General features: G+C 58.4%; 52 protein-coding genes. 37 read left to right on the top strand and 15 right to left on the bottom strand.

Annotation, left to right across the window (positions count from 1 at the left end):
• Window positions 1–430: 430 nt before the first annotated feature.
• Window positions 431–1,381 (bottom strand): choline sulfate utilization transcriptional regulator, encoded by a 951-nt coding sequence (locus IMW75_RS02755; protein WP_205891814.1) that lies wholly within the window; start codon window positions 1,379–1,381, stop codon window positions 431–433.
• Between the two features lie 114 nt (window positions 1,382–1,495).
• Between IMW75_RS02755 and betC the strand changes: the two genes are divergently transcribed.
• The 3 genes from betC (at window position 1,496) to IMW75_RS02740 (ending at window position 5,720) form a co-directional block, all read left to right on the top strand.
• A complete protein-coding gene (gene betC / locus IMW75_RS02750; RefSeq protein ID WP_205891813.1) occupies window positions 1,496–3,010 on the top strand; it encodes a choline-sulfatase in 1,515 nt (504 codons plus the stop codon).
• A 16-nt stretch (window positions 3,011–3,026) separates the two neighbouring features.
• Window positions 3,027–3,947: a choline ABC transporter substrate-binding protein gene (gene choX / locus IMW75_RS02745; protein ID WP_205891812.1), complete on the top strand. Its 921-nt coding sequence runs from the start codon at window positions 3,027–3,029 to the stop codon at window positions 3,945–3,947.
• A 204-nt stretch (window positions 3,948–4,151) separates the two neighbouring features.
• Window positions 4,152–5,720: a SulP family inorganic anion transporter gene (locus tag IMW75_RS02740; protein ID WP_205891811.1), complete on the top strand. Its 1,569-nt coding sequence runs from the start codon at window positions 4,152–4,154 to the stop codon at window positions 5,718–5,720.
• A gap of 22 nt (window positions 5,721–5,742) precedes the next feature.
• Here the strand turns inward: IMW75_RS02740 and aroE are convergent, their stop codons facing one another.
• Together aroE and hemF are read right to left on the bottom strand one after the other, a co-directional pair.
• Complete coding sequence (aroE, locus tag IMW75_RS02735; RefSeq protein WP_205891809.1) at window positions 5,743–6,564, bottom strand: shikimate dehydrogenase; 822 nt, start codon at window positions 6,562–6,564, stop codon at window positions 5,743–5,745.
• A 13-nt stretch (window positions 6,565–6,577) separates the two neighbouring features.
• Complete coding sequence (hemF, locus tag IMW75_RS02730) at window positions 6,578–7,492, bottom strand: oxygen-dependent coproporphyrinogen oxidase (RefSeq protein ID WP_122840903.1); 915 nt, start codon at window positions 7,490–7,492, stop codon at window positions 6,578–6,580.
• A 158-nt stretch (window positions 7,493–7,650) separates the two neighbouring features.
• Here hemF and IMW75_RS02725 point away from each other — a divergent pair, with 158 nt between their 5' ends.
• Complete coding sequence (locus IMW75_RS02725) at window positions 7,651–8,628, top strand: NADPH:quinone reductase (protein ID WP_122840904.1); 978 nt, start codon at window positions 7,651–7,653, stop codon at window positions 8,626–8,628.
• A 48-nt stretch (window positions 8,629–8,676) separates the two neighbouring features.
• On the opposite strand, the gene tsaC is transcribed toward IMW75_RS02725, so the two are convergent.
• The 3 genes from tsaC to IMW75_RS02710 all read right to left on the bottom strand — a co-directional run bounded on the left by tsaC (window position 8,677) and on the right by IMW75_RS02710 (window position 11,495).
• Entirely contained in the window at window positions 8,677–9,234 is a 558-nt protein-coding gene (gene tsaC, locus IMW75_RS02720; protein WP_122840905.1) for an L-threonylcarbamoyladenylate synthase type 1 TsaC, read from the bottom strand.
• Between the two features lie 54 nt (window positions 9,235–9,288).
• Window positions 9,289–10,389 (bottom strand): DNA-processing protein DprA, encoded by a 1,101-nt coding sequence (gene dprA, locus IMW75_RS02715; protein ID WP_205891806.1) that lies wholly within the window; start codon window positions 10,387–10,389, stop codon window positions 9,289–9,291.
• 80 nt (window positions 10,390–10,469) lie between these two features.
• The gene (locus IMW75_RS02710; RefSeq protein WP_045061224.1) at window positions 10,470–11,495 is read right to left on the bottom strand and encodes a LysM peptidoglycan-binding domain-containing protein; all 1,026 of its coding nucleotides are present in this window, start codon (window positions 11,493–11,495) and stop codon (window positions 10,470–10,472) included.
• 169 nt (window positions 11,496–11,664) lie between these two features.
• Here IMW75_RS02710 and def point away from each other — a divergent pair, with 169 nt between their 5' ends.
• From def to IMW75_RS02685, 5 genes are all read left to right on the top strand, one after another.
• A complete protein-coding gene (gene def / locus IMW75_RS02705) occupies window positions 11,665–12,171 on the top strand; it encodes a peptide deformylase (RefSeq protein ID WP_017341723.1) in 507 nt (168 codons plus the stop codon).
• A 58-nt stretch (window positions 12,172–12,229) separates the two neighbouring features.
• Window positions 12,230–13,189 carry a methionyl-tRNA formyltransferase gene (gene fmt / locus IMW75_RS02700; RefSeq protein ID WP_205891799.1) on the top strand — a complete coding sequence of 320 codons (960 nt, stop codon included), beginning with the start codon at window positions 12,230–12,232 and terminating at the stop codon, window positions 13,187–13,189.
• The gene (gene rsmB, locus IMW75_RS02695; RefSeq protein ID WP_205891798.1) at window positions 13,186–14,496 is read left to right on the top strand and encodes a 16S rRNA (cytosine(967)-C(5))-methyltransferase RsmB; all 1,311 of its coding nucleotides are present in this window, start codon (window positions 13,186–13,188) and stop codon (window positions 14,494–14,496) included. Before fmt ends, rsmB begins: the two co-directional genes overlap by 4 nt.
• Window positions 14,497–14,519: 23 nt before the next feature.
• A complete protein-coding gene (trkA, locus tag IMW75_RS02690) occupies window positions 14,520–15,893 on the top strand; it encodes a Trk system potassium transporter TrkA (RefSeq protein WP_045061227.1) in 1,374 nt (457 codons plus the stop codon).
• 92 nt (window positions 15,894–15,985) lie between these two features.
• Complete coding sequence (locus IMW75_RS02685; protein ID WP_205891797.1) at window positions 15,986–16,297, top strand: tetratricopeptide repeat protein; 312 nt, start codon at window positions 15,986–15,988, stop codon at window positions 16,295–16,297.
• A gap of 82 nt (window positions 16,298–16,379) precedes the next feature.
• Here the strand turns inward: IMW75_RS02685 and IMW75_RS02680 are convergent, their stop codons facing one another.
• A complete protein-coding gene (locus IMW75_RS02680) occupies window positions 16,380–17,267 on the bottom strand; it encodes a lysophospholipid acyltransferase (RefSeq protein WP_045061229.1) in 888 nt (295 codons plus the stop codon).
• Window positions 17,268–17,307: 40 nt separating this feature from the next.
• Entirely contained in the window at window positions 17,308–17,865 is a 558-nt protein-coding gene (gene tag, locus IMW75_RS02675; protein WP_205891796.1) for a DNA-3-methyladenine glycosylase I, read from the bottom strand.
• Between the two features lie 81 nt (window positions 17,866–17,946).
• Between tag and glyQ the strand changes: the two genes are divergently transcribed.
• The 4 genes from glyQ (at window position 17,947) to IMW75_RS02655 (ending at window position 22,357) form a co-directional block, all read left to right on the top strand.
• On the top strand, window positions 17,947–18,900 hold the full coding sequence (gene glyQ, locus IMW75_RS02670) for a glycine--tRNA ligase subunit alpha (RefSeq protein ID WP_008155694.1): 954 nt from the start codon (window positions 17,947–17,949) through the stop codon (window positions 18,898–18,900).
• Window positions 18,897–20,951 (top strand): glycine--tRNA ligase subunit beta, encoded by a 2,055-nt coding sequence (gene glyS, locus IMW75_RS02665; RefSeq protein WP_205891795.1) that lies wholly within the window; start codon window positions 18,897–18,899, stop codon window positions 20,949–20,951. Before glyQ ends, glyS begins: the two co-directional genes overlap by 4 nt.
• Before the next feature lie 4 nt (window positions 20,952–20,955).
• A complete protein-coding gene (gene gmhB, locus IMW75_RS02660) occupies window positions 20,956–21,495 on the top strand; it encodes a D-glycero-beta-D-manno-heptose 1,7-bisphosphate 7-phosphatase (protein ID WP_177328582.1) in 540 nt (179 codons plus the stop codon).
• Between the two features lie 82 nt (window positions 21,496–21,577).
• Window positions 21,578–22,357, top strand: coding sequence for a lysophospholipid acyltransferase family protein (locus tag IMW75_RS02655; protein WP_045061233.1), 780 nt, complete (start codon window positions 21,578–21,580; stop codon window positions 22,355–22,357).
• A 251-nt stretch (window positions 22,358–22,608) separates the two neighbouring features.
• Here the strand turns inward: IMW75_RS02655 and gyrB are convergent, their stop codons facing one another.
• From gyrB to dnaA, 4 genes are read right to left on the bottom strand one after another with little or no spacing between them, the layout of a single operon-like run.
• The gene (gene gyrB / locus IMW75_RS02650; RefSeq protein ID WP_045061234.1) at window positions 22,609–25,026 is read right to left on the bottom strand and encodes a DNA topoisomerase (ATP-hydrolyzing) subunit B; all 2,418 of its coding nucleotides are present in this window, start codon (window positions 25,024–25,026) and stop codon (window positions 22,609–22,611) included.
• A gap of 5 nt (window positions 25,027–25,031) precedes the next feature.
• Complete coding sequence (recF, locus tag IMW75_RS02645) at window positions 25,032–26,135, bottom strand: DNA replication/repair protein RecF (RefSeq protein WP_205891793.1); 1,104 nt, start codon at window positions 26,133–26,135, stop codon at window positions 25,032–25,034.
• 20 nt (window positions 26,136–26,155) lie between these two features.
• Window positions 26,156–27,259: a DNA polymerase III subunit beta gene (gene dnaN / locus IMW75_RS02640; RefSeq protein WP_007948106.1), complete on the bottom strand. Its 1,104-nt coding sequence runs from the start codon at window positions 27,257–27,259 to the stop codon at window positions 26,156–26,158.
• Between the two features lie 38 nt (window positions 27,260–27,297).
• Entirely contained in the window at window positions 27,298–28,821 is a 1,524-nt protein-coding gene (gene dnaA / locus IMW75_RS02635; RefSeq protein ID WP_045061236.1) for a chromosomal replication initiator protein DnaA, read from the bottom strand.
• Window positions 28,822–29,387: 566 nt separating this feature from the next.
• On the opposite strand from dnaA, the gene rpmH reads away from it, so the two are divergent.
• From rpmH to mnmE, 5 genes are all read left to right on the top strand, one after another.
• Window positions 29,388–29,522 (top strand): 50S ribosomal protein L34, encoded by a 135-nt coding sequence (rpmH, locus tag IMW75_RS02630; RefSeq protein ID WP_003213577.1) that lies wholly within the window; start codon window positions 29,388–29,390, stop codon window positions 29,520–29,522.
• Window positions 29,523–29,538: 16 nt separating this feature from the next.
• The gene (rnpA, locus tag IMW75_RS02625) at window positions 29,539–29,940 is read left to right on the top strand and encodes a ribonuclease P protein component (RefSeq protein ID WP_045061255.1); all 402 of its coding nucleotides are present in this window, start codon (window positions 29,539–29,541) and stop codon (window positions 29,938–29,940) included.
• On the top strand, window positions 29,933–30,178 hold the full coding sequence (gene yidD / locus IMW75_RS02620; RefSeq protein ID WP_052966011.1) for a membrane protein insertion efficiency factor YidD: 246 nt from the start codon (window positions 29,933–29,935) through the stop codon (window positions 30,176–30,178). The genes rnpA and yidD overlap by 8 nt, the downstream gene beginning before the upstream one ends.
• A 2-nt stretch (window positions 30,179–30,180) precedes the next feature.
• Complete coding sequence (gene yidC, locus IMW75_RS02615) at window positions 30,181–31,866, top strand: membrane protein insertase YidC (protein WP_205891791.1); 1,686 nt, start codon at window positions 30,181–30,183, stop codon at window positions 31,864–31,866.
• Window positions 31,867–31,945: 79 nt separating this feature from the next.
• The gene (gene mnmE, locus IMW75_RS02610; RefSeq protein ID WP_205891789.1) at window positions 31,946–33,316 is read left to right on the top strand and encodes a tRNA uridine-5-carboxymethylaminomethyl(34) synthesis GTPase MnmE; all 1,371 of its coding nucleotides are present in this window, start codon (window positions 31,946–31,948) and stop codon (window positions 33,314–33,316) included.
• Window positions 33,317–33,364: 48 nt separating this feature from the next.
• Here mnmE and IMW75_RS02605 read toward each other — a convergent pair whose 3' ends face one another.
• From IMW75_RS02605 to IMW75_RS02595, 3 genes are all read right to left on the bottom strand, one after another.
• Window positions 33,365–35,797: a TonB-dependent siderophore receptor gene (locus tag IMW75_RS02605; RefSeq protein WP_205891787.1), complete on the bottom strand. Its 2,433-nt coding sequence runs from the start codon at window positions 35,795–35,797 to the stop codon at window positions 33,365–33,367.
• 109 nt (window positions 35,798–35,906) lie between these two features.
• The gene (locus tag IMW75_RS02600; RefSeq protein WP_205891839.1) at window positions 35,907–36,854 is read right to left on the bottom strand and encodes a FecR domain-containing protein; all 948 of its coding nucleotides are present in this window, start codon (window positions 36,852–36,854) and stop codon (window positions 35,907–35,909) included.
• Window positions 36,854–37,360: a sigma-70 family RNA polymerase sigma factor gene (locus IMW75_RS02595; RefSeq protein WP_205891838.1), complete on the bottom strand. Its 507-nt coding sequence runs from the start codon at window positions 37,358–37,360 to the stop codon at window positions 36,854–36,856. Before IMW75_RS02595 ends, IMW75_RS02600 begins: the two co-directional genes overlap by 1 nt.
• A gap of 593 nt (window positions 37,361–37,953) precedes the next feature.
• Here IMW75_RS02595 and mnmG point away from each other — a divergent pair.
• From mnmG to IMW75_RS02500, 19 genes are all read left to right on the top strand, one after another.
• Complete coding sequence (mnmG, locus tag IMW75_RS02590) at window positions 37,954–39,852, top strand: tRNA uridine-5-carboxymethylaminomethyl(34) synthesis enzyme MnmG (RefSeq protein WP_045061241.1); 1,899 nt, start codon at window positions 37,954–37,956, stop codon at window positions 39,850–39,852.
• The gene (gene rsmG / locus IMW75_RS02585; protein ID WP_205891785.1) at window positions 39,849–40,493 is read left to right on the top strand and encodes a 16S rRNA (guanine(527)-N(7))-methyltransferase RsmG; all 645 of its coding nucleotides are present in this window, start codon (window positions 39,849–39,851) and stop codon (window positions 40,491–40,493) included. The genes mnmG and rsmG overlap by 4 nt, the downstream gene beginning before the upstream one ends.
• Before the next feature lie 18 nt (window positions 40,494–40,511).
• A complete protein-coding gene (locus IMW75_RS02580; protein ID WP_007934331.1) occupies window positions 40,512–41,309 on the top strand; it encodes a ParA family protein in 798 nt (265 codons plus the stop codon).
• Between the two features lie 9 nt (window positions 41,310–41,318).
• Window positions 41,319–42,191, top strand: coding sequence for a ParB/RepB/Spo0J family partition protein (locus IMW75_RS02575; RefSeq protein WP_045061243.1), 873 nt, complete (start codon window positions 41,319–41,321; stop codon window positions 42,189–42,191).
• Window positions 42,192–42,339: 148 nt separating this feature from the next.
• Window positions 42,340–42,747, top strand: coding sequence for a F0F1 ATP synthase subunit I (locus IMW75_RS02570; protein ID WP_010465473.1), 408 nt, complete (start codon window positions 42,340–42,342; stop codon window positions 42,745–42,747).
• A gap of 16 nt (window positions 42,748–42,763) precedes the next feature.
• Window positions 42,764–43,633 (top strand): F0F1 ATP synthase subunit A, encoded by an 870-nt coding sequence (atpB, locus tag IMW75_RS02565; RefSeq protein WP_045061244.1) that lies wholly within the window; start codon window positions 42,764–42,766, stop codon window positions 43,631–43,633.
• Between the two features lie 133 nt (window positions 43,634–43,766).
• Window positions 43,767–44,024, top strand: coding sequence for a F0F1 ATP synthase subunit C (gene atpE / locus IMW75_RS02560; protein WP_002555987.1), 258 nt, complete (start codon window positions 43,767–43,769; stop codon window positions 44,022–44,024).
• Window positions 44,025–44,078: 54 nt separating this feature from the next.
• Complete coding sequence (locus IMW75_RS02555) at window positions 44,079–44,549, top strand: F0F1 ATP synthase subunit B (protein ID WP_008027535.1); 471 nt, start codon at window positions 44,079–44,081, stop codon at window positions 44,547–44,549.
• A 12-nt stretch (window positions 44,550–44,561) separates the two neighbouring features.
• Window positions 44,562–45,098 (top strand): F0F1 ATP synthase subunit delta, encoded by a 537-nt coding sequence (locus IMW75_RS02550; RefSeq protein ID WP_008027533.1) that lies wholly within the window; start codon window positions 44,562–44,564, stop codon window positions 45,096–45,098.
• Between the two features lie 21 nt (window positions 45,099–45,119).
• Entirely contained in the window at window positions 45,120–46,664 is a 1,545-nt protein-coding gene (gene atpA / locus IMW75_RS02545; protein ID WP_028620322.1) for a F0F1 ATP synthase subunit alpha, read from the top strand.
• A 50-nt stretch (window positions 46,665–46,714) separates the two neighbouring features.
• Entirely contained in the window at window positions 46,715–47,575 is an 861-nt protein-coding gene (atpG, locus tag IMW75_RS02540; protein WP_045061245.1) for a F0F1 ATP synthase subunit gamma, read from the top strand.
• Between the two features lie 27 nt (window positions 47,576–47,602).
• A complete protein-coding gene (gene atpD, locus IMW75_RS02535; protein WP_045061246.1) occupies window positions 47,603–48,982 on the top strand; it encodes a F0F1 ATP synthase subunit beta in 1,380 nt (459 codons plus the stop codon).
• A gap of 45 nt (window positions 48,983–49,027) precedes the next feature.
• Window positions 49,028–49,453: a F0F1 ATP synthase subunit epsilon gene (locus IMW75_RS02530; RefSeq protein ID WP_007969909.1), complete on the top strand. Its 426-nt coding sequence runs from the start codon at window positions 49,028–49,030 to the stop codon at window positions 49,451–49,453.
• Window positions 49,454–49,570: 117 nt separating this feature from the next.
• Complete coding sequence (glmU, locus tag IMW75_RS02525) at window positions 49,571–50,938, top strand: bifunctional UDP-N-acetylglucosamine diphosphorylase/glucosamine-1-phosphate N-acetyltransferase GlmU (protein ID WP_205891783.1); 1,368 nt, start codon at window positions 49,571–49,573, stop codon at window positions 50,936–50,938.
• A gap of 194 nt (window positions 50,939–51,132) precedes the next feature.
• Window positions 51,133–51,909 carry a DeoR/GlpR family DNA-binding transcription regulator gene (locus IMW75_RS02520; RefSeq protein WP_122840923.1) on the top strand — a complete coding sequence of 259 codons (777 nt, stop codon included), beginning with the start codon at window positions 51,133–51,135 and terminating at the stop codon, window positions 51,907–51,909.
• Window position 51,910: 1 nt separating this feature from the next.
• Complete coding sequence (gene glmS / locus IMW75_RS02515; RefSeq protein WP_205891781.1) at window positions 51,911–53,743, top strand: glutamine--fructose-6-phosphate transaminase (isomerizing); 1,833 nt, start codon at window positions 51,911–51,913, stop codon at window positions 53,741–53,743.
• A 101-nt stretch (window positions 53,744–53,844) separates the two neighbouring features.
• Window positions 53,845–54,747, top strand: coding sequence for a LysR family transcriptional regulator (locus IMW75_RS02510; protein WP_205891780.1), 903 nt, complete (start codon window positions 53,845–53,847; stop codon window positions 54,745–54,747).
• 123 nt (window positions 54,748–54,870) lie between these two features.
• A complete protein-coding gene (locus tag IMW75_RS02505) occupies window positions 54,871–55,497 on the top strand; it encodes a glutathione S-transferase family protein (protein WP_205891779.1) in 627 nt (208 codons plus the stop codon).
• Between the two features lie 18 nt (window positions 55,498–55,515).
• Window positions 55,516–57,546 (top strand): 2Fe-2S iron-sulfur cluster-binding protein, encoded by a 2,031-nt coding sequence (locus IMW75_RS02500; RefSeq protein WP_205891778.1) that lies wholly within the window; start codon window positions 55,516–55,518, stop codon window positions 57,544–57,546.
• The last annotated feature ends 125 nt before the right edge of the window (window positions 57,547–57,671 follow it).

Below are 57,671 nucleotides of genomic sequence, written 5' to 3'. Positions count from 1 at the left end.
ACTTGGGAGCAATCTATTGTCACGCTTGTGTTTTCTTGTATACTTTTAGTTGAGTATGGTGATGGATTTATAGCGTTTAGCATGCAAGAACTCTCAGCATATTTATTATAGATATAGGATTTCTCCTAAACAGCCACATAAGCCAATACATGGCTGGCTTATTTTAAGAATCTGTCATATTAAACATTTTACAACCCAATAAATCATTTGAATTTTACGGGCATCGTGTGACAAAATCTTACTAAGCGCCTGAAGAAACATACAGTATGATTTAAATACTCGACTTATCAGGTCGAAACTTTCGTACGGCATAACTCTGGAGAAGTCCACTCCCTGAAATCGCCCGAAGCTTTTCGTTCAGGCACTTACAGCACAACAAGTAAGTGATCTAGTCCCCTATACCGCAACGTGAGCTTTATCGCGCCTGACGTCAGTTCGCGATGGACGGCAACGGCAGGCCATTAAGCGACTGCGCACTGCGGGTCTGCTCCTGCATCAACCAGTCAACGAATCGCTGAATCAATTCGCCGCGGCGCTTTCGCTGAGGCAGGACCACGTAGTAGCCAAGCCGTGAAATGACCGTGGCGGCGATTGGACTACACAACAAGCCCTCCGCCAGCAAGTTATCCACAAGATGTCGCCAACCGATGGCGACGCCCTGACCACCAATCGCGGCCTGGATCAACAAGGTGTAGTTATCAAAACGCAGCTGACCCGGTGCGGGCGCCGAAGTGATCCCCAGCTCACGAAACACACCGCTCCAATCAAACCAGTTGCTGCTGTTTTCGCCGCGCAGGTGCAGCAGGGGCAGTTCCAGCAGCGAAGGGACCGGCAGGGGCAGCGCACGGTCTTTGAGCAGCAGCGGGCTGCACACCGGGAACACTTCTTCGCTGAACAGCCAGTGACTCTCACCTTGCTTGAAGCGCCCGTCGCCAAACAGCACGGCAACATCGATATCGCTGCGCAGCATGTTGTGGCTGCGCTCACTGGTAACGAGACTGACATCCACATTGGGGTTGGCGGCATGGAAGCGGTGCAGGCGCGGCATCAACCAATAGGCGGCGAACGCGAAATCCGTGGCGACCTGCAGCACCTCGTGCTGATCTTGCGCACTGATCGCCGCCAGTCCTGCATCGATATTCTGCAAACCGAGCTGCACCTGTTCGAAGAGGACAATGCCCGCCTCTGTCAGCTCAATGCCACGATAAATCCGATCGAACAGGCGGGTGGCAAGTTGCTCTTCCAGCCGTTTGATTTGCTGACTGATGGCGGGTTGGGTCGTCCCCAGCTCCACGGCGGCGGCGGTGAAACTTTGCTGGCGTGCCGCTGCTTCAAAAGCTCGCAACAGGTCCAAGGACAGACTCCCGAGGGCTTCATACATAAGCTGTGCTTATCCTAGTCATTGCCGGGTGTGGGCTTTACCGCAAATGGCATGGCACCCATGCTCGGTCGCAGCACTCTCGCATAAATATTCACTATGGAATGCCGCGATCACATGAAGCGCAAGAATATTCTCTTCATCATGGCCGATCAGATGGCCGCGCCAATGTTGCCGTTCTACGGCCCTTCGCCAATCAAATTACCCAATCTCAGCCGACTTGCTGCCGAAGGCGTAGTGTTCGACTCCGCTTATTGCAACAGCCCACTGTGTGCACCGTCGCGTTTTACCCTCGTGAGCGGCCAGCTGCCGAGCAAGATCGGCGCCTATGACAATGCGGCTGACTTTCCCGCCGACGTACCCACCTATGCCCATTACCTGCGCCGCCTGGGCTACCGCACCGCCCTGTCCGGAAAGATGCACTTCTGTGGTCCGGATCAACTGCACGGCTATGAAGAACGCCTGACCAGTGACATTTATCCAGCCGACTACGGCTGGTCGGTGAACTGGGACGAACCCGATGTACGTCCCACCTGGTTCCACAATATGTCATCGGTGCTGCAGGCTGGCCCCTGCGTGCGCACCAACCAGCTGGATTTTGACGAAGAAGTGGTCTTCAAGGCGCAGCAGTACCTGTTTGACCACATCCGCGAGGACGGCGACCAGCCGTTCTGCCTGACCGTGTCCATGACCCATCCTCACGACCCGTACACCATCCCGAAGAAATACTGGGATATGTACCAGGACAGCGATATTCCGCTGCCGCAGACGCCAGCGCAGTCCGAGCTGGACCCGCACTCCCAGCGACTGCTCAAGGTGTACGACTTGTGGGACAAGCCGCTGCCTGTGGATAAGATCCGTGACGCGCGACGCGCCTATTTCGGAGCCTGCAGCTATATTGACGACAACGTCGGCAAACTCCTGCAAACACTCGAAGATACCGGGCTGATCGACGATACCATTATTGTCTTCTCCGGGGATCATGGCGACATGCTCGGCGAGCGCGGCCTCTGGTACAAAATGCACTGGTTCGAGATGGCCGCCCGGGTCCCCTTGTTGATCAGCGCGCCGGGGCAATTTGGTGCCGGTCGCGTCAGCGCTGCCGTCTCGACTGCCGACCTCCTGCCGACCTTTGTCGAATTGGCCGGCGGCTCGCTGGCGCCAGGCTTGTCGCTGGATGGCCGCTCGCTGGTGTCGCACCTGAAGGGGCAGGGCGGTCACGACGAAGTGTTTGGCGAGTACATGGCCGAAGGCACCATCAGCCCGCTGATGATGATTCGCCGCGGCGCCTACAAATTCATCTACAGCGAAGATGACCCTTGCCTACTCTTCGATGTGCACAATGACCCGCGTGAACAGGAAGAGCTCAGCCAGTCGCCGAAACACAGCGCACTGTTTGCCGAGTTCCTTGCCGAAGCACGGGCCAAGTGGGACATACCTGCGATTCACCAACAGGTGCTCGCCAGTCAGCGCCGCCGGCGATTCGTGGCCGAGGCCCTGAGCATCGGCAAGCTGAAGAGCTGGGATCACCAGCCACTGGTAGACGCCAGTCAGCAGTACATGCGCAACCACATCGACCTGGATGATCTGGAGCGCAAAGCACGTTATCCACAACCCTGCCAAAACCAATAATGTTAAGGGGAAGTCCATGCATAGGTTATCCACAGTTCTGACGGTCGGGCTTCTGGCTCTGGGCAGCGCATCGGCGTATGCCGATCAGAGCTGCAACACGGTGAAAATGGCCGATCCGGGCTGGAGCGACATTGCGGCGACCAACGCCATTACCGGGTTCTTGCTCGACGGCATGGGCTACAAGGCCAAGGTTGACACCTTGGCGGTGCCTATCACCTTCGGTGGTTTGAAGGACGGTCAGGTCGACGTGTTCCTGGGTAACTGGATGCCGGCGCAGCAAGGTTTCTACGACAAGTTCGTGGCCACCGGGGATGTAACCCAACTGGCGAAAAACCTCGATGGCACCGAGTTCACCCTGGCTGTTCCGGATTATGTGTGGGATGCAGGTGTGCATAACTTCGCCGACCTGAACAAGTTTGCCGACAAGTTCGAGAAAAAAATCTACGGCATCGGCTCCGGGGCTCCGGCGAACATCTCGCTGCAGGACATCATCAAGAAAAACGACTTCGACTTGGGTCAATGGAAACTGGTGGAATCCAGCGAGCAGGCCATGCTGGCGGAAGTGTCCCGCGCCGTTAAGAAACAGAAGTTCGTGACCTTCCTCGGCTGGACGCCCCACCCGATGAACGTGCAGCTGAAGATGCACTACCTCAAGGGTGGCGAGAAGTACTTCGGTGATACCGGTGCGGTTTATACATTGACTCGCAAGGGTTATGCACAGGCCTGTCCAAACGTCGGCAAGCTGCTCACCAACCTGAGCTTTACCCAGGAAATGGAGAACAGCATCATGGCCGAGGTCGTGAACAAGAAGATCAGCAATGCCGAGGCTGCCAAGGCGTGGATCAAGGCTAATCCTGCGGTTCTGGATAAATGGCTGGATGGTGTGAAAACCGCCGATGGCAAGGAGGCGTTGCCTGCGGTGAAAGCCAAGCTCTGATTCATAGGGGGGAGCCTGTCATTCATGCAGGAGCGAGCCTGCTCGTGTTGGGCGTACACGATTACGCCGGGCGCCTGATGCCCCAAGGTGCCGGTACGTTTTTCGCGAGCGAGCTCGCTCCTGCAGGTAGGGGCTGGCACGCTCGCGCCGCCATCACTGGTTCACCCTGTTACCCTTTGCGCATTCCCCCACCTGAGAGGACCCATGGCCTTTCCCAGCCGCCATTCGCTCTTCCCCTTCCTGAGCTGGTTGCCTCGGCAAACCCGTGCCACTGTCGGGCGCGACCTTATCGTCGGCCTGAGCGGTGCGATTCTCGCGCTGCCACAGTCGATTGCCTACGCCCTGATTGCCGGGCTCCCACCTGAATACGGGTTGTACGCGGCTATCATTCCTGTTCTGATCGCCTGCCTGTGGGGATCATCCTGGCACCTCATCTGTGGTCCTACAGCGGCAATTTCCATTGTCTTATATGCAAGCGTCAGCCCCTTGGCGGTACCCGCCTCGCAGGACTACGTGGCACTTATTCTGTTGCTGACGCTGCTGGCCGGGATCTTCCAGTGGCTGCTGGGCTTGTTGCGATTCGGCGCGCTGGTGAATTTTGTCTCCCATTCGGTGGTATTGGGGTTCACCCTCGGTGCGGCGGTGGTGATTGCCGTCGGCCAGCTGCCCAACTTGCTGGGGCTGGACCTGCCCAGCCAGGCCACGGCACTCGACAGCTTCATGTCGGTGTTTCAACACCTGCATCAGGTGGACAAGCCATCGCTCATTCTCGGGCTGGCGACAGTGGCATTGGGAGCCACCCTGAAATGGCTGCTGCCACGCTGGCCGACGCTGTTGATCACGCTGGTAATGGCAGGGCTGCTGGTGTGGCTCTGGCCCGGGATGTTCGGCCACGTCAGCCTGGTCAGCGCCTTTGTCGGTCGACTGCCACCTTTGAGCGCCGTGCCGCTGGACCTGGACTTGATCCTGCGCTTGTTACCCAGCGCGGTCGCGGTGGGCATGTTGGGGCTGGTGACCAGCCTGTCGATTGCTCGCTCCCTGTCGGCACGCTCACAGCAGTTGCTCGACGCCAATCAGGAAGTGCGCGCCCAGGGCTTATCCAACATGGTCGGGGCATTTTTTTCCGGGTCGTTGTCCGCTGGCTCCTTCACCCGTTCGGGCTTGAGTTACGAGGCAGGGGCCTGCTCCCCGCTGGCCGGGGTGTTCTCGGCGCTGTGGGTCGCGCTGTTTGCAGTGTTTGGCGCGGCATTGATCGCCCACATCCCGATTCCGGCGATGGCTGGCAGTATTTTGCTGATCGCCTGGGGCCTGGTGGATCATCGCGGCATTCGCGCATTGCTGAGGGTCAGTCGCGCCGAGTTCCTGGTCATGGCGCTGACCTGTGTCGCCACGCTGCTGCTGGAATTGCAGACCGCGATCTACGCCGGGGTACTGGCTTCGCTGTTCTTCTACCTCAAGCGCACCTCGCAACCGCGTGTGCAGCATTGGCGCGACGGCGATGAGGATGTGTTGCGGGTTGGCGGCTCGATCTTTTTCGGCGCCAGCCATTACCTCCAGGTACGCCTGCAACGCATGCACGCTGCCCGGGTAGTGATTGAGGCACAGCAGATCAATTTCATCGATTATTCAGGGGTGGAGATGCTGCATCAGGAGGCACGGCGCCTGCTCAAGCAGAATCGCAGCCTGACCCTGCGGCAAGCGCGGCCGCAGGTGGTGGAGGAGCTGAGAAAGCTGGAAGGCGCGGAGAAATGCCCGATCCGGTTTGAAGACTGAATCGTGTTTCACTCCAACAGTTTCACTCTGCGAGTTGTCGTCGCAGTTCGGCCAGCACCGGCGCCGTGTCCGGTCGCACACCCCGCCACAGGAAGAACGCTTCCGCCGCCTGTTCAGCGAGCATCCCCAATCCATCCATTGCCACCGCTGCGCCGTGCTCGCTGGCCCAGCGGCAGAATGATGTCGGTTCCTTGCCGTACATCATGTCGTAGCAAACCGTCTTGCCCGGCTCGATCAGACTGCTGGCAATCGGTGGGACTTCACCGGACAGGCTCGCGGAGGTGGCGTTGATGATCAGGTCCACGGATTCCTCCAGCCAGTCAAAGCCACTGGCAGAGACCGGGCCCAGATCATCGAACAACTCGGCCAGCAATTCCGCTTTTTCCACCGTGCGGTTGGCGATGATCACCGCCGCCGGCTGCTCCGCCAGCAACGGCTCCAGCGCACCCCGCACCGCACCACCGGCGCCCAGTAGCAATATGCGCTTCCCCTTGAGACTGAAAGCGGCATTAACCGTCAGGTCCCGCACCAGCCCGGCGCCGTCGGTGTTATCACCCAGCAACGAGCCGTCAGCCAGTTTGCTCAAGGTATTCACCGCGCCAGCCCGCTGGGCGCGCTCGGTCAGGCTGTCGGCCAGGCGATAGGCCTCTTCCTTGAAAGGCACCGTGACGTTGGCTCCGCGCCCCTCCAGGAAAAACGCCCGGGCGAAGTGGGAAAAATCATCGAGCGGTGCCAGGGAAGTGCTGTAGTCCAGTTGCTGACCCGTCTGCTCGGCAAACAGTCGATGGATTAGTGGCGACTTGCTGTGGCCAATCGGGTTGCCGAATACGACGTAACGATCCATCAGTTTTCCTCGTTCAGGCCTTGGCCAACCAATCGCGGTCTTGCAGGAAATATTCGGTCAGCCGCGCTTCTTCGCTGCCCGGCTCGGCCTTCCAGTCGTAACCCCAACGCACTTGCGGCGGCAGCGACATGAGGATCGATTCAGTACGCCCGCCCGACTGCAGGCCGAACAGCGTGCCACGGTCGTAGACCAGGTTGAATTCGACATAGCGGCCGCGACGGAACTCCTGGAATTCGCGTTGCCTGGCAGTGAATGCATCGTTCTTGCGGCGCTGGACGATCGGCAGGTAGGCCTCGATGAACGCGTCGCCGATGGCCCGCATGAAAGCAAAGCTGGTGTCGAAATCCCATTCATTGAGGTCATCGAAGAACAGGCCGCCAATGCCACGCGGCTCGTGGCGATGCTTGATATGAAAGTAGCTGTCGCACCATGCCTTGTAGCGCGAATAGACGTCGGGACCAAACGGCGCGCAAGCCTGCTCGGCAACCCGATGCCAATGCACACAATCTTCTTCATTGCCGTAGTAGGGCGTCAGGTCGAAACCGCCGCCAAACCACCAGACGGGTTCTTCGCCTTCTTTCTCCGCGATGAAGAACCGCACATTGGCGTGCGAAGTGGGCACCATGGGGTTGTGCGGGTGAATGACCAGGGACACGCCGAGCGCTTCAAAGCCGCGTCCGGCAAGCTCCGGTCGATGGGCACTGGCCGAGGGAGGGAGACCGCTGCCAAACACGTGGGAAAAGTTGACGCCGCCTTTCTCGATGACAGCACCGTTCTCGATCACGCGAGTGCGACCGCCCCCACCCGCGGGTCTGGTCCAGGCATCCTCGACGAAGCGCGTACCGCCGTCTTCGGCTTCAAGGGCAGCGCAAATGCGGTCTTGCAGGTCGAGCAGATAGGCTTTTACGGCCTCGGTACGGGTCGTCATGGCATCACCTTGAATCGGGACAAACGGCGCGGCGCATCAACGGCCGGCGGCAAATTGCTGCACAGGATAACACCGCACCCTGTTGCACCACAGTTGACGAAGATCATGCTTAGGAGTCCGATAGGGGGCTTACCCAAACGATCACCAGGAGAGTTCTGATGGCAAAGCGTATCCAGTTCAGTGCCCATGGCGGCCCCGAAGTGCTCGAGTATGTCGACTACCAACCTGCCGAGCCTGGCCCGCAGCAGGTACGCGTGAGCAATAAGGCCATCGGCCTGAACTTCATCGACACCTATTACCGCAGCGGACTGTATGCGCCACCGGCCTTGCCATCGGGCCTGGGTTCAGAGGGCGCCGGCGTGGTCGAAGCGGTGGGCAGCGCAGTCACTCGATTCAAAGTGGGTGATCGGGTGGCCTACGGCAGCGGCCCATTGGGCGCCTACAGCGACACTCACGTGCTGCCCGAAGCCAACCTGGTGCAACTGCCGGATGCGATCAGCTTCGAGCAAGCGGCCGGCGTGATGCTCAAGGGCCTGACCGTACAGTACCTGCTGCGCCAGACCTATGAACTCAAAGGCGGCGAAACCATCCTGTTTCATGCGGCTGCGGGCGGGGTAGGTTCGCTGGCGTGCCAATGGGCCAAGGCCCTGGGTGTGAAGTTGATCGGCACTGTCAGCTCTGCAGAGAAAGCCGCATTGGCCACAGCCAACGGAGCCTGGGCGACGATCGACTACAGCCATGAAAACGTGGCGCAGCGTGTCCTGGAATTGACCGACGGCAAGAAAGTGCCTGTGGTTTACGACGGGGTCGGCAAGGACACCTGGCTGACATCCCTCGACAGCGCTGCGCCACGCGGCCTGGTGGTGAGCTTCGGCAATGCGTCGGGCGCGGTGGACGGGGTGAACCTGGGGATTCTATCGGCGAAGGGTTCGCTGTATGTGACCCGGCCAACACTTGCGACCTACGCCAACAACGCCGAAAACCTGCAGCGCATGGCGGATGAGTTGTTCGAGATGATCAGCAGCGGGAAGTTGAAGGTGGATATCAGCCAGCAATATCCGCTGGCCGAAGCGGCAAAGGCTCAGACCGAGCTGTCGGCACGGCGTACTACCGGCTCGACTATTTTGTTGCCTTGAGGACGCCATCGCGGGCAAGCCTTGCCCGCGATGAACGATGACTCGGTCTCAATCCGGGCGAATGACCTGCCCCGTCGCCAGGTCCCGAATCACACTCGGATTCCTGCGCCCACCCAAATTACCACCCAGGATGTAATCCACCTGCCCACGGAAATACTGCTCCACGCGAATCCGTGTGCGCGCTGCCGGCCGACCTTGCGGGTTGGCCGAAGTGGACACCAACGGCCCTACCAGTGAACACAAGTCCCGTACCTGAGGATGATCGCTGACGCGCAACGCCACGGTCTCATGCTTGCCAGTAATCCACAGTGGCAACTGATTCTGGTGCGGCACCAGCCAGGTGTTGGGTCCCGGCCAGGTGCTGGCCATGCGGTCCATCCACAACTCGGGAAAATCCTCGAACAGGAAGTCGAACTGGCGAATATTGTCGGCGACCAGAATCAGGCCCTTCTCCATGGACCGTCCCTTGATCATCAGCAAACGTTCCACTGCGCTCTGGTCCCAGGGGTCGCAACCCAGACCCCAGACCGCTTCGGTTGGATAGGCAATCACCGCGCCTGAGCGAACGGCTTGCGCGGCTTGTTGCACACGCCAACTGTTGACCATGAAAAACTCTCCGGAATAAGGCTCTGCGCAGTTTACCGATCTTCCTCATAAAACCTAGCTCACCCGCGCAAACCAGCGACCGCTTTCACACACCGCCCGACCGTCCATTTCCAGTTCGGTCAGCGCGGCCAGCACCTTGGGCAATGCCCAGCCGCTGCTGATGGCCAACGATTCACTGGTATGCGGCGCCGCGTGAAGCAACGCGAGCAGGGGGTGGGTCACCGCCGGCACAGTTGGGGAAAATGACACCTGTTGCCAACCGCGCAAGGCTTCAAGAATGTGCTCGATGGTTTCCACCAGCATGGCACCATCGCGAATCAGCTGATGACAGCCCTTGGCGCCGGGATGATGAATCGATCCCGGAATCGCATAAACCTCACGCCCTTGCTCCGCCGCCAGCCTGGCGGTAATCAACGAACCACTGGCGACGCTCGCCTCGACCACCAGTACGCCGAGGGACAAACCACTGATAATTCTGTTGCGCCGCGGGAAGTTGCTGGCGGTGGGGGCCGCGTCCAGCGGAAACTCCGAAACCACTGCGCTGCCAGAGGCAATCATGGCGTCTGCCAGCCTGCGATTGCGCTGTGGATAAAACTTTTCAAGTCCCGTGCCAAGTACCCCGACCGTTCGCCCGCCCACGTCCAGAGCCGCCTGGTGCGCTGCGGCGTCGATGCCAAGGGCCAGACCACTGGTAATCACAAAACCGGCACCGGCCAGGCTGCGGGAGAACGCTGCGGCCGTGTCCATCCCCGGACGAGATGCGCGACGACTGCCGACCATCGCCAACTGTGGTTTGTCCAGGATACCGGGATCGCCCGCGACAAATAACAAGGGCGGCGGGTCGCTGATTTCCGCCAGCAGCGCCGGGTAGTCAGGTTGGTCCCACATCAGTAAATGCTGGCCCGGACGCTCCAGCCAGGCCAATGCGTGGTAAGCACCATCGCGCACATCGGGATCGCGGCGGCCCTCGGCGCAAGCGAATGGAAGGCCCAGAGACTTCCAGGCGTTGGCCGGCGCGCTCAGCGCTTTTGAGGCCGAGCCGAAGGCATCCAGTAGCTTTTTAAACCGCGCCGGCCCCAGTTCGGGTAAGCGATGCAGACGCAGACGCGCCTCCAGTTCGGCAGGCGAAACAGCTGCAGCAGCAGAGAATGTCATGGATCATCCTTGATCGTTATGAGGCCCGTTCAAACGGGCATAAGCTGTGGATAAGTCTGTTGGTAACTTGTGAAGCAGGCTTACGGATTTCGTACTTTGTCCATCACCGCTAAAGACCGCGAAGCATTGAGGACCAGGCCGTAACTGAGTTTGTCGTAGGTGCGGAAAACCATTAGCAACCCGGCGCGCTCATCGGGAATCTTCAACGGCTGACCGGTGATGCGGTCCCGCACGGTTTCACCGGTTTTCATCACCACCAGCACATTGCCTTCGGCCAATCCGTCGCGCTGCCCCTTGTTCAACGTGACGACATCCATCGCACCGATCTGGGTCACCCCACGCGGCACATCAATGATCAAACCCTTGATGTCGGTCTTTGGCGCACTGGGCATGAAGGTGGAATTGATCGAACGCTCCTCGCCACTGAACAGCCGATCCCCCAGGCGCACCTCCTGGGTAGTGCGCTGCAGTGCCAGGGTGGCGACATCGCCCTCGGCGGCCACGATCTCGCCGCCGCCGATATCGTCCGCGTTGATCCCGAGGAACTCCTTGCTCTCGGGGTCGGTGTAAACCTTGCCCTGGCGGAAGATTCCGTACACTGGCTGGTTCGGATCAAATTGCCCGCGGGCGAAGATGCGGTCTCCGGTGCCGCTGAGTACGCGCTCGGCATCGCCGGCAACGATATAGGGCGCCTTGTCGAAGTCCTCGACCTTGTCGACGATACGATTGCTCAACAGGAAGCTGTTAATCGATTGCAGCGGAATGCTCGGAATGGCATCCGCCACCGGTGAACTGCGAATACGCGGCGACAACTTGATAGTGCCCCTGGAAGCCCCGCGATTGAGGGTCAGGCGCGGCTGGCCGTTGATGTAGACCAGCGTCAGCGAGTCGCCCGGATAGATGAGATTGGGGTTTTCGATCTGGGGATTGGCTTGCCATAACTCCGGCCACTTCCATGGCTCGCGCAAGAATTTTCCAGAGATGTCCCAGAGTGTGTCGCCGGTAACCACCGTGTATTGCTGTGGAAAACCTTCCCTGAGTTGCACTTGCCCATGCGCTAAACCGGCTGAAGCCAGAAGCAGCAGGGCGAGTAGTGATTTCCTCATGCGGTGAATCCCTTTATTATGTGCGTTCGCGTGAAACGCCAGAGCCCTCGTGGCTCGCTCCCGACTCTTTGCAGAGAAAAGGGAGCTACGCTTCACAACGGTAGCCTGCATCTTCGGACCCGCCAGGCCATCGACCCGACTTTACCTCACACGTGCAGCAAATAAGCTTATGGCCATTTTAGACATCCTCGAATTTCCCGACTCGCGCCTGCGCACTATCGCCAAACCTGTGGCTGTAGTGGACGACGAAGTGCGTCAGTTGGTCGACGACATGTTTGAAACAATGTATGAAGCGCCAGGCATCGGCCTCGCCGCGACCCAGGTCAACGTGCACAAACGTATCGTCGTGATGGACCTCTCCGAAGACCGCAGCGAGCCGCGGGTTTTCATCAACCCCGAGTTCGAATCACTGACCGACGAGATGGAACAATATCAGGAAGGGTGCCTCTCGGTGCCGGGCTTCTACGAAAATGTCGATCGCCCGCAAAAGGTCAAGGTCAAGGCCCTGGACCGCGACGGCCAGCCTTACGAACTGATCGCCGAAGGCCTGCTCGCCGTGTGCATCCAGCACGAATGCGACCACCTCAACGGCAAATTGTTCGTCGACTACCTCTCAAACCTGAAACGCGACCGAATCAAGAAGAAACTGGAAAAGCTCCATCGCCAAAACGCTTGATGCCCTCCTTTCAAAGGCTTGCTGCGGCAAGCCTTTTTCTTTTTCAGAGATCGCTCCCATGACTGAGCCACTGCGCATCGTCTTTGCCGGCACCCCGGAATTCGCCGCCGAACACCTCAAGGCGCTGCTCGCCAGCCCTTACGAGATTGTCGCGGTCTACACCCAGCCGGACCGCCCGGCGGGCCGTGGGCAAAAGCTGATGCCAAGCCCGGTCAAGCAGCTCGCTCTGGAAAATCATATTCCGGTGCTGCAGCCGCCGACCCTGCGCAATGAAGACGCCCAAGCCGAATTGGCTGCACTGAACCCGGACCTGCTGGTGGTGGTCGCCTACGGCCTGATCCTGCCGCAAGTGGTGCTGGATATCCCACGCCTGGGCTGCATCAACAGTCATGCCTCTTTGCTCCCGCGCTGGCGCGGAGCGGCGCCAATCCAGCGTGCCGTCGAAGCCGGTGACAGCGAAAGTGGCGTCACCGTGATGCGCATGGAGCTGGGCCTCGATACCGGGCCGATGCTGCTTAAGGTCACCACGCCGATCACCGGTAAAGACACCGGTGGCAGTCTCCATGACCGGCTGGCTGAAATGGGTCCGCCGGCAGTGGTGCAGGCGATCGCCGGGCTGGCTGCCGGAACGCTGGAAGGCGAGGTGCAGGACGACAGCCTCGCCACCTACGCACATAAGTTGAACAAGGACGAAGCGCGCATCGACTGGAGTCGCCCGGCGCTAGAGCTGGAACGTCTGGTGCGCGCCTTCAACCCCTGGCCAATCACCCACAGCTCTCTCAATGGCGAAGCGCTGAAAGTCCTGGCCGCGAACCTCGCTGAAGGGCAGGGTGCCCCGGGTGAAATCCTTGGCGCCAGCAAGGATGGACTGGTCGTGGCTTGCGGCGAGCAGGCGCTGTGCCTGACGCGCCTGCAATTACCCGGCGGCAAGGCGCTGAACTTCAGCGACCTGTTCAACAGCCGTCGCGAGAGATTCGCCCTCGGCACCGTCCTCGGCCAAGCGGTGGAGGCGCAATGAACCCGCGTCTCGCCGCCGCCAAGGCGCTCGCCGCTGTGCTTAACGGCAAAGCCTCGCTCAACAGTTCACTGCCCACGCAAATGGACAAGGTTGAAGACCGCGATCGCGGCTTCACCCAGGATCTGGCGTTCGGTACTGCGCGCTGGCAGCCACGCCTGTCGGCGCTCGCGGCAAAGCTGCTGCAAAAACCCTTCAAGGCGGCAGACGCCGATGTCGAGGCGCTGTTGCTGGTTGGCCTGTACCAACTGCTCTACACCCGGGTTCCCGCCCACGCCGCCATTGGTGAAACCGTCGGTTGCGCCGACAAGCTGAAAAAACCATGGGCCAAGGCGCTGCTCAACGCCGTGCTGCGCCGTGCCCAGCGTGAAAGTGAAACGCTGCTGGCCGAGCTGGAACATGATCCGGTGGTGCGCACCGCCCATCCACGCTGGCTGCAGAAATCGCTCAAGGCATTCTGGCCCGAGCAGTGGGAAGCCATTTGTGCAGCGAATAACGCGCATCCACCGATGATTCTGCGGGTCAATCGCCGTCATCACAGCCGCGACGCCTACCTCGGACTGTTGAGTGAAGCGGGCATCGCCGCCAGCCCATGCGTCTACAGCCAGGATGGCATCATCCTCGACACGGCTGCCGATGTGCGCAGCCTGCCTGGGTTCGCCGAAGGCTGGATCAGCGTGCAGGACGAGGCGGCGCAACTGGCCGCCGATCTGCTCGACCTGGCACCGGGCCAACGGGTACTGGACGCATGCTGCGCGCCGGGCGGCAAGACCTGCCATATCCTCGAAGCCGAGCCCGAGCTGGCGGGCGTCGTCGCCGTCGACCTGGAGGCCAAGCGCCTGGTGCGTGTGCGGGAAAACCTCGCCCGCCTGGGCCTGAGCGCCGAGCTGATTGCTGCCGATGGCCGCGATACCGCCACCTGGTGGGACGGCAAACCCTTCCAGCGCATCCTGCTCGACGCCCCATGCTCGGCGACCGGCGTCATCCGGCGTCATCCGGACATCAAGCTGACTCGCCAACCCGACGACATCGCCGCACTGGCGGTTCTTCAGGGCGAGTTGCTGGACGCCATGTGGATATCCCTGGAAGTCGGCGGCATCCTCCTTTACGCCACCTGCTCCACATTGCCGACCGAGAACACTGAAGTCATTGAAGCCTTCCTCGCCCGCACCCCGGGCGCCCGCGAGCTCGATCTCGCGACGACCGCTGGCATCAAGCAGCCCCACGGCCGTCAGTTGCTCGCCCAGCAAGGCGGACATGACGGTTTCTACTACGCCAAGCTGATCAAGATCGCCGCCGCGCGCGGTTAACCGGACTTCAAGGGAGTGACTGGATGAAAATCATCATCCTCGGCGCAGGGCAGGTAGGTGGTTCGCTGGCCGAGCACCTGGCCAGCGAAGCCAATGACATCACTGTGGTCGACACCGACAGCGAACGCCTGCGTGACCTCGGCGACCGCCTGGACATCCGCACCGTGCAAGGCCGCGGCTCATTGCCCACGGTGCTGCGTCAAGCGGGCGCGGACGACGCCGACATGCTGGTGGCGGTGACCAACAGCGACGAAACCAACATGGTCGCGTGCCAGGTGGCCCACACCCTGTTCCACACCCCGACCAAGATCGCCCGGGTACGTGAAGCGGCATACCTCACCCGCTCCGAATTGTTTGACAATGAAGCGATCCCGGTCGACGTGCTGATCAGCCCGGAACAGGTGGTAACCAACTACATCAAGCGCCTGATTCAACACCCGGGCGCGCTACAGGTCATCGACTTCGCCGAAGGCAAAGCGCAATTGGTGGCGGTGAAGGCCTATTACGGCGGGCCGCTGGTGGGCCAGCAACTTCGCCAGTTGCGCGAACATATGCCAAATGTCGAAACCCGCGTCGCGGCGATTTTCCGCCGGGACCGCCCGATCCTGCCCCAGGGCGACACCGTGATCGAAGCCGACGACGAAGTGTTTTTCATCGCCGCCAAAGCGAATATTCGCGCGGTGATGAGCGAAATGCGCCGCCTGGATGAAACCTACAAACGCATAGTGATTGCCGGGGGCGGGCAGATCGGCGAACGCCTGGCCGAGGCGATCGAAAGCCGCTACCAGGTCAAGATCATCGAGATGAACCCGATACGCTGCCGGCATCTGTCAGATACCCTGGACAGTACCGTGGTGTTGCAGGGCAGCGCTTCGGACCGTGATCTGCTGCTGGAAGAAAACATCGCCGACGCCGACCTGTTCCTGGCCCTGACCAACGACGATGAAGCCAACATCATGTCTTCGCTGCTGGCTAAACGCCTGGGCGCGAAGAAGGTGATGACGATCATCAACAACCCGGCCTATGTCGATTTGATTCAGGGCGGCGACATCGATATCGCCATCAGTCCGCAGCTCGCAACCATCGGCACCTTGCTCGCCCACGTGCGCCGCGGCGACATCGTCAGCGTGCACTCATTGCGCCGGGGTGCGGCCGAAGCGATCGAAGCGATTGCCCACGGCGATGAGAAATCAAGCAAGGTGATCGGCAAGGCCATCGAGAACATTGGCCTGCCACCGGGCACGACCATTGGTGCGATCATACGCGATGAAGAAGTGATCATTGCCCATGACGACACAGTGATCGAGGCGGGGGACCATGTGATCCTGTTCCTTGTGGATAAAAAGCATATCCGGGATGTGGAGAAGCTGTTCCATGTGGGGTTGAGCTTCTTCTAAGCCAGTTTTGTGGTGAGTTCATTGGCCTCATCGCGGGCAAGCCTTGCTCCCACAGGCAATCTCATGATCACAAATCAATCAGAGGGTAATCCATGCTCGAATCCCTGGAAAAAATGCTCGCCAAGGGTGTGGATAACGCATTGCTGCGCTTCGGCCTGGGTAAGGGTTACCTGGATCTTGGGGAGAACGCCAAGGCGGCCGAGCATTTCCAGCGCTGTGTAGCGTTCGATCCGAAGTATTCGGCGGCCTGGAAGCTATTGGGCAAGGCGTATCTGGCGCAGGCTGACTTCGCAGCCGCCCGCCAGGCTTGGGACATGGGCCTGGAGGCTGCCCGGGCCCATGGCGACAAGCAGGCGGAAAAAGAAATGACCGTATTCCTGAAGAAACTAGACCGCCACCCGTAGGAGCTGGCGCAGCCTGCGATCTTTTGACCTTTTCAAATCAAAAGATCGCAGGCTGCGCCAACTTCTACGGGGGTATCCACCCTCAGTACCAGCGCTCTTCGCCCGGTGGACGCTTCTTGAAGCGTTTCATGCTCCACATGTACTGGCTTGGATACGCACCGACATAACGCTCCACCACCTTGCTCATCGCCGCGCAGGACGTCTCGGTGTCGGTGCTGTACATCGCATCAGGCGCTGCTTCGAGTATCACTTTGTAACCCGAACCGTCCGGCAGCCGCAGTGCATGCAGAAAGACGCCGACGGCTTTGCCGCCGGCCAGCATGTTTGGCACAAACTTGCTGGTCAGGGCCTGGGTGGCGAAAAACGGCACGAAAATCCCGGCAGACTCTGCCGGCTCAGGGTCCGCAGGAATACCCACTGCGCCACCTTTGCGCACCTCCTTGATCACGCTGAGAATGCCTTCCTTGGTGGAAGCCGCGACCCGGTTGCCCAGTTGTACTCGCTGTTTGCGCAGTAAATCATCCACCGCCTTCAACTTCGGTGGTCGGTAGAAAATGATCGGCTTGCACTGGCTGCAATAGAAATGGTTCAGCACTTCCCAGTTGCCCAAGTGACTGGTAATGCCCACAACGCCTTTGCCCGAAGCCAGGGCGTCCTTCAGCACGTCCAGACCTTCGACTTCACGCACCAGGTCGATCGAACGCTGCGCCGGCCAGATCCACGCGCAGGCACTCTCGGTCAGCGATTTGCCGATGTCCCGCAGGCTGCGACCCACCAGCTGTTCACGCTCGGCCGGGTCCATCTCGGGGAAACACTTGGCCAGGTTGATCCGCACCACATCGCGCGAGCGGTTGGGGGTTTTCCACATCACCCAGCCGATGGCCGAGCCGACAGCCTGCACGGCGCGCCACGGAAGCAGGGCAAACAACCGCAGAGCGCCTACCAGCAAGGCGCCTTTAAACTTATCCACAGGTCACTCCTGATCTTGTGCTGTGTGCGAGGCGGCCATTCTAACCGCCGTTCGCCAAGGTCGCGTAACGATCGCAATCGCGGGTGTGGTCCATGACCATGCCCGATGCCTGCATCAGCGCGTAACAGATGGTGGGCCCGACAAAGGTGAACCCGGCTTTTTTCAGGCCCTTGCTCATTTCTACCGCCACGGGCGTCACGGCTGGCACTTCGCTGCGGTCCTTGAAATGATTGATCACCGGCGTTCCGCCGACAAACGACCAGAGGAACGCAACCGGGTCCTCCAGCGCCAGCCAGGCCTGGGCATTACGCCGGGCCGCGTTGAGTTTCAGTCGATTGCGGATAATGCCGGGATCGAGCATCAATTCATCGATTTCCGCATCGCTCATTTGCGCCACACGCTGCACATCGAAGCAAAACAGCACTTCGCGATAACGCTCGCGTTTGCGCAACACGGTGATCCAGGAAAGACCGGCCTGGAACCCTTCGAGCAAAAGCAACTCGAACAGTCCCTGCGCATCGCGAAGCGGCGCGCCCCACTCCTGATCGTGATAAGCCATGTACAGCGGATCTTCGGAACACCAAAAGCAGCGTGGCATAAGGCTCCAGGGGGCGTGCGCAGGACCGAATCGGGTATACTCCCGCTCTTTAAATCGCAGCCCAAGAAACAGGTGAATTTCGTGAGCCAGCCTACGCCAGCCGTGCGTACCTTCCAAGACTTGATCCTCGCCCTCCAGCAATACTGGGCCGAGCAAGGTTGTGTGGTACTTCAGCCCTACGATATGGAAGTAGGCGCCGGCACTTTCCACACTGCCACATTCCTGCGCGCCATTGGCCCGGAAACCTGGAACGCCGCTTATGTGCAGCCCAGTCGTCGCCCGACTGACGGCCGCTACGGCGAAAACCCGAACCGCCTGCAGCACTACTACCAGTTCCAGGTAGTGCTGAAGCCGAACCCGGACAACTTCCAGGAACTGTACCTGGGCTCCCTCAAGCACGTTGGCCTGGACCCACTGGTCCATGACATTCGCTTCGTCGAAGACAACTGGGAGTCGCCAACGCTGGGAGCCTGGGGCCTGGGCTGGGAAGTGTGGCTCAACGGCATGGAAGTGACGCAGTTCACTTACTTCCAGCAGGCGGGCGGCATCGAGTGCTACCCGGTGACCGGCGAGATCACTTACGGTCTCGAGCGCCTGGCCATGTACCTGCAAGGTGTGGACTCGGTCTACGACCTGGTCTGGGCAGACGGCCCGATGGGCAAAGTCACCTACGGCGACGTGTTCCACCAGAACGAAGTCGAGCAGTCGACGTACAACTTCGAACACGCCAACGTCGAGAAGCTGTTCGAGCTGTTCGACTTCTACGAAAGCGAAGCCAAGCGCCTGATCGAACTCGACCAGCCGTTGCCGTTGCCTAGCTACGAAATGGTGTTGAAGGCGTCCCACACTTTCAACCTGCTGGATGCGCGCCGGGCAATCTCGGTGACTGCGCGTCAGCAATACATTCTGCGTGTACGCACCCTGGCGCGTTCCGTTGCGCAAGCCTACCTGCTGGCTCGCGCCAAGCTGGGCTTCCCGATGGCGACCCCGGATTTGCGTGACGAAGTACTGGCCAAGCTGGAGGCTGCACAATGAGTGCTCTGGATTTCCTGGTTGAACTGGGCACCGAAGAACTGCCACCCAAAGCGCTGAACGCTTTGGCGGATGCCTTTCTTGCCGGTATCGACAAGGGCCTGCAAGCTGCCGGCCTGAATTACGAGACCAAAACTGTCTACGCCGCGCCCCGTCGCCTGGCGGTACTGATCACTGCGCTGGCTACCCAGCAGCCTGATCGCAGCATCAACCTCGATGGCCCGCCACGCCAGGCCGCTTTCGATGCCGAAGGTAACCCGACTCAGGCAGCCCTGGGCTTCGCCAAGAAGTGCGGCGTCGATCTGAGCGAAATCGATCAAAGCGGCCCGAAACTGCGCTACAGCCAGAGCATCGCCGGCAAACCGACCGCGAGCCTGCTACCGACCATCGTCGAAGACTCGCTGAACGACCTGCCGATTCCCAAGCGCATGCGCTGGGGCGCTCGCAAGGAAGAATTCGTGCGTCCGACCCAGTGGCTGGTAATGCTGCTCGGTGACCAGGTCATCGACTGCACCATCCTCGCCCAGAAGTCCGGCCGCGATTCCCGGGGTCACCGCTTCCATCACCCGCAAAGCGTGCGCATCACCTCGCCAGCCAATTACCTGGCCGACCTGCGTGCAGCGTACGTGCTGGCCGATGCCCATGAGCGTCGCGCCCTGATCAGCAAGCGCACCGAAGAACTGGCGACCCTGCAGGAAGGTACGGCGATCGTGCCGCCAGCCCTGCTCGACGAAGTGACCGCGCTGGTTGAATGGCCGGTGCCGCTGGTGTGCTCGTTCGAGGAACGCTTCCTCGAAGTGCCACAGGAAGCCCTGATCACCACCATGCAGGACAACCAGAAGTACTTCTGCCTGCTGGATGCCGACGGCAAGTTGCTGCCCCGTTTCATTACCGTGGCCAACATCGAGAGCAAAGACCCGCAGCAGATCATCGCCGGTAACGAGAAAGTGGTTCGTCCACGCCTGACCGACGCCGAGTTCTTCTTCAAGCAGGATAAGAAGCAGAAACTCGAAGACTTCAACCTGCGCCTGCAGAACGTGGTATTCCAGGAGAAGCTGGGCAGCGTCTACGACAAGGCCGAGCGCGTTTCCAAACTGGCTGCGTTCATCGCTCAACGCATCGGCGGCAACGCTGCATGGGCGGCCCGCGCAGGCCTGCTGTCCAAGTGCGACCTGTCGACCGAAATGGTCGGTGAGTTCCCGGAGATGCAAGGTGTGGCCGGGTACTACTACGCCCTCAACGACGGCGAGCCGGAAGAAGTTGCCCTGGCGCTGAACGAGCAGTACATGCCGCGCGGTGCCGGCGCCGAACTGCCGACCACGATGACCGGTGCGGCCGTAGCCATCGCCGACAAGCTCGACACCCTGGTCGGCATCTTCGGGATCGGCATGCTGCCAACCGGCAGCAAAGACCCCTATGCCCTGCGTCGCGCAGCACTGGGTGTGTTGCGCATCCTGATCGACAAGAAGCTCGACCTCGACCTGAATGACGCCGTGGCCTTCGCCGTGAATGCATTTGGCACCAAGGTCAAGGTTGCCGGCCTGAATGACTCGGTGCTGGAATTCATCTTCGACCGTCTGCGTGCCCGTTACGAAGACGAAGGCGTGGATGTCGCGACCTACCTGTCGGTGCGCGCCCTGAAACCAGGTTCTGCACTGGACTTCGATCAGCGCGTGCAAGCCGTCCAGGCGTTCCGCCAGTTGCCGGAAGCTGCCGCACTGGCCGCGGTGAACAAGCGCGTGTCGAACCTGCTGAGCAAGGTCGAAGGCTCGGTCCCGACCGTCGTCGAAGCCAAGTACTTCGATAATGCCAACGAGTTCTCCCTGTATTCGGCGATCCAGCAGGCGGATCAGGCTGTCCAGCCGATGGCTGCCGCGCGTCAGTACAGCGAGTCCCTGGCTCGCCTGGCCGCCTTGCGCGAGCCGGTGGATGCATTCTTCGAAGCCGTAATGGTCAACGCCGATGACGCCAATGTGCGCGCCAACCGTTATGCGTTGCTGGCGCGTCTGCGTGGATTGTTCCTCGGCGTTGCCGATATTTCGTTGCTGGGCTGAGGGACTGCTGTTGAAACTGCTGATTCTTGATCGGGACGGGGTGATCAACCATGACTCCGACGCTTACATCAAGTCGGTGGAGGAGTGGATTCCACTCCCCGGTTCGATCGAGGCCATTGCGCAGTTGAGCAAGGCCGGCTGGACGGTAGCAGTCGCCACCAACCAGTCGGGCATTGCTCGCGGCTATTACGACATCGCTACCCTGGACGCCATGCACGAGCGCTTGCGCTCGCTGGTGGCGTTGCAGGGCGGTGAAGTCGGGCTGATCGTCTATTGTCCGCACGGGCCGGACGACGGTTGCGACTGCCGCAAGCCAAAACCCGGGATGTTGCAAAGCATCGCCGCTCATTACAACGTGTCGCTGACAAATCTATGGTTCGTCGGCGATAGTCTTGGTGACCTGGAAGCCGCCAAAGCCGTCGATTCTCAGCCCGTTTTGGTAAAGACCGGGAAGGGCGAAAAAACGCTGGGCAAGACTCTGCCGGTGGGCACCTTGATTTTTGACGATCTGGCGGCGATTGCCGCAGAACTTATCCACAACTAGAGCGTTTTCGATATTCCTGAACCAGGATTGATCGGGAGTGCGCTTTGTATAGACGGGCACAGCCCGCACGGTAAACGTCGCCATGTCGATACTGCAGGCCATCAGAACCTTTCTTTTTTATCTGTTGCTGGGCACCAGCTCTCTGCTCTGGTGCAGCCTGAGCTTTTTTATCGCGCCTTTTCTGCCGTTCAAGGCGCGCTATCGTTTCATCAACGTGTACTGGTGCCGCTGCGCGCTGTGGCTGAGTAAAGTGTTCCTGGGCATCAGTTATGAAGTCAAAGGCGCGCAGAACGTACCTGACCAGCCTTGCGTGATTCAGTCGAACCACCAGAGCACCTGGGAAACATTTTTTCTCTCGGCGTATTTCGAACCCTTGAGCCAGGTGCTCAAACGCTCGCTGCTGTTTGTGCCGTTTTTCGGCTGGGCGATGGCCATGCTGCGGCCTATTGCGATCGATCGTGACAACCCGAAAGCCGCCCTCAAGCATGTGGCCAAGAAAGGCCATGAATTGCTCAAGGACGGCGTCTGGGTGCTGATTTTCCCTGAAGGCACTCGTGTGCCCTACGGCACCATCGGCAAGTTTTCCCGAGGTGGCACCGCATTGGCTGTAAATGCTGCGCTGCCGGTACTGCCTATTGCGCACAATGCCGGTAGATTCTGGCCGAAATCCGGCTGGGCCAAGAAGCAGGGCGTCATCACTGTGATCATCGGCGAGCCGATGTATGCAGCAGGAACCGGGCCTCGGGCCATTGCTGAATTGAACGACCGGGTCCAGGCCTGGAACGAGCAGATGCAGCGGGAAATGGGTTCGTTGCCACCCGCACCCCAGGCACCGGCGGCAAGCGATCAACTGGTTGTCTGAGATTCTGTGGATAAGCTGTGTACCGTTTCCCGGAAAACGTCCTGAATACGATCATAACTTACTGATTTATATGTATATTTCTTAACGGCTGAATATTCGTAAAAACGTGCATAAGTTTTTTTGGATGTAAAAAAACCGGCTGATATAGCCGGTTTTTTATGAGCGAAATTCGTCGCTTCAGAGCCCCTTGCGAAACAAAAAGGCCAACGCTTGCGTTGGCCTTTTTGTTTGGCTGGGTTACCTACACTGGATCAGAAGTCCAGATTCGAAACCGCCAAGGCGTTGCTCTCGATGAAGTCACGGCGAGGCTCGACCGCATCACCCATCAGGGTGTTGAAGATCTGGTCCGCGCCAATGGCGTCTTCGATGGTCACCTTCAGCATACGGCGCTGCGCAGGGTCCATGGTGGTCTCCCACAGCTGATCCGGGTTCATCTCGCCCAGACCTTTGTATCGCTGAATGGTGTGCCGCTTGGTGCTTTCGGCCATCAACCATTCAAGCGCTTCCTTGAACTCGGTGACGGCCTTCTTGCGTTCGCCACGCTGGATATACGCGCCTTCGTCCAGCAGGGTGCTCAACTGGGCGCCCAGGGAGACAACGGTCTTGTAATCGTTGCTGCCGAAGAAGTCGCGGTTGAACGTCACGTAGTTCGACAAGCCGTGGGAGATCAGCTCGACCTCAGGCAGCCAAACGTTACGTTCACGGTCTTCACGCAGGCTGGCCTTATAGACCAGACCCGACTTCTCGACGGTACGCAGGCGAACTTCGAACTTGGCCAACCACTCCTGCATGGCTGCATGATCGGACAGTTGCTCCATGCTGACTGCAGGCAGGTAGATGAAGTGCTCGGTCAGCTCCTGAGGGTACAGGCGCGACAGACGCTTGAGGGTCTTCATCACCAGGCGGAAATCATTCACCAGGCGCTCAAGGGCTTCACCAGAGATACCCGGTGCCTCTTCATTCAAGTGCAGGCTGGCATCTTCCAGGGCCGATTGCGTCATGTATTCTTCCATGGCGTCATCGTCTTTGATGTACTGCTCTTGCTTGCCTTTCTTGACCTTGTACAGCGGCGGCTGGGCGATGTAGATGTAGCCACGCTCGATCAGCTCGGGCAACTGACGGAAGAAGAAGGTCAGCAGCAGGGTACGGATGTGCGAACCGTCGACGTCAGCATCGGTCATGATGATGATGTTGTGATAACGCAGTTTCTCAATGTTGTACTCGTCACGACCGATGCCGCAGCCGAGCGCCGTGATCAAGGTGCCTACTTCCTGCGAAGAGATCATCTTGTCGAAGCGGGCTTTCTCAACGTTGAGAATCTTGCCCTTCAACGGCAGGATGGCCTGGGTACGACGATTACGTCCCTGCTTGGCGGAGCCGCCAGCAGAGTCACCTTCCACGAGATACAGTTCGGAGAGGGCAGGGTCTTTTTCCTGGCAGTCAGCCAGTTTGCCGGGCAGGCCGGCGATATCCAGCGCGCCCTTGCGACGGGTCATCTCACGGGCTTTACGTGCTGCTTCACGGGCACGAGCGGCGTCGATCATCTTGCCGACGACCAGCTTGGCTTCGTTCGGGTTTTCCAGCAGGAAGTCGGAGAAGTACTTGCCCATTTCCTGTTCGACAGCGGTCTTCACTTCGGAAGAAACCAGCTTGTCCTTGGTCTGGGAGCTGAACTTCGGATCCGGGACTTTCACCGAAATGATCGCGGTCAGGCCTTCGCGCGCATCGTCACCTGTAGTGGCAACTTTGTGCTTCTTCGCCAAGCCCTCGGCTTCGATGTAAGTGTTCAGGTTACGCGTCAACGCCGAACGGAAACCCACCAGGTGAGTACCGCCGTCGCGCTGTGGAATGTTGTTGGTGAAGCACAACAGGTTCTCGTTGAAGCTGTCATTCCACTGCAGGGCGATTTCCACGCCAATGCCATCTTCACGCTGGATGTTGAAGTGGAACACCTGGTTGACCGGAGTCTTGTTGGTGTTCAGGTATTCAACGAACGCGCGCAGGCCGCCTTCATATTTGAACAGCTCTTCCTTGCCGCTACGCTCATCCTTGAGGACGATGCCAACACCGGAGTTCAGGAACGACAGTTCACGAATTCGCTTGGCCAGGATATCCCAGCTGAAGTGGATATTCTTGAAGGTCAGGTCGGAAGGCTTGAAGTGGATCTGGGTGCCAGTAGTTTCACTCTCGCCGACGATTTTCATCGGCTCTTTCGGAACGCCATGGATATAGGTCTGTTCCCAGATCTTGCCACTGCGTCGTACTGTGAGGATAAGCTCTTCGGACAGGGCGTTCACAACCGATACACCGACACCGTGCAGACCGCCGGATACCTTGTAGGAGTTATCGTCGAACTTACCGCCGGCGTGCAGCACGGTCATGATGACCTCGGCTGCAGAAACGCCTTCTTCCTTGTGCACGTCAACCGGGATGCCACGGCCGTTATCGCGAACGGTGATGGATTCATCCGGGTGGATAATAATGCTGATGTCGTCGCAGTGGCCGGCGAGAGCTTCGTCGATCGAGTTATCGACCACCTCGAACACCATGTGGTGCAGACCGCTGCCATCGTCGGTGTCACCAATGTACATACCGGGACGTTTGCGTACGGCATCCAGGCCTTTCAGCACTTTAATGCTCGTTGAGTCGTACGTATTTTCTTCGCTCAATGCCTTCACTCCCGATGGTCGTGGGTCTGGGTGATACGGCCCTGTTCCACGTGGAACAAAGCGACTGGCGTTTCCGTCTGCCAGCCTTCCCTCAATAATTCATGATCTACACAGGTGATAAATACCTGGCAGCGTAAGTCTTCCAACAAGCGGCAAAGCGCGCGGCGGTGATGCTCATCCAATTCGGACGGCAGGTCATCCACCAGATAAATACACTGGCCGCGACGGGCTTGGCTGACCAAGTGCCCCTGGGCAATGCGTAATGCACAAACCACCAGCTTCTGCTGACCGCGGGACAAGATTTCCGCAGCGTTATGTGCGCCCAATCTGAGACGCAAATCAGCGCGTTGTGGTCCGGCCTGGGTATGGCCCATTTGCTGATCCCGTTGCACGGAACCGGCGAGCACTGCACTCAGTTCGCGGTCTTTGTCCCAGCCTCTGTAATAGCTGAGCGTCAAACCTTCAAGCTCAACCAACTCGCTCAGGGTTTGTTCAAAGACTGGTTTCAAGGCTTTGATATAGGCGCGACGGTATTCATCGATTTCCGCGCTGGCCTGGCACAGTTCCCTGTCCCAAACCGCTTGCGAAACGGCGTCAAGTGTACCATGCCGCAGCCAAGAGTTTCTCTGGCGCAGGGCCTTCTGCAACCGTTGCCAGGTGGACATGAATCGTGGTTCCACGTGGAACACACCCCAGTCGAGAAACTGCCGACGAATTTTCGGCGCGCCTTCGAGCAGGCGGAAGCTGTCTGGGTTGATCAGCTGCAAAGGCAGGATCTCGGCCAGCTGGGCTGCGCTACGAGCGTTTTGCCCATCTATGCGGATCTGGAACTCACCCTGGCGGTCGCGCGAGACCCCCAGGGCGCTATGGCCGCCGTCGGCTAGCTCGACTTGACCGAACACGGTGCACGCCAGCTCCTCGTACTGAATAACGGGGAGCAGCCGGGTGCTGCGAAACGAACGGGCCAGGCCCAGCAGATGGATGGCTTCCAATACGCTGGTCTTACCGCTGCCGTTGGCGCCGTAAAGAATATTGATTCGAGGGGAGGGGGAGAGGGTCACCGGGTGCAGATTGCGCACCGCGGTGACCGAGACGCGACTTAATGACATCTAGCTTCTGCTGAGCATGATTACAGACGCATCGGCATAACAACGTAGGCCGAGTCGTCGTTGTCGGACTCCTGCACCAGCGCGCTGCTGTTGGAGTCGGACAGAATGAGGCGAACCTGCTCAGTGGTCATCACGCCCAGCACGTCGAGCAAATAGCTGACGTTGAAGCCGATTTCCAGGGAGCCGCCGTTGTACTCAACGCCCACTTCTTCCTCTGCCTCTTCCTGCTCAGGGTTGTTGGCCTGGATCTTCAGCTGACCATTGGCCAGTTGCAGGCGGATGCCACGATACTTTTCGTTGGACAGAATCGCGGTGCGGCTGAAGGCTTCACGCAGTGCCTGACGATCGCCGAGAACCAGCTTGTCACCACCTTTCGGCAGGACACGCTCGTAGTCGGGGAATTTGCCGTCTACCAGTTTGGAGGTGAAGGTGAACTCACCTGTGGTAGCACGAATATGGTGCTGGCCCAACACGATGCTGACGATGCCATCCGGCTCAGTGAGCAGACGCGCCAGTTCAAGGATGCCCTTGCGTGGCACGATCACCTGGTGACGATCCGGTTGACCGATATCCGCCTGCATCGAGCACATCGCCAGGCGGTGGCCGTCGGTGGCCACGGCGCGGATGATTCCGGCCGACACTTCCAGAAGCATGCCATTGAGGTAATAGCGCACATCTTGCTGGGCCATGGCGAAGCTGGTGCGCTCGATCAGACGACGCAACTTGCTTTGCTCCAGGCTGCACGTCAGCGAACCTGGTCCTTCCTCAACAGTCGGGAAATCATTGGCTGGCAGCGTCGAGAGGGTAAAGCGGCTACGACCGGCTTTCACCACGAGCTTTTGCTCGTCGACCTTGATATCGATCAGCGCGTCATTCGGCAGGCTCTTGCAGATGTCCATCAACTTGCGCGCAGGCACAGTGATGGAACCCGGGTCTGCCGGCTCTTCGAGCTGTACACGACCGACCAGCTCGACTTCCAGGTCGGTACCGGTCAGCGACAGTTGCTGGCCTTCGACAACCAGCAGCACGTTGGAAAGCACCGGCAAGGTCTGTCGGCGTTCGACGACGCCTGCGACCAGTTGCAGGGGTTTCAACAGGGCTTCGCGTTGAATGGTGAAATGCATGGTCTAGTCCCTTGCCTTAATAAGCTGCGCTGGTGTCATCAAGTGGTCAGTGTACGCAGCAGGTTCTTGTAGTCCTCGCGGATGTCCGCGTCGGATTCCTTAAGTTCGTTGATCTTGCGGCAGGCGTGCAAAACCGTCGTATGGTCACGGCCGCCAAACACATCGCCGATTTCCGGCAGGCTGTGGTTGGTCAGCTCCTTGGACAACGCCATGGCCACCTGACGCGGACGTGCCACCGAGCGAGAACGACGCTTGGACAGCAGGTCGGAGATCTTGATCTTGTAGTACTCGGCGACCGTGCGCTGAATGTTATCCACAGAGACCAGTTTGTCTTGTAGCGCCAACAGATCCTTCAGGGATTCGCGGATCAACTCGATGGTGATATCGCGACCCATGAAGTGCGAGTGGGCGATCACGCGTTTAAGCGCGCCTTCCAGTTCTCGCACGTTGGAGCGAATGCGCTGGGCAATGAAGAACGCGGCGTCGTGCGGCAGATCAACCTTGGCCTGGTCGGCCTTCTTCATCAGGATCGCGACACGGGTTTCCAGTTCCGGCGGTTCGACTGCAACCGTCAGGCCCCAGCCGAAACGGGATTTCAGGCGTTCTTCAAGGCCTTCGATTTCTTTCGGATAGCGGTCACTGGTGAGAATGACCTGCTGGCCACCTTCGAGCAAAGCGTTGAAGGTGTGGAAAAACTCTTCCTGAGAACGTTCCTTGCGGGCGAAGAATTGAATGTCATCGATCAACAGCGCATCCACTGAACGGTAGAAGCGCTTGAATTCGTTGATTGCATTCAGCTGCAACGCCTTGACCATGTCGGCCACGAAACGCTCGGAATGCAGGTATACAACCTTCGCATTCGGATTCTTCTTTAACAGGTGGTTACCCACAGCGTGCATCAAGTGGGTCTTACCCAAGCCGACGCCGCCATAAAGGAAGAGCGGGTTGTAGCCATGCTTGGGGTTGTCCGCAACCTGCCAGGCCGCAGCGCGGGCGAGTTGGTTGGACTTGCCCTCGACGAAGTTCTCGAAGGTAAAAGTGCGGTTCAGGTAGCTGGTGTGCTTGAGCGCACCTTCGACCTGCACCGTGCGCTGTTCAGCGCGAATCGGGGCCTGTTGCGAACTGGCACCGGCCATCGGGTCGAAACTGTCCCGGGACGGTTCTTCGCTGACATCGGCAATTTTTTGCGTCGAGCGTTTGCTCTGCTGCGGGGCAGCGGGCGCAGGCGCTGGTGAACTGACCGGAGCCTGTGCGGCCTGAGCCTGGGACGCGGCGGCGGCCAGCGGAGCATTGGGTGCCGCCCGCGGCGCCGAACTGCGTTTGCTGCCTATTAATAAGGACAGCGCCGGCATCGAGCCATTGCCATGCTCATCCAGCAGCTCAAGAACACGACTCAGATACTTTTCGTTGACCCAGTCGAGAACAAAACGATTCGGCGCGTAGACACGCAGCTCGTCGCCTTCGGCTTCGACCTGTAGTGGACGGATCCAAGTGTTGAATTGTTGGGCAGGCAGCTCATCGCGCAAAAGCTCCACGCACTGCTGCCAAAGTTCCACTGACACGGATATCCCCTAAGTTGAAAGCCGGTGAGGCAAAAACAAGCGGCCATTGTAACGATCAGGCGCCGACTTATCCACACGAAGGTTGTTCATCCACCAAGAAGAATCAACGCTTTATAGGGAAAAAAGGCGACCAATGGTCTGTGCATAAGCTCTGTGGATAACCGGGGTTAAGGTCATTGCACAAGTAGGGGGGAAACTCGGTGGATAACCTCCCTGTGGATAAACATGCCTTTCACCCACAGCTTATCCGACAGCGCAGCACAGGCTGACCACCGTTTACCACGGTAGTTGTCATTCTCTGTACACCGCGTATTACCTGGCCCCAAGGTAGTTATCCACAGCAAAGTGCCTGCTTAGCTTTTATAAGCTTTACAAAAAAGCTTTAAATACTTTCCTTCTTTATTTCTATATCTACAGGTTGGTCAGGCACCAGGAATCGCCAGCAGATCTATTTATAAGGAAACGCTGGTTGGAAATTGACCTAGAGGCTTGCTTTCTCTAGAATCCCCGGTCTCTTAAAACGGGGGCCATTCCGGCCCGTTGTGGACGAACCAGGTAACACGACAATGAAACGTACTTTCCAACCAAGCACTATCAAACGCGCTCGTACCCACGGTTTCCGTGCTCGCATGGCTACCAAAAACGGTCGCGCCGTCCTGTCGCGTCGTCGCGCCAAAGGTCGTGCGCGTCTGGCAGTTTGATAATCCGGCACTGGAGGTGAGTCAGGACTTCAGTCGGGAGAAGCGTTTGCTTACCCCCCGGCATTTCAAGGCAGTCTTTGACTCCCCTACCGGCAAGGTTCCGGGGAAAAATCTCCTGCTCCTTGCGCGCAATAACGATCTCGATCACCCCCGTCTCGGGCTGGTTATCGGGAAAAAGAGTGTAAAGCTCTCCGTCGAGCGCAATCGCCTCAAACGTCTGATGCGCGAATCGTTCCGTCTGCACCAGGAATCACTGGTCGGTTGGGACATTGTTATCGTCGCGCGCAAAGGTTTGGGTGACGTAGAAAACCCCGAATTGATTCAGCATTTCGGCAAACTCTGGAAGCGTCTGGCACGCAGCACGCCGGTACCAGCAGTCAAAACCGAAACTGTAGGGGTAGACAGTCCCGATGCGTAAACTGGCACTCGTTCCGATCCAGTTTTATCGCTATGCCATTAGTCCTCTGATGGCCAGTCACTGTCGCTTCTACCCCAGTTGTTCCTGCTACGCGTATGAAGCCATAGAAAATCATGGCCTTCTGCGCGGTGGCTGGCTGACCTTTCGTCGTTTAGGTCGCTGTCATCCGTGGAATCCCGGTGGTTATGACCCGGTTCCATCTATCCCTACCTCCCGTTCTTCTTCGATGGCCGAGTAATCATGGATATCAAACGCACGATCCTGATCGTCGCCCTGGCAATCGTGGCCTACGTTATGGTCCTTAAATGGAACCAGGACTACGGTCAAACTGCCCTGCCGACTCAGAATGTTGCTTCCAGTACTACCGCACCGGGCCTACCGGATACGGCGATTGGCAATAATGCTTCTGTCAGTGACGACATTCCGCGCGCCCCAAGCGATACCAGTGCAACTGCTCCTGCTGAAACTCCGGTAGCGGCAAGCAAAGACCTCATCCGCATCAAAACGGATGTGCTCGACCTGGCAGTCGATCCACAGGGTGGTGACGTTGCCCAACTGACACTGCCGCTGTATCCACGTCGCCAGGACCATCCGGAAATTCCGTTCCAGTTGTTCGACAACGGCAATGAGCGCACTTATCTGGCTCAAAGCGGTTTGATCGGCACCAATGGTCCGGACGCGAGCCCGGCCGGTCGCCCGATTTACTCCTCGGAGAAGAAGGTTTACCAGCTGGCTGATGGCCAGGACCAAATGGTCGTGGACCTGAAGTTCAGCAAGGACGGCGTCAATTACATCAAGCGTTTCACCGTGAAACGTGGCCTGTATGACGTAACCGTTTCGTACCTGATCGACAACGAGAGCGCTCAACCTTGGTCTGGCGCGATGTTCGCCCAACTCAAGCGTGACGCCAGCGGCGACCCATCCTCGACTACGGCCACCGGTACTGCCACTTATCTGGGCGCTGCCCTGTGGACAAGTAACGAGCCGTACAAGAAAGTGTCCATGAAAGACATGGACAAGGCCCAGCTGAAGGAAACCGTCAGCGGTGGTTGGGTTGCCTGGTTGCAGCATTACTTCGTAACAGCATGGATTCCGGCGAAGGGCGAAAACAACGTCGTCCAGACCCGTAAAGACAGCAAAGGCAACTACATCATCGGCTTCACCGGTCCGGCAATTACTGTTGCGCCAGGTGCCAAAGCTGAAACCAGTGCGGTTCTCTACGCGGGTCCGAAAAGCCAGGCTGTGCTGAAAGAGTTGTCCCCAGGCCTGGAACTGACCGTCGACTACGGCATTCTGTGGTTCATTGCCCAGCCGATTTTCTGGCTGTTGCAACACATCCACGCGTTGGTCGGTAACTGGGGTTGGTCGATTATCTTCCTGACCATGCTGATCAAGGGGATCTTCTTCCCACTGTCGGCTGCCAGCTACAAATCCATGGCACGTATGCGTGCAGTGGCACCGAAACTGGCCGCGCTGAAAGAGCAACATGGCGACGACCGACAGAAAATGTCGCAAGCCATGATGGAGCTGTACAAGAAAGAGAAGATCAATCCGCTGGGTGGTTGCTTGCCAATCCTCGTGCAGATGCCGGTTTTCCTTTCCCTGTACTGGGTTCTGCTGGAAAGCGTGGAAATGCGCCAGGCGCCGTTCATGCTGTGGATTACTGACCTGTCCATCAAGGATCCGTTCTTCATTCTGCCGATCATCATGGGCGCAACCATGTTCATCCAGCAGCAGTTGAACCCGACTCCACCGGATCCGATGCAGGCCAAGGTGATGAAGCTGATGCCAATCATCTTCACCTTCTTCTTCCTGTGGTTCCCGGCTGGTCTGGTGCTGTATTGGGTAGTCAACAACTGCCTGTCCATCGCCCAACAGTGGTACATCACGCGTAAAGTCGAAGCGGCTACTAAAGCAGCTGCCTGATTTACACTGTGGATAACCACTCAGAACGCCCCCTAGTGGGGCGTTTTGCTATCTGTCATTTTTGTCTGGATATCGGTTTATGAGCGTTCCTCGTGAAACCATCGCCGCTGTCGCAACTGCACAAGGTCGCGGTGGCGTGGGCATCGTGCGCATTTCGGGGCCACTGGCCAGTGTTGCTGCCAAAGCCTTCAGCGGCCGCGAACTGAAACCCCGATATGCCCACTACGGACCTTTCCTCGACGGCAACGAAGAGGTGCTGGACCAGGGGCTGGCCCTGTATTTCCCGGGCCCGAATTCGTTCACCGGCGAGGATGTACTGGAACTTCAGGGCCACGGCGGCCCGGTCGTCCTGGACATGTTGCTCAAGCGCTGCCTGGAACTGGGGTGTCGTCTGGCTCGCCCGGGCGAGTTCAGCGAACGGGCATTTCTCAACGACAAACTCGATCTGGCCCAGGCCGAAGCTATCGCTGACCTGATCGAAGCCAGTTCCGCACAGGCCGCGCGAAATGCGCTGCGTTCTCTGCAGGGAGCTTTTTCCCAGCGGGTGCATAACCTTACCGAGCAGTTGATTGGCCTGCGGATCTACGTTGAAGCGGCCATCGACTTCCCGGAGGAGGAAATCGACTTCCTCGCCGATGGCCATGTCCTGAGCATGCTCGACAAAGTGCGAGACGAGTTATCCACAGTACTGCGTGAAGCCGGGCAGGGTGCCTTGCTGCGCGACGGTATGACCGTAGTCATCGCCGGTCGACCGAATGCTGGTAAATCCAGCCTGCTAAATGCCCTGGCGGGTCGCGAGGCTGCGATCGTCACCGAGATTGCCGGTACTACCCGGGACATTCTTCGCGAACATATCCACATCGATGGCATGCCGCTGCATGTAGTCGATACGGCCGGTCTGCGGGATACCGATGATCATGTGGAAAAGATTGGGGTGGAAAGGGCCTTGAAGGCCATTAGCGAAGCGGATCGGGTGCTGCTGGTAGTCGATGCCACCGCACCGGAAGCGCTTGATCCGTTTGCCTTATGGCCCGAATTCCTCGAAGTGCGCCCGGACCCGGCCAAGGTCACATTGATCCGCAACAAGGCTGACCTGACAGGCGAAGCCATTGCACTGGAAGTCAGCGAGGATGGCCATGTCACTATCAACCTGAGTGCCAAGTCCGCCGGCACCGGCCTGGAACTGCTGCGAGATCACCTCAAGGCGTGCATGGGCTACGAGCAAACCTCTGAAAGTAGCTTCAGTGCCCGTCGACGCCACCTTGAGGCGTTGCGCCATGCCAGCGCATCCCTCGAGCACGGCCGAGCGCAACTGACACTGGCAGGTGCCGGGGAGTTGCTGGCCGAGGATCTGCGACAGGCGCAGCATTCCCTGGGAGAAATCACCGGTGCGTTCAGCTCCGATGATTTACTGGGGCGGATATTTTCGAGTTTTTGTATCGGCAAGTAAAAAAAGGGCTGGGGATACGTTATCCACAGCCCTTTTTCTGACTGTTACTTACCAGTTATAGGAAACCGAGCCCAGTAAGGTTCGGCTTTCGCCCCAATAGCACCGCCCCGCATCATTACACCCAGCCACATACTCCTTGTCGAAGACGTTCTTTGCATTCACGTCGACCGTCCAGTTGCGGTCGATCTGATAGCCCACGGCCGCATCCACCAGGGTGACATCACCCGCATCCAGCTTTCCGTACAGGGACGGCGCCGTGTAGGCGAACGCGCTGTCGAAGTACCGCACACCGCCACCTGCATACAGTCCCTTGAGGCTGCCTTCGAGGAAGCGATACTTGGCCCAAACCGACGCCTGATTCCGCGGAACCCCCGTCATCTGGTGATCCTTGACCAGCGAGGTGGCGGAGTCCTTGGTGATGCGTGCATCGGTGTAGGTGTAGGCGGCCGTCACGTTCAGATTTGGCGTCAGGTTGCTGTTGAGTTCCAGCTCCACGCCTTTGGCACGGCTTTCACCCACTTGGCGATAGGTGGAAGTAGTTGCGTCAAAGTACGTATCGTCTTTCTTGCGCAAGTCATACACCGAGGCGGTGAATGCCGTGTCCCAGCCGATGGGTTCGTATTTCAGACCCACTTCATACTGGCTGCTGGTGATCGGGTCCAACGGCGCACCCGAGTTGGAGATCTGCTGCACGGGCACAAACGCAGTGGAATAGCTGACGTACGGCGTCAGGCCGTTGTCGAATTGGTACATCACGCCGCCCTGGTAGGTGAACTTCCTGTCCTCAGAACTGATATTGCTGGCCGAAGCTACTTTGTCGCGGAAATCGCTGTCCACCCAGTCCTGACGACCTCCCAACAAGAAAAGCCAGTGATCGTACTTGCTCTGGATCTGCGCATAGGCACCTTGCATTTGCTGTTCCAGCAAGGTGTTCTGCACCGCGATGGGGGTCAACGGATCGCGCAGGTAAACCGGGTTATATATGTCGATTGGCCCGACGAAGCCTGCATTCCAGTCCTGATTGAAGGAAGTGCGATCAAAGCTGCCGCCAAACAGCACGGTGTTTTCCAGGCCGCCCACCTCGAACTTGCCTTCCAGCTGATTATCCAGCGAATACACCATCGACTTGTTGAAGCGGTCATAGGCAGTCACGTTCAGGCGGGTACCAAAGCCTGCATTATTCAGATTGCCGGGCCAGGTTTCGTGACGGGTGATCCTGGACTGCATGTAGCGCGAGTTCTGCCGGAACTGCCAGTCGTCATTGAAGCTGTGGGTAAATTCATATCCGGTGCTCCACGTTTCCCTTTCGAAGGTGTTCCAGTCCGGGTCGCCGAGCATGGTGTGCTTGGATAACTTGCCATTGGGATTGTTGAGTAAGGTACCTGCGGCAGGCAAACCGAGTTCCATGTTGGTGTGATCCTTCTGGTAGTTGGCCAGCAGGGTCAAGGTGTTGTAGTCATCGAAGTTGAGGGTCAAGGAGGGGGCGATGTAGATCCGATCATCCGGCACGTGATCAGTTTGGGTGTCGGCATTGCGTCCCAGCATCACCATCCGGCCGAGAATGTTGCCGCTGTCATTGAGCGCACCGGACACGTCGACACCCAATTGGCGACGATGGTTGGAACCGTAGCTAAGCTGCACCTCGCCCTGGGGGGCGGCAGTTGGGCGTTTGCTCACGATGTTGACCAGGCCACCAGGGGCGTTTTCGCCATAGAGCAATGAGGAAGGACCGCGAAATATCTCTACTCGCTCCAGCCCGTACGGTTCGGTGCTGGTGTCGTACCGATTGCCTTGCACCCGCAAGCCATCTCGCAACAGACCATATCCATAGTCGGTAGCGTTAAAACCACGGATGAAAAACAGGTCGCCGGCGAGGCTATCGCCCGCCGCAAAGGGCGGCGCAAAAATGCCGGGTACGTAACCCAGCACATCGGTGAGGGTCTGGGATTTTTGATCCCTGATCCGCTGACTGGTGACCACCGACACCGAGCGCGGGGTTTCAGACAGCGGTGTGCTGGTCTTGGTCCCGACTCGACTATTTTTTGCGTTGTAGCCAACGTCTGCCGAGTAGTCGAGGCTCATTTGACCAGGTTGCGAGGCATTGATATTGGTGGCGCCCAGGACCAGGGGTCCATTCTCTGGTACTGCCTGGAGTATGTAGCTGCCGGGAGCACTCGGCACCGCCTGCAACCCAGAGCCTTCGAGTAATAACTGAAAACCCTCATCGATCGAGTAGTTACCTGCCACCCCCCCGGTTCGCAACCGAGCGGTCTGCTGCGGCGAGAACGACAGGATCACATTGGCCGCCGCCGCGAACTGACTCAGCGCTCCATCCAGTGGTCCCGCGTCAATGGTAAAGCGTTGCGAAGAACTGGCTGCCATTGCGTTGTGTGTCAGCAGGCAACCTGCAGCAGTGGCTATCAATAAACCGTAGGCGAGGCAGTGGTGGGAAAAACGCTTGCGGAACTTAGGAAGACGCATGAGTGGATGAGCCCTGAAGGTGGCGAAGAGCCGCGTGAGTCGCGATTACCTGTAGGGCCGTGTCAGGATAAAAAAAGATAACCCTGTCGCTACCTATTTTTCTCCAGGCTCAGCCAGCGTGACCGACCGACACCCAGTAACGAGTGAAATAGCGCACACTAATAGGCAAGGAGGCTTGCAGATTGGCCAGCACAGCGTCGGTAGCGTCCAGTCGAAAAGTCCCGGATACCCGCAACTTCGCAGCCCCCGCATCACAGTGGATAACTCCCGACCGATATCGAGCCAGTTCCCCCAGCACCTCACCCAGCGGGGTATCCAATACGATGAGCTGGCCGTTGATCCAGGCTGCTTGCGATGACCGATAAGGGTGAATGGCGCCTAAGCGGTCACTGCGCAAGTCAATGCCTTCTCCTGCTTGGAGTATTCGCGAACCAGTGGAAGCACTGGTTGGTTGCACGTTCACCCGGTCCTCCAGTACACCAACACGTGTCGAGCCTGAAAATTGCTGCAGCGAAAAACGTGTACCCAACGCCTGTATCCGACCATCGCGGGTTTCGACGATGAAGGGCCGTTGGGCGCCGAGCTTGCCAGTGCTTACAAGAATTTCCCCGGAGCGCAATCGAATCAACCGTTGCTGATCATCGAACAGCACATCCACCGCGGTCTGGGTGTTCAGGTGCAACTGAGTACCATCGGCCAGCTCGATTTTCCGGCGTTGACCCACCTTGGTTGAATAATCCGCCCAGACGTTACCCAGCGTCGTGTATTTCTGGGCGTTCCAACCGACATAGCCGGTGCCGGCGACTATCAGCAAGAGTTTGAGCATCTGCCGACGATTTTGGCCAGGAGTCAGGGCGCGTCTAGCCAGATCCCTGGGCATTGCCCCCAAGTGCCTTTGCATTTGCTCCATCTGGTTCCACGCGGCGAGGTGCGCTGGATTGCTGTCTACCCAACGCTGCCAGGCTTGTTGCTGTGCTGGCGTAGGCGGTTCGGCCTGGAACTGCACGTACCAGCCAGCAGCCGCTTCGAACACTTGACGATCCGGCGCCATCGCCATCACAACCCTGCCATGATCAAGGAACATTCGGTAAGAGCACGGACCATGTGTTTCTTCACTGTTGTCAGCGACACCTTGAGCTCTGCTGCAATCTGTTGATAAGTCAGCCCCTCGATCTGCGACAGCATAAAGATTCGCTGCGTGCGCGTACCCAGGCTGGCCAGGGCTTTATCCACAGCTATCAGGGTTTCGATAATGAGCGCCTTGTCCTCCTCACTGATGATCGTAATTTCGGACCTGGCTGCCAATGTTTCCAGGTAGGCCACCTCGATAGCGCGTCGACGATAACGGTCAATCACCAACCCTCTGGCTACCGTTGCCAGATAGTCACGGGGTTCGCGAATGTGCATGGCATTACGTGAGCCCAGGATGCGCACAAAGGTGTCATGTGCGACATCCGCAGCATCGCACGCATCATGCAGCTTGCCCTTGAGCCATCCATACAACCAGGAATGGTGCTGCTCGTAGATGTGCTGAACGGCTGCCGTATGGGTGGGTAGGGACATAAGGGCATCAAGCTGGTTAATGATAATGCCTATTATTAACTTCCACTGCGCCGTCCCACAATAGCGCTCACCACGCAAAGCTCCTCCTTCAAATTTACTTTTTTCAATCGCTCGCGCCCGACGGGAAGGTGTCTGGGGGGAGTTTTTTTGCCGTCATTTCCAGGAAACTTCAAAAAACTGCGGATTAAGCCCTGTGAATAACTGCCACTAAGGGCAGTTGATAACAGGGCTCGAAAACTGAATATAACCGCCCCTGTGGATAACCACCACTTTAATCCACAGGCTTAAAGCGGTTATCCCAAGGACTCATTGGCACATGAGCACAGGGTTTTGAATCTCTGTACATATTGAATATAAAGGCCTGTAGAGATCTATCCACAGAAATGTGCCTCAGTAGAAATAAACATAAAAACAAAGATTTAATAAATTTCTCTCTTTTTAATTTCTATAACCCTGACTTCTCCACAGCTGGTTAAATTTTGTGCAAAGGGTTCTTTAGGAACGGCGAAGTCCCTATACTTGTCGACCAGGTCCAGAAACCTGAGCTCAAACCATTCCTGATTACCCAACTGAAAGCAGGCACGAGGTGCGTGGTGGATTTCCCTTCCCGTTTTGAAGTGATCGTCATCGGCGGCGGTCATGCCGGTACCGAGGCAGCACTGGCCTCAGCACGTATGGGGGCAAAAACCCTGTTGCTGACGCATAACGTGGAAACCCTCGGTGCCATGAGCTGCAATCCCGCTATTGGCGGCATTGGCAAAAGTCACCTGGTCAAGGAAATCGACGCCCTGGGCGGCGCGATGGCCATGGCTACTGACAAAGGCGGAATTCAGTTTCGCGTGTTGAACAGCCGCAAAGGCCCGGCCGTGCGTGCAACTCGCGCTCAAGCCGATCGGGTTCTGTACAAGGCAGCTGTCCGCGAAATCCTGGAAAACCAGCCGAACCTGTGGATATTCCAACAAGCGGCCGATGACGTCATCGTCGAGCAGGATCAGGTGCGTGGTGTCGTTACCCAAATGGGCCTGCGCTTTCTGGCAGATTCGGTGGTACTTACAACCGGCACCTTCCTGGGTGGACTTATCCACATCGGGATGCAGAATTTTTCCGGTGGTCGTGCCGGTGATCCGCCCTCAATCGCCCTGGCTCAACGTCTGCGCGAGCTGCCGCTGCGGGTGGGACGCCTGAAAACCGGAACGCCGCCGCGCATCGACAGCCGCTCAGTCGATTTTTCGATGATGACCGAGCAAGCCGGCGATACCCCGATTCCGGTGATGTCGTTCATGGGCTCCAAGGAGCAGCACCCGCGGCAGGTGAGCTGCTGGATTACCCATACCAACGCCCGCACCCACGAAATCATTGCCGCCAACCTTGATCGATCGCCGATGTACTCGGCTGCCGGGATGATCGAGGGCATCGGGCCGCGTTATTGCCCATCGATTGAAGACAAGATCCATCGCTTTGCCGACAAGGAAAGCCATCAGGTATTCATCGAACCTGAAGGTTTGACCACCAACGAGCTGTATCCCAACGGGATTTCCACTTCGTTGCCGTTCGACGTGCAATTACAGATCGTGCAGTCGATCCGAGGCATGGAAAATGCGCACATTGTTCGCCCGGGTTATGCGATCGAATACGACTATTTCGATCCCCGCGACCTGAAGTACAGCCTGGAAACCAAAGTAATCGCCGGCCTGTTTTTTGCCGGGCAAATCAACGGCACCACCGGTTACGAAGAAGCCGGCGCCCAGGGTTTGCTGGCCGGAGCCAATGCTGCACTGCGTGCACAAGGCAAAGATGCCTGGTGCCCGCGCCGCGACGAGGCGTACATCGGAGTATTGGTCGACGACCTGATTACCCTGGGTACTCAGGAACCGTACCGGATGTTTACCTCCCGTGCGGAGTACCGCCTGATCCTGCGCGAAGACAACGCCGACCTGCGCCTGACCGAAAAAGGTCGCGAGCTTGGCCTGGTGGATGACGCCCGCTGGGCGGCGTTCTGCACCAAACGCGAAAGCATTGCGCTGGAAGAACAACGTTTGAAAAGTACGTGGGTGCGCCCGGGTACCGAGCAGGGCGATGCCATTTCCGAGAAATTCGGCACCCCGCTGACTCACGAATACAACTTGCTCAACCTGCTGAGCCGTCCGGAAATCGACTACGCTGGCCTGATCGCCGTGACCGGTGGGGGTGCAGAAGATCCACAGGTTGCCGAGCAGGTCGAGATCAAGACCAAGTACGCCGGCTACATCGACCGGCAACAGGACGAAATTGCTCGTCTGCGGGCCAGCGAAGACACCAAATTGCCTGTGGATATCGATTACACGAATATCTCCGGTCTCTCCAAGGAGATCCAGGGCAAACTCGGTGCGACCCGTCCTGAGACACTGGGTCAGGCGTCACGTATTCCCGGCGTTACCCCGGCAGCCATTTCGCTGTTGATGATTCATTTGAAAAAACGCGGCGCGGGCCGTCAGTTGGAGCAAAGCGCTTGAGTTCGTTGGTCACCTCGCAACACGCCGAAGAGTTATCCACAGGTGCGCGCCAGCTCGGTGTCACACTGACCGAAACCCAGCACGCACAGCTGCTGGGTTACCTGGCCCTGTTGATCAAATGGAACAAGGCCTACAACCTGACCGCCGTCCGTGATCCGGATGAAATGGTTTCCCGCCACCTGCTCGACAGTTTGAGCGTGATGTCATTCGTCCAAGACGGTCGCTGGCTCGACGTCGGCAGCGGCGGCGGGATGCCCGGCATCCCGTTGGCCATCCTGTTTCCGCAGTCGCAAGTGACCTGCCTCGACAGCAACGGCAAGAAAACCCGGTTCCTGACCCAGGTCAAACTCGAGCTGAAACTGGACAACCTGCAAGTTATCCACAGTCGCGTCGAAGCTTTCCAGCCTGCCGAGCCATTCAACGGGATCATCTCCCGGGCTTTCAGCAGCATGGAAAACTTCAGCAACTGGACTCGCCACCTTGGCGACAGCAACACACGTTGGCTGGCAATGAAGGGCGTTCATCCGGCCGATGAGCTGGTAGCATTGCCGGCAGACTTCCACCTCGATAGCGAACACGCCCTGGCCGTACCTGGTTGCCAAGGCCAACGCCATCTGCTGATACTGCGCCGCACGGCATGATTGGGAACAAAAGCAAGAATGGCTAAGGTATTCGCGATTGCGAACCAGAAAGGTGGTGTGGGTAAAACCACCACCTGCATCAACCTAGCAGCATCCCTGGTCGCCACCAAGCGTCGGGTGCTGTTGATCGATCTCGATCCACAGGGCAACGCCACCATGGGTAGCGGTGTGGACAAGCACGGCCTGGAAAACTCGGTCTACGACCTGTTGATCGGTGAGTGTGACCTGGCTCAGGCCATGCACTACTCCGAGCACGGTGGTTACCAACTGCTGCCGGCCAACCGTGACCTGACTGCTGCCGAAGTGGTCCTGCTGGAAATGCAGATGAAGGAGAGTCGTCTGCGCAGCGCGCTGGCGCCAATCCGCGAGAACTACGATTACATTTTGATCGACTGCCCACCTTCGCTGTCGATGCTCACGCTCAACGCCCTGGTTGCCGCTGACGGGGTAATTATCCCCATGCAGTGCGAATATTTCGCACTGGAAGGCCTGAGCGACCTTGTGGATAACATCAAGCGCATCGCCGAGCTGCTCAATCCGAACCTGAAGGTCGAAGGCCTGCTGCGGACCATGTACGACCCGCGACTGAGCCTGATGAACGATGTGTCGGCGCAGCTCAAGGAACATTTTGGCGATCAGCTCTACGACACCGTTATTCCGCGCAACATCCGCTTGGCGGAAGCGCCGAGTTACGGCATGCCGGCGCTGGCGTACGACAAATCATCGCGGGGCGCCATTGCCTACCTGGCTTTGGCGGGCGAGATGGTTCGTCGCCAACGCAAAAATTCACGTACAGCCGCTGCTCAGGCAACTTAAGGAATCCCCATGGCCGTCAAGAAACGAGGTCTCGGACGTGGACTGGATGCACTGCTGAGCGGTCCTACCGTCAGTTCGCTGGAAGAGCAGGCGGTCCAGGCTGATCAGCGCGAGCTGCAGCACCTGCCGCTGGACCTGATCCAGCGGGGCAAGTATCAGCCGCGCCGGGACATGGATCCCCAGGCGCTGGAGGAGCTGGCGCAGTCCATCAAGGCCCAGGGCGTGATGCAACCGATTGTGGTTCGTCCAATCGGTGGCGGGCGTTTTGAAATCATTGCCGGCGAGCGCCGTTGGCGTGCGAGCCAGCAGGCGGGCCAGGAAACGATCCCCGCAATGGTGCGTGACGTGCCGGACGAGACTGCGATTGCCATGGCGCTGATCGAGAACATCCAGCGCGAAGACCTGAATCCTGTCGAGGAGGCGGTGGCCCTGCAGCGTTTGCAGCAGGAATTCCAGCTGACCCAGCAGCAGGTGGCAGAAGCGGTGGGTAAATCCCGCGTGACCGTAGCCAACCTGCTACGCTTGATCGCGTTGCCCGAAGTAATCAAGACCATGCTGTCCCATGGGGACCTGGAAATGGGCCACGCTCGTGCGTTGCTCGGTTTACCGGAAAATCAGCAGGTTGAAGGGGCGCGACATGTTGTCGCACGAGGGCTGACTGTGCGCCAAACCGAGGCACTGGTTCGGCAGTGGTTGAATGGCAAACCGGAGCCTGTTGAACCGGCTAAACCAGACCCGGATATCGCCAGGCTGGAGCAGCGCCTGGCCGAGCGCCTGGGCTCTGCGGTGCAGATCAGGCACGGAAAGAAGGGCAAGGGCCAATTGGTGATTGGCTACAACTCTCTGGATGAGCTCCAGGGTGTCCTTGCACACATTCGCTGAAACATTTCCTCATGTAGCGAGCAGTCGGAAATCACTACCTGACAGTTGAATAGGGGCTGAACCGCCCCTATACTCTGCGCGCATTTTGTCGGCACAAATTATGCCAAGTTATTGAATTCTGGCAGCCGACCATTGGAGAGCAAAAGTGATGGAAAGCCGCACGCCAAACCGCTTGCCGTTCCATCGCCTGGCAGTTTTTCCGGTGTTAATGGCTCAATTTGTCGTTTTGCTGATCGCCGCTTTGGCGCTTTGGCAATGGCACGGAGTCGTTGCCGGGTACTCGGGACTTTGCGGAGGCCTGATAGCCTTGCTGCCCAATGTTTATTTCGCTCACAGGGCATTTCGGTTTTCCGGCGCCCGAGCAGCCCAAGCCATCGTCCGGTCTTTTTATGCCGGTGAGGCGGGCAAACTGATTTTGACGGCAGTGCTCTTTGCATTGACGTTTGCAGGTGTGAAGCCATTGGCGCCGCTAGCTGTATTCGGCGTCTTCGTGTTGACCCAACTGGTCAGCTGGTTCGCGCCCCTGCTGATGAGAACAAGACTTTCGAGACCTTAGGGCGTTTGAGGCAACCATGGCAGAGACAACCGCTTCGGGCTATATCCAGCACCACTTGCAGAACCTGACCTTCGGTCAGCACCCAACAGGCGGGTGGGGTTTTGCCCACACCGCAGCAGAGGCCAAAGAAATGGGCTTCTGGGCTTTCCACGTCGATACTCTCGGCTGGTCGGTCGCTTTGGGTCTGATTTTCGTTCTTCTTTTCCGCATGGCGGCAAAGAAAGCGACATCCGGTCAGCCTGGTGCTTTGCAGAACTTCGTTGAAGTATTGGTCGAATTCGTCGATGGCAGCGTGAAAGACAGCTTCCATGGCCGTAGCCCGGTGATTGCACCGCTGGCACTGACTATCTTCGTCTGGGTCTTCCTGATGAACGCCGTCGACCTGATCCCGGTTGACTGGATTCCTCAGCTGGCCATCCTGATCACTGGCGATGCGCACATTCCGTTCCGTGCCGTGTCCACCACTGACCCGAACGCTACCCTGGGCATGGCCCTGTCGGTGTTCGCGTTGATCATTTTCTACAGCATCAAGGTCAAGGGTATCGGCGGCTTCATCGGCGAACTGACCCTGCACCCTTTCGGCAGCAAGAACATTTTTCTTCAAGCCCTGCTGATTCCGGTGAACTTCCTGCTGGAGTTCGTGACGCTGATCGCCAAGCCTATCTCCCTGGCACTGCGTCTGTTCGGCAACATGTACGCCGGCGAGCTGGTCTTCATTCTGATTGCTGTGATGTTCGGCAGCGGTCTGCTCTGGCTTAGCGGCCTGGGCATAGTTCTGCAGTGGGCGTGGGCTGTGTTCCACATCCTGATCATCACCCTGCAGGCGTTTATCTTCATGATGCTGACCATCGTCTACCTGTCGATGGCGCACGAAGAGAACCATTAAGATCAGTCTCGACTGGTCTGATGTCCCACCCGGTTAAACGGGTGGGTGCCCTAACAGGGCTATGAAACGATTTGTTTTACCGCTTTAAAATCTAAAAAACCTAAACCATACGACGTAAAAGTCGGGAGGAAAGATGGAAACTGTAGTTGGTCTAACCGCTATCGCTGTTGCACTGTTGATCGGCCTGGGCGCACTGGGTACCGCAATTGGTTTCGGCCTGTTGGGTGGCAAGTTCCTGGAAGGAGCAGCGCGTCAGCCAGAGATGGTTCCAATGCTGCAAGTTAAAATGTTCATCGTTGCCGGTCTGCTCGACGCCGTAACCATGATCGGTGTTGGTATCGCTCTGTTCTTCACTTTCGCGAACCCATTCGTTGGTCAACTCGCTGGCTAATTACTCGCCTTCGAGTAATTGGTGTGATGTGCAACGAACGAGCGAGGTGTTGGCGTGAACATTAATGCAACCCTGATTGGCCAGTCCGTTGCGTTCTTCATTTTTGTACTGTTTTGCATGAAGTTCGTGTGGCCTCCGGTCATCGCGGCTTTGCACGAACGTCAGAAGAAGATCGCGGATGGACTGGACGCTGCCGCCCGAGCAGCTCGCGACCTGGAGCTGGCCCAAGATAAAGCGGGTCAGCAACTGCGCGAAGCGAAAGCTCAGGCAGCCGAAATCATTGAGCAAGCCAAGAAACGCGGTAACCAGATTGTTGAAGAGGCTGTTGAAAAAGCCCGTATCGACGCTGACCGTGTGAAGGTTCAGGCTCAGGCCGAGATCGAACAGGAACTGAACAGTGTCAAAGACGCTCTGCGTGCCCAACTGGGTGCTCTGGCTGTCGGCGGCGCCGAGAAGATCCTGGGTGCCACAATCGATCAAAACGCGCACGCGGAGCTGGTAAACAAACTGGCTGCTGAAATTTAAGCGAGGGCGATCATGGCAGAATTGACCACGTTGGCCCGACCTTACGCTAAGGCAGCCTTCGAGCACGCCCAGGCCCACCAGCAACTGGCCTCTTGGTCAGCCATGCTCGGCCTGGCTGCAGCAGTGTCGCAAGACGACACCATGCAGCGCGTGCTCAAGGCCCCGCGACTGACGAGCGCAGACAAGGCCGCCACGTTTATTGACGTGTGCGGCGACAAGTTTGATGCCAAGGCACAGAACTTCATCAACGTCGTTGCCGAAAACGACCGTCTCCCGCTTTTGCCGGAGATATCCGCTCTGTTCGACCTGTACAAGGCTGAACAAGAGAAGTCGGTAGACGTTGAAGTGACCAGTGCTTTTGCATTGAACCAAGAACAGCAAGACAAACTCGCCAAGGTTCTCAGTGCACGACTCAACCGGGAAGTGCGCCTGCAAGTCGAGGAAGACAAATCCCTTATTGGGGGCATTGTCATCCGCGCCGGCGACCTGGTTATCGATGGCTCGGTTCGCGGCAAACTCGCGAGCCTAGCCGAAGCATTGAAATCTTGAGTTTGAAGGGGCAGCAGAGCAATGCAGCAACTCAATCCTTCCGAAATAAGTGAAATTATCAAGGGCCGCATCGACAAGCTCGATGTGACCTCCCAAGCCCGTAACGAAGGCACTGTCGTCAGCGTATCTGACGGTATCGTGCGGATTCACGGTCTGGCCGACGTAATGTACGGCGAGATGATCGAGTTTCCGGGCGGCGTCTTCGGTATGGCTCTCAACCTGGAGCAGGACTCCGTAGGTGCCGTAGTTTTGGGCTCCTACCAGTCTCTGGCTGAAGGCATGAGCGCCAAGTGCACTGGCCGCATCCTCGAAGTTCCGGTTGGTAAGGAACTGCTGGGTCGCGTAGTCGACGCACTGGGTAACCCTGTTGACGGCAAAGGTCCACTGGGCAACACCGAGACCGACGCGGTCGAGAAAGTTGCTCCAGGCGTGATCTGGCGTAAGTCGGTAGACCAGCCTGTACAGACTGGCTACAAGGCTGTCGATGCCATGATCCCTGTCGGCCGTGGCCAGCGTGAGCTGATCATCGGTGACCGTCAGATCGGTAAAACCGCTCTGGCGATCGACGCGATCATCAACCAGAAAAACAGCGGTATTTTCTGCGTCTACGTAGCGATCGGTCAGAAGCAATCGACCATCGCCAACGTGGTTCGCAAGCTGGAAGAAAACGGCGCACTGGCTAACACCATCGTCGTTGCCGCGAGCGCTTCGGAATCTGCAGCACTGCAGTTCCTGGCTCCGTATTCCGGTTGCACCATGGGTGAATTCTTCCGCGACCGCGGTGAAGACGCGCTGATCGTTTATGACGATCTCTCCAAGCAAGCAGTGGCTTACCGCCAGATTTCCCTGCTGCTGCGCCGTCCACCAGGCCGTGAAGCTTACCCAGGCGACGTGTTCTATCTCCACTCCCGTCTGCTGGAGCGCGCATCCCGCGTTTCGGAAGAATACGTAGAGAAGTTCACCAACGGCGCAGTGACCGGCAAAACCGGTTCCCTGACCGCACTGCCGATCATCGAAACCCAGGCTGGCGACGTTTCCGCGTTCGTTCCGACCAACGTGATTTCCATCACCGACGGTCAGATCTTCCTGGAATCGGCCATGTTCAACTCCGGGATCCGTCCTGCTGTGAACGCCGGTGTTTCGGTATCCCGTGTGGGTGGTGCCGCTCAGACCAAGATCATCAAGAAGCTCTCCGGTGGTATCCGTACCGCTCTGGCTCAGTACCGTGAACTGGCGGCATTCGCCCAGTTCGCTTCTGACCTGGACGAAGCGACCCGTAAGCAACTTGAGCATGGTCAGCGCGTTACCGAGCTGATGAAGCAGAAGCAATACGCACCAATGTCGATCGCTGACATGGCGCTGTCGCTGTATGCCGCTGAGCGTGGGTTCCTGACTGACGTTGAAATCGCCAAGATCGGCAGCTTCGAACAAGCGCTGATTGCTTTCTTCAACCGCGATCACGCCGATTTGATGGCGAAGATCAACGTGAAGGGTGACTTCAATGACGAAATCGACGCTGGCATGAAAGCCGGTATCGAGAAGTTCAAGGCCACCCAAACCTGGTAAGCCGCAGCGGGAGCCGCGAGGCTCCCGCTTGCTAACCTGATAGGTGTTACATGGCAGGCGCAAAAGAGATTCGCAGTAAGATTGCGAGCATCAAAAGCACGCAAAAGATTACCAGCGCCATGGAAAAAGTGGCGGTCAGTAAAATGCGCAAGGCACAAATGCGCATGGCTGCTAGCCGTCCTTACGCGGAGCGCATCCGCCAGGTTATTGGCCATCTGGCCAACGCCAACCCGGAATATCGCCACCCGTTCATGATCGACCGTGAAGTAAAGCGCGTTGGTTATGTTGTGGTGAGCAGCGACCGTGGTCTGTGTGGTGGCTTGAACACCAACCTGTTCAAGGCTCTGGTCAAGGACATGGCGGTAAACCGCGAAAACGGCGTCGAGATCGATCTGTGTGTTGTTGGTAGCAAGGGTGCGGCTTTCTTCCGCAACTTCGGCGGTAACGTCGTAGCAGCTATCAGCCACCTGGGTGAAGAGCCGTCGATCAATGACCTGATCGGCAGCGTCAAGGTGATGCTGGATGCCTACCTGGACGGCCGTATTGACCGCCTGTCCGTGGTGTCCAACAAGTTCATCAACACCATGACGCAACAGCCTACCGTGGAGCAATTGATTCCTCTGGTGGCAACGCCGGAACAGGAACTCAAGCACCACTGGGATTATCTGTACGAACCGGACGCCAAAGAGCTGCTTGATGGCTTGATGGTCCGTTACGTGGAGTCGCAGGTCTACCAGGCGGTGGTCGAGAACAACGCGGCTGAACAAGCTGCGCGGATGATCGCGATGAAGAACGCTACCGACAACGCCGGTGATTTGATCAGCGATTTGCAGCTGGTCTACAACAAGGCGCGTCAGGCTGCGATCACCCAAGAGATCTCGGAAATCGTCGGCGGCGCTGCCGCGGTTTAACGGTTCAAATATTCAGAGGATCCAGCTATGAGTAGCGGACGTATCGTTCAAATCATCGGCGCCGTTATCGACGTGGAATTTCCACGCGACAGCGTACCGAGCATCTACAACGCTTTGAGTGTAAAAAGCGAAGCCGGCACCACCCTGGAAGTTCAGCAGCAGCTGGGCGACGGCGTGGTACGTACCATTGCGATGGGTTCCACCGAGGGCTTGAAGCGCGGTCTGGAAGTCACCGACTCTGGCGCTGCCATCTCCGTACCGGTTGGTAAAGCGACCCTGGGCCGGATCATGGACGTTCTGGGCAACCCGATCGACGAAGCTGGCCCGATCGACACCGAAGAGCGCTGGGGCATTCACCGTCCTGCGCCAACCTTCGCTGAACAAGCTGGCGGCAACGACCTGCTGGAAACCGGCATCAAGGTTATCGACCTGGTTTGCCCGTTCGCCAAGGGTGGTAAAGTTGGTCTGTTCGGTGGTGCCGGTGTAGGCAAAACCGTAAACATGATGGAACTGATCCGTAACATCGCCATCGAGCACAGCGGTTATTCCGTGTTCGCCGGTGTGGGTGAGCGTACTCGTGAGGGTAACGACTTCTACCACGAGATGAAGGATTCCAACGTTCTGGACAAAGTGGCACTGGTTTACGGTCAGATGAACGAGCCGCCGGGTAACCGTCTGCGCGTAGCACTGACCGGCCTGACCATGGCCGAGAAGTTCCGTGACGAAGGTAACGACGTTCTGTTGTTCGTCGACAACATCTATCGTTACACCCTGGCCGGTACTGAAGTATCCGCACTGCTGGGCCGTATGCCTTCCGCAGTAGGTTACCAGCCGACCCTGGCCGAAGAGATGGGTACTCTGCAAGAGCGTATCACTTCGACCAAAAACGGTTCGATCACCTCCATCCAAGCGGTATACGTACCTGCGGATGACTTGACTGACCCGTCGCCAGCGACCACTTTCGCCCACTTGGACGCCACCGTCGTTCTGTCCCGTGACATCGCTTCCCTGGGTATCTACCCAGCGGTCGATCCACTCGACTCGACTTCGCGCCAGCTGGATCCGAACGTGATCGGCCAGGACCACTACGACACCGCTCGCGGCGTTCAGTACGTTCTGCAGCGTTACAAAGAACTGAAGGACATCATTGCGATCCTGGGTATGGACGAGCTGTCGGAAACCGACAAGCAGTTGGTAAACCGCGCTCGTAAGATCCAGCGTTTCTTGTCGCAGCCGTTCTTCGTGGCTGAAGTCTTCACCGGTGCTTCGGGTAAATACGTTTCCCTGAAAGACACCATTGCTGGCTTCAAAGGCATCCTCAACGGTGACTACGACCACCTGCCAGAACAAGCGTTCTACATGGTCGGCGGCATCGAAGAAGCGATCGAGAAAGCCAAGAAACTGTAATCCCGGCGCCCGGCAACGGGCGCTAATTTAGGTTGAGGCAATCAGATGGCTATGACAGTCCATTGCGATATCGTCAGCGCGGAAGGGGAAATCTTTTCCGGCCTGGTCGAGATGGTAATTGCGCACGGTGCACTCGGTGATCTTGGTATCGCCCTGGGTCACGCGCCGCTGATCACTAATCTCAAGCCGGGCCCGATCCGCCTGGTCAAGCAAGGCGGGGAAGAGGAGGTGTATTACATCTCTGGTGGTTTCCTCGAGGTTCAGCCGAACATGGTCAAGGTTCTTGCCGACACTGTGCAACGTGCTGCCGACCTGGACGAAGCCTCCGCTCAGGAAGCCGTCAAGGCTGCCGAGAAGGCCCTGCATGAACGTGGCGCTGAATTCGATTACGGTTCTGCCGCTGCACGTCTGGCCGAGGCTGCAGCTCAGCTGCGCACCGTCCAGCAGATCCGCAAGAAGTTTGGCCACTAACAGGCCTGCCACTTGTTGTGCGATTGATTAAAAAGGGTAGCCTCGGCTACCCTTTTTTCTTTTCCGATATTCATCACCTGGTCGCAGCCGCTGACCACCCAGGATTGGTAGCCAGTCATGTCTCTAGAAATCGTTATCCTCGCTGCAGGCCAAGGCACGCGCATGCGTTCGTCGTTGCCCAAGGTGCTGCACCCGATCGCCGGCAACTCGATGCTTGGCCATGTTATCCACACCGCGCGCCAACTTGATCCACAGCGCATCCACGTGGTCATTGGTCACGGCGCAGACGCTGTACGTGAGCGGCTGGCGGCGGATGACCTGAATTTTGTCCTGCAGGACAAACAGCTGGGTACTGGACATGCCGTTGCCCAGGCGGTGCCGTTCATCGAATCCGACACCGTGCTGATCCTGTACGGCGACGTGCCGTTGATCGAAGTTGAAACCCTGCAGCGCCTGCTCAAGAAAGTAGCCGCGCAGCAGTTGGGTCTGCTGACCGTGGAGCTGGACGACCCGACCGGTTATGGGCGTATCGTGCGTGATGCCCAAGGGCAGGTGACCGCCATCGTCGAGCAGAAAGACGCCGACGAAACCCAGCGCGCCATCACCGAAGGCAACACCGGCATCCTGGCCATGCCGTTTGCCCAGCTGAGTGGCTGGATGAGCCGACTCTCCAACAACAACGCACAAGGCGAGTACTACCTCACCGACGTGATCGCCATGGCAGTCGGCGATGGCCTGGTGGTGGCAACCGAGCAGGCGCACGACGCCATGGAAGTGCAGGGCGCCAACGATCGCAAGCAGCTCTCCGAGCTGGAGCGCCACTATCAGTTGCGCGCGGGGCTGCGCCTGATGGCTCAAGGCGTAACACTGCGCGACCCGGCGCGTTTTGATGTACGCGGCGACGTCACGGTTGGCCGCGACGTACTGATCGACATCAACGTGATTCTGGAAGGCAAAGTCGTTATCGAAGACGACGTGGTGATCGGTCCGAACTGCGTGATCAAGGACAGCACCCTGCGTAAGGGGGTGGTGATCAAAGCCAATAGTCATATCGACGGCGCGATCATGGGTGAGGGCAGCGATGCCGGCCCGTTCGCTCGCCTGCGTCCAGGTAGCGTGCTCGAAGCGCGGGCGCATGTGGGTAACTTTGTCGAACTCAAGAACGCTCACCTGGGTGAAGGCGCGAAGGCCGGTCATCTGACCTACCTGGGCGATGCCGAGGTCGGTGCGCGTACCAACATTGGCGCTGGCACCATCACTTGTAACTATGACGGCGCCAACAAGTGGAAAACCGTATTGGGCGAGGACGTGTTCATTGGTTCCAACAATTCGTTGGTGGCGCCTGTGGATATCTCTAACGGCGCAACGACGGCTGCCGGTTCGACCATTACGCAGAATGTGGATAACGCGCAGTTGGCCGTAGGTCGTGCACGCCAGAAGAACATCGACGGGTGGAAGCGCCCGGAAAAAATAAAGAAACCGTAAGTTATCCACAATACCTCGTAGGAGCTGCCGAAAGCTGCGATCTTTTGATCTTGAAAAATCAACGGCAAAAGATCGCAGCCTGCGGCAGCTCCTACGCGGTTATCCACAGAACTTTTTCTCGCCACCGCTTGACGAAGTTTCAGTAATAGGTTTTGATTGCTTTCGTTATCTTTCGAATCGAAACTTACCAAGTCATGTCGAAGCGCAATACCCCCCAACGCCGTCACAACATACTCGCCTTGCTCAACGTGCAGGGTGAAGTGAGTGTGGACGAATTGGCCAAGCGTTTCGAAACCTCGGAAGTTACGATTCGCAAGGATCTTGCCGCGCTTGAAAGCAATGGTCTCCTGCTGCGCCGTTACGGTGGAGCAATCACCATGCCTCAGGAACTGGTGGCCGACATTGGCCTGCCGGTTTCCAAATACAAGCAGGCCGTCGCCCGCGCCGCCGTCTCGCGGATTCGCGAGCATGCGCGAATCATCATCGACAGTGGCAGCACCACTGCGGCAATGATCCCGGAACTCGGACAACAACCGGGTCTGGTCGTGATGACCAACTCGTTGCATGTCGCCAGTGCTTTAAACGAACTGGAACACGAACCGGTGCTGTTGATGACCGGTGGAACCTGGGATCCGCATTCCGAATCCTTCCAGGGCCAGGTCGCCGAGCAGGTACTGCGCTCTTACGACTTTGACCAACTGTTCATTGGTGCCGATGGCATCGACCTGGTTCGTGGTACGACCACCTTCAACGAACTGCTGGGCCTGAGCCGCGTCATGGCTGAAGTCGCCCGGGAAGTGGTGGTGATGGTCGAGTCCGACAAGATAGGTCGCAAGATACCCAACCTGGAGCTGCCCTGGAGCAGCGTCCATACCCTAATTACCGATGATCGCCTGCCGCTTGAGGCACGCGATCAGATTCAGGCGCGCGGGATCACCCTGATCTGCGCAGCTGTCAGTCAGGAGAAATAGCATGTGTGGAATTGTCGGCGCAGTCGCAGAACGTAACATCACCCCGATCCTGCTCGAAGGCCTCAAGCGTCTTGAATACCGCGGCTACGACAGCGCCGGTGTAGCGGTGTACACCAACGACCAAAAGCTTGAGCGCATGCGCCGTCCAGGCAAAGTCAGCGAGCTGGAACTGGCCCTGACCGAAGAACCACTGTTGGGGCGTCTGGGCATCGCCCACACCCGCTGGGCGACCCATGGCGCGCCGTGCGAACGCAATGCTCACCCGCATTTCTCCGGCGACCTGGCGGTGGTGCACAACGGCATCATCGAAAACCACGAAGCCCTTCGTCATCAACTCAAGGCCCTGGGTTACGTGTTCACTTCGGACACCGATACCGAAGTCATTGCCCACTTGCTGAACCACAAGCTCAAGGACCTGGCTGACCTGACCGTGGCGCTCAAGGCTACCGTTAAGGAATTGCACGGTGCCTACGGCCTGGCCGTCATCAGCGCTGATCAACCGGATCGCCTGGTTGCCGCGCGCAGTGGCAGTCCGCTGGTGATCGGCCTCGGCATGGGTGAGAACTTCCTGGCTTCGGACCAGTTGGCCCTGCGTCAGGTCACGGACCGCTTCATGTACCTTGAAGAAGGCGATATCGCCGAGATTCGTCGCGACAGCGTGCAGATCTGGGACGTCAACGGCCAGAGCGTCGAGCGCGAATCCGTGCAATACCGCGATGGTGCCGAAGCCGCCGACAAAGGCGAGTTCCGCCACTTCATGCTTAAGGAAATCCACGAGCAGCCAGCGGTCGTGCAACGCACCCTCGAAGGTCGACTGAGCCAGAATCAGGTGCTGGTACAGGCTTTCGGTCCACAGGCTGCCGAGTTGTTCGCCAAAGTGCGCAACGTGCAGATCGTCGCCTGCGGCACCAGCTACCACGCGGGGATGGTTGCCCGTTACTGGCTGGAAGAACTGGCCGGCATCCCTTGCCAGGTCGAAGTGGCCAGTGAGTTCCGCTATCGCAAGGTGGTGGTACAGCCCGACACCCTGTTTGTGACCATCTCCCAGTCCGGCGAGACCGCCGACACCCTGGCGGCGCTGCGTAATGCCAAGGAGCTGGGCTTCCTGGCCAGCCTGGCGATCTGCAACGTGGGCATCAGCTCGCTGGTGCGTGAGTCCGACCTGACCCTGCTGACCCAGGCCGGCCGTGAGATTGGCGTGGCTTCCACCAAAGCGTTCACCACTCAACTGGTCGGCCTGTTGTTGCTGACCCTGTCCCTGGGCCAGGTTCGCGGCACGTTGGCCGATGGCGTCGAAGCCACTCTGGTCGAAGAGTTGCGTCGTCTGCCAGCCCGCCTGGGCGAAGCCCTGGCGATGGACAGCACCGTCGAGAAAGTCGCCGAGCTGTTCGCCGAGAAGAATCACACCTTGTTCCTGGGCCGCGGTGCACAATTCCCTGTCGCCATGGAAGGTGCGCTCAAGCTCAAGGAAATCTCCTACATCCACGCCGAAGCCTATCCGGCCGGTGAGCTCAAGCATGGTCCTCTGGCGCTTGTGGATAACGACATGCCAGTGGTTACCGTGGCGCCGAACAACGAGCTGCTGGAAAAGCTCAAATCCAATCTCCAGGAAGTGCGCGCCCGCGGTGGTGAGCTGATCGTCTTCGCCGACGAGAAGGCCGGCATGACCAACGGTGAAGGCACCCACGTCGTACACATGCCGCACATCCACGACATCCTTTCGCCAATCCTCTACACCATTCCGCTGCAGCTGCTTTCGTACTACGTTGCCGTACTGAAAGGCACCGACGTCGATCAGCCGCGGAATCTGGCGAAATCGGTCACTGTGGAATAAGTTATCCACAACCTGGTGAGAACTTAAGATCGCATCCATCGAGCTCTTGTAGGAGCTGCCGAAGGCTGCGATCTTTTGCTTTTAACAAAGAGCGACCGCCCATGGACCGTTTCCAGGAAATGCAGGTATTCGCCGCCGTCGCCCAAGCCCAGGGCTTTTCGGCGGCAGCGCGGCATTTGGGTATGTCTGCAGCCAGCGTCACTCGCGCAGTCGCCGCGTTGGAGAAGCGCATCGGCACGCAGCTGCTCACGCGCACCACCCGCAGCGTCCACCTCAGTGAAGCGGGGCAGCGTTATCTGGAGGATTGTCGGAGAATTCTTGGCGAGGTGCAGGAAGCCGAGGATTCGGCGGCGGGCAGTCATGCCCAGCCCCGTGGGCAGTTAACGGTGACCGCCCCCGTCCTGTTTGGCGATCTTTTTGTCACACCGATCATGGTGAGTTACCTGACCCGGTTTCCTGAAGTCAGCATCAACGCTTTATTGGTTGATCGAGTCGTCAGCATGGTCGAGGAAGGCGTTGATGTCGCCGTGCGCATTGGCGAGCTGGCCGACAGTAATCAGCATGCTATTCGGGTGGGTGAGGTTCGCCGGGTCATCTGTGCGTCGCCGTCCTTTCTCCAGGCTAATGGCCGACCAGAACACCCGCAGGATCTTGCCCAAGTGCCGGTCATTGCAACTTCCGCGACAGGGCTGCAACGCAACTGGCCATTCCTCGACGCCGGCAATTCGCTGATGGTGCGCCTGGAACCGCGGCTGACGGTGACGGCTAATCAGGCGGCAATCAGTGCGGCTTGCCTGGGGCTGGGTTTCACTCGGGTGCTTTCCTACCAAGTGGCGAATCACGTCGAGGCAGGTGAGCTGGAAGTTGTGCTCGCGGAGTTCGAACTGCCACCGCTGCCCATTCATGTCGTCTACCAGGGCGGCCGTAAGGCACCGGCGCGCATTCGCGGCTTCGTGGATTTTGCAGTCAATGAACTGCGCGAACATCCGTCCCTGCGTCGCTGAATTATTGCTCTTAGTGAAATAAATGATTGCGAATGCTGGTGATTCTATAGATCTGTGGATTGGTAGAGGATGGCTTTCCTCGGCGCTGAGCTCCTCATCTGCGCCCCAACTGCGGAGTTCACCATGCAACCGATCAAACTCTATAACTTCCCGCGCTCCGGCCATGCACATCGCGCCGAGCTGATGCTGTCCCTGCTGCAGCTACCCACTGAGCTGATCTTCGTCGACCTGGCCAAGGGCGCGCACAAGCAGCCCGAGTACCTGGCCCTCAATCCTTTCGGGCAAGTGCCGGTACTGGATGATCAGGGAGTCATCCTCGCCGATTCCAATGCGATTCTGGTTTATCTGGCGCACAAGTATGGCAACGGTCGCTGGTTGCCGACGGATCCTGTGGCCGCCGCCAGGGTGCAACGCTGGCTGTCGGTTGCTGCGGGGCAGATTGCTTTTGGTCCGGCTCGTGCTCGGCTAATCACAGTGTTCGGTGCGCCCTACAATGCCGAAGAAGCCATCACTCGCGCCCACGACCTGCTCAAGGTTATGGACCATGAACTGGCGGATACCCCATGGCTGGCCGGAACCGAACCTACGATCGCCGATGTCGCTGCCTACAGTTACATCGCCCATGCGCCTGAAGGCAATGTATCACTCGAGGCTTACGCCAATGCGCGCGCCTGGCTGGCGCGTGTAGAAGCCTTGCCAGGGTTTGTGCCGATGCCGCGCACCGTCGCCGGTTTGCAAACCACTGCCTGATGCAGGGGAGATGCCGTTATGGAACGTTCACCGTGGCACGTCGGCGAAAGACAGTTGCAAGAGCATGTCGGAGTAGCCGAGCGCATGGAGGCATTCGGACGCAGGGTGATTCGCCGCGAGATGCCGGATCAGCACCGCCAGTTTTATCAGCAACTGCCATTCATGCTGTACGGTGCGGTGGATGCAAACGGTGATCCGTGGGCCAGCGTGCTTGAAGGCGCGCCTGGATTTGCCCACTCCCCGCAGCCCGGTGTGTTGCAATTCGACAGCCTGCCGGGTGCCGATGACCCGGCGCAATTGACCCAAGGCGCCGCGATCGGACTTCTGGGCATCGAGCTGCACACCCGGCGCAGGAATCGTCTCAATGGCCATATCGGCAACCTGACAGCCAAAGGCTTTGACGTCACGGTTGACCAGTCCTTCGGCAATTGCCCGCAGTACATTCAGTTGCGTCAGTTTCATACAGTGCCGCTGGCAGAACCTTCGTCGCGCATTGCTGAACGCCTGGGCGCGCTGGATTTCGCGGCCCGGGACATGATTACCCGTGCCGACACCTTCTTCGTCGCCAGTTATGTAGACATCGACGGCCAACGCGCGGTCGACGTATCGCATCGCGGTGGTCAGGCCGGATTCGTCCAGGTACATGGCAATCGACTGACCATTCCTGATTTTGCCGGCAATCTGCACTTCAACACCTTGGGCAACCTACTGGTCAATCCTCGGGCGGGCCTGTTGTTCATCGATTTCACTTCCGGCGACCTGCTGCAACTGGCGGGTCGCACTGAAATCATCCTCGATGGCCCACAGGTGGAAGCCTTTCAAGGTGCCGAACGGTTGTGGACCTTCGACGTAGAGCGCGTGGTGCGTCGCCCGGCAGCTCTGGCTCTGCGCTGGCGCTTCGACGGAGTCTCGCCCAACAGCCTGATGACCGGCACCTGGGAGCAGGCGGCCGCGCGGTTGCAGGCCCAGGCGTTGGGCGATCGCTGGCGGCCATTGCGAGTGGTGCGCATCGAAGCGCAAAGCCGCAACATTCGCTCGATTTATCTCGAACCAGCGGATGATGCAGGGTTACCGGTGTTCCAGGCCGGTCAGCATTTACCGTTGCGATTTGATATCGGCGGTGAAAATCACATCCGCACCTACAGCCTGTCGAGCGCACCCTCCGACGATTTTTTCCGTATCAGCGTAAAGCGCGAGGGGCTGGTGTCTTCGTTCCTGCACGATCAGCTCAAGGTCGGTGATGTCCTGGAAGCTCGTGCACCCCAGGGGCATTTCACCGTGGCGCCCCACGAGCGACGGCCCTTGGTGTTGCTCGCGGCGGGCGTTGGCATTACGCCATTGCTCTCGATGTTGCGCGAGGTGGTGTATCAAGGCGTGCGCACCCGGCGCATTCGTCCTACGTGGTTGTTCCAGAGTTCGCGCACTCTTGACGACCAGCCATTTCGCGTCGAGCTGGATCAACTCCTGGAAACGGCGGGAGGCGCGGTAAGGGTGCTGCGCTTGCTCAGCCAGCCGGAAGAAGGATTACTGCAGGGAGAGGACTTTGATCTGAGCGGACGGATCAGCACGGCGTTGCTCAACAACATCCTTGGAGTGGAAGACTACGACCAGCCGGATTTTGTCCTGTGCGGCCCCGGAGGTTTCACTCAGGGTCTGTATGACAGCCTGCGGGAACTGGACATTCGCGATGCGCAGATTCACGCGGAAACCTTTGGCCCCTCGACTCTGCGGCGCCAGCTAGACCCTGATGCCGTGGTGATCGACCAACCGCCGGCGGCGACTACCTCGGTGCCGGTGGTGTTCCAGCGATCGGCCAAGGAGGCCCGCTGGCAACCCGACGGTGGCAGTTTGCTGGAGTTGGCGGAAAGTCGCGGCTTGCGTCCTGAATTCAGTTGCCGGGGGGGGTCATGCGGCACCTGCAAGACGCGCCTGGTGAGCGGCCAGGTGAATTATCCACAGCCCCCGGCGGAGATTCCCGGTGAGGGGCAAGTGTTGATCTGTTGCGCGGTGCCGGCGCCGGGATCACAGCCTTTGGTGCTTGACCTGTAGGAGCTGTCTCGTGGAACGAGGCTGCGATCTTTTGATCCTGCAACCAACGTCAAAAGATCGCAGCCTCGTTGCACTCGACAGCTCCTACAGGGATCACAGGGATCACAGGGATCACAAGGGTCACA

The organism is Pseudomonas gregormendelii (genome assembly GCF_017114825.1).
Lineage (GTDB): Bacteria > Pseudomonadota > Gammaproteobacteria > Pseudomonadales > Pseudomonadaceae > Aquipseudomonas > Aquipseudomonas gregormendelii.
The sequence above is the reverse complement of the archived record's forward strand: the minus strand, read 5'-3'. Positions and strand labels throughout refer to the sequence as shown.

Bases quoted from the DNA above. Each gene is read 5' to 3' on its own strand.
- glmS (WP_205891781.1), top strand. From the start codon at position 51,911: ATGTGTGGAATTGTCGGCGCAGTCGCAGAACGTAACATCACCCCGATC.
- IMW75_RS02580 (WP_007934331.1), top strand. From the start codon at position 40,512: ATGGCTAAGGTATTCGCGATTGCGAACCAGAAAGGTGGTGTGGGTAAA.
- tag (WP_205891796.1), bottom strand. From the start codon at position 17,865: ATGCCACGCTGCTTTTGGTGTTCCGAAGATCCGCTGTACATGGCTTAT.
- rsmB (WP_205891798.1), top strand. From the start codon at position 13,186: ATGAACCCGCGTCTCGCCGCCGCCAAGGCGCTCGCCGCTGTGCTTAAC.
- trkA (WP_045061227.1), top strand. From the start codon at position 14,520: ATGAAAATCATCATCCTCGGCGCAGGGCAGGTAGGTGGTTCGCTGGCC.
- IMW75_RS02655 (WP_045061233.1), top strand. From the start codon at position 21,578: ATGTCGATACTGCAGGCCATCAGAACCTTTCTTTTTTATCTGTTGCTG.
- dnaN (WP_007948106.1), bottom strand. From the start codon at position 27,259: ATGCATTTCACCATTCAACGCGAAGCCCTGTTGAAACCCCTGCAACTG.
- IMW75_RS02520 (WP_122840923.1), top strand. From the start codon at position 51,133: ATGTCGAAGCGCAATACCCCCCAACGCCGTCACAACATACTCGCCTTG.
- IMW75_RS02605 (WP_205891787.1), bottom strand. From the start codon at position 35,797: ATGCGTCTTCCTAAGTTCCGCAAGCGTTTTTCCCACCACTGCCTCGCC.
- IMW75_RS02510 (WP_205891780.1), top strand. From the start codon at position 53,845: ATGGACCGTTTCCAGGAAATGCAGGTATTCGCCGCCGTCGCCCAAGCC.
- IMW75_RS02530 (WP_007969909.1), top strand. From the start codon at position 49,028: ATGGCTATGACAGTCCATTGCGATATCGTCAGCGCGGAAGGGGAAATC.
- betC (WP_205891813.1), top strand. From the start codon at position 1,496: ATGAAGCGCAAGAATATTCTCTTCATCATGGCCGATCAGATGGCCGCG.
- IMW75_RS02550 (WP_008027533.1), top strand. From the start codon at position 44,562: ATGGCAGAATTGACCACGTTGGCCCGACCTTACGCTAAGGCAGCCTTC.
- rpmH (WP_003213577.1), top strand. From the start codon at position 29,388: ATGAAACGTACTTTCCAACCAAGCACTATCAAACGCGCTCGTACCCAC.
- yidC (WP_205891791.1), top strand. From the start codon at position 30,181: ATGGATATCAAACGCACGATCCTGATCGTCGCCCTGGCAATCGTGGCC.
- IMW75_RS02595 (WP_205891838.1), bottom strand. From the start codon at position 37,360: ATGTCCCTACCCACCCATACGGCAGCCGTTCAGCACATCTACGAGCAG.
- atpB (WP_045061244.1), top strand. From the start codon at position 42,764: ATGGCAGAGACAACCGCTTCGGGCTATATCCAGCACCACTTGCAGAAC.
- hemF (WP_122840903.1), bottom strand. From the start codon at position 7,492: ATGACGACCCGTACCGAGGCCGTAAAAGCCTATCTGCTCGACCTGCAA.
- yidD (WP_052966011.1), top strand. From the start codon at position 29,933: ATGCGTAAACTGGCACTCGTTCCGATCCAGTTTTATCGCTATGCCATT.
- atpA (WP_028620322.1), top strand. From the start codon at position 45,120: ATGCAGCAACTCAATCCTTCCGAAATAAGTGAAATTATCAAGGGCCGC.
- atpG (WP_045061245.1), top strand. From the start codon at position 46,715: ATGGCAGGCGCAAAAGAGATTCGCAGTAAGATTGCGAGCATCAAAAGC.
- glmU (WP_205891783.1), top strand. From the start codon at position 49,571: ATGTCTCTAGAAATCGTTATCCTCGCTGCAGGCCAAGGCACGCGCATG.
- IMW75_RS02575 (WP_045061243.1), top strand. From the start codon at position 41,319: ATGGCCGTCAAGAAACGAGGTCTCGGACGTGGACTGGATGCACTGCTG.
- IMW75_RS02725 (WP_122840904.1), top strand. From the start codon at position 7,651: ATGGCAAAGCGTATCCAGTTCAGTGCCCATGGCGGCCCCGAAGTGCTC.
- atpD (WP_045061246.1), top strand. From the start codon at position 47,603: ATGAGTAGCGGACGTATCGTTCAAATCATCGGCGCCGTTATCGACGTG.
- IMW75_RS02685 (WP_205891797.1), top strand. From the start codon at position 15,986: ATGCTCGAATCCCTGGAAAAAATGCTCGCCAAGGGTGTGGATAACGCA.
- IMW75_RS02505 (WP_205891779.1), top strand. From the start codon at position 54,871: ATGCAACCGATCAAACTCTATAACTTCCCGCGCTCCGGCCATGCACAT.
- aroE (WP_205891809.1), bottom strand. From the start codon at position 6,564: ATGGATCGTTACGTCGTATTCGGCAACCCGATTGGCCACAGCAAGTCG.
- recF (WP_205891793.1), bottom strand. From the start codon at position 26,135: ATGTCATTAAGTCGCGTCTCGGTCACCGCGGTGCGCAATCTGCACCCG.
- atpE (WP_002555987.1), top strand. From the start codon at position 43,767: ATGGAAACTGTAGTTGGTCTAACCGCTATCGCTGTTGCACTGTTGATC.
- choX (WP_205891812.1), top strand. From the start codon at position 3,027: ATGCATAGGTTATCCACAGTTCTGACGGTCGGGCTTCTGGCTCTGGGC.
- dprA (WP_205891806.1), bottom strand. From the start codon at position 10,389: ATGACATTCTCTGCTGCTGCAGCTGTTTCGCCTGCCGAACTGGAGGCG.
- glyS (WP_205891795.1), top strand. From the start codon at position 18,897: ATGAGTGCTCTGGATTTCCTGGTTGAACTGGGCACCGAAGAACTGCCA.
- IMW75_RS02740 (WP_205891811.1), top strand. From the start codon at position 4,152: ATGGCCTTTCCCAGCCGCCATTCGCTCTTCCCCTTCCTGAGCTGGTTG.
- IMW75_RS02500 (WP_205891778.1), top strand. From the start codon at position 55,516: ATGGAACGTTCACCGTGGCACGTCGGCGAAAGACAGTTGCAAGAGCAT.
- IMW75_RS02710 (WP_045061224.1), bottom strand. From the start codon at position 11,495: ATGAGGAAATCACTACTCGCCCTGCTGCTTCTGGCTTCAGCCGGTTTA.
- IMW75_RS02600 (WP_205891839.1), bottom strand. From the start codon at position 36,854: ATGGCGATGGCGCCGGATCGTCAAGTGTTCGAAGCGGCTGCTGGCTGG.
- mnmE (WP_205891789.1), top strand. From the start codon at position 31,946: ATGAGCGTTCCTCGTGAAACCATCGCCGCTGTCGCAACTGCACAAGGT.
- IMW75_RS02570 (WP_010465473.1), top strand. From the start codon at position 42,340: ATGGAAAGCCGCACGCCAAACCGCTTGCCGTTCCATCGCCTGGCAGTT.
- def (WP_017341723.1), top strand. From the start codon at position 11,665: ATGGCCATTTTAGACATCCTCGAATTTCCCGACTCGCGCCTGCGCACT.
- tsaC (WP_122840905.1), bottom strand. From the start codon at position 9,234: ATGGTCAACAGTTGGCGTGTGCAACAAGCCGCGCAAGCCGTTCGCTCA.
- fmt (WP_205891799.1), top strand. From the start codon at position 12,230: ATGACTGAGCCACTGCGCATCGTCTTTGCCGGCACCCCGGAATTCGCC.
- IMW75_RS02755 (WP_205891814.1), bottom strand. From the start codon at position 1,381: ATGTATGAAGCCCTCGGGAGTCTGTCCTTGGACCTGTTGCGAGCTTTT.